This window comes from Pseudomonas sp. DVZ6, from assembly GCF_024259445.1.
GTDB lineage: Bacteria > Pseudomonadota > Gammaproteobacteria > Pseudomonadales > Pseudomonadaceae > Aquipseudomonas > Aquipseudomonas peradeniyensis.
Window position 1 is genome coordinate 1 of the sequence record NZ_JANCLM010000038.1, and the last position, 56,112, is coordinate 56,112.

Consider the following 56,112-nt stretch of genomic DNA (forward strand, 5'->3'; position numbering starts at 1 on the left):
TGTATGGCACCGGCTTTGCCGGTGATCGCGGGGCAAGCCCGCTCCCACGCTGGTGATGCTTACAACTTTGTTCCCGCTGCGACAGGTGATCTGGGAAACGCGCAACCTAGCGACTGCAGATCAGCCCGACCTGCAGGCTGTTCTGCTCGAACAGGTCCCAATACCCAGGCGGATGCGCTTTCTTGCGGATCCCGCTGATCAGTGGGGCAATCCAGCGCACGTTGCGCAGGCCGACATCGTGGGCGGCCTGTTCGTAGACCGACTTTTGCCAGCGGTAATAGGTGAAGTCCGCAGGCGGTGTACTCATGAACTGGCCCCGGCAGCGCAGGCCGCCTTCCACCGGCTGTTCGTCCAGCACACGAATGCCGTACTCGGTGAAATTGCCCCGGGCCAGGTCGAAGGCGGGGTTCGCCGTGTAGGCGATCAGCTGTCCGTTCAGCTTGAGGTTAAGGGCGACACTCTCGAACATGCGCCGCAATTCCTCGACGCTGCCGGCGTAGTTGAACAGCCAGGCGGCGGTGACCTTGTCGAACTGGCCAATGCGGCCCATCTGCGCCACGTCGCGCACTTCGTAGGCGATGCCGTCGTTGGCCTGGCGCGCCTGGTAGATCATGCTCGGCGAGATGTCCACGCCGTGTACCCGCGCCGCGCCCCAGTCCTTCAGGCGGCGGCTGAAGAAGCCATGGCCGCAGGCCAGGTCGAGAACTTCCTCGCCGGTCACTTCGCCGGCCATGTAGCGAAACGTGTCGACCTCGACCCCGCGCTGGCTGGCGTGGCTGGTGAAGTCTTCGAACTGCTCGCTGATCCGCTCGTAGACTTCCTTGGATTCCTTCATGGGCGCTCCTTGTTTTCAGAGGTGAGTCGCAGCGCCAACGGCAGCGCCAGCAGCGGCGCGCAGGCGAACACGGCGAACAGCCATAGCGCCGCCTGGCGCGCGCCTTGCTCGCCGCCGGGCTCGACCAGCCCGGCGCCGTTGGCGACCAGGCCGGCCAGGGCCGCGGCCAGGGCGGTGGCGTAGAGTTGCACGGTGGTGATCGAGGCCGAGGCGAGGTTTTCCTCGCCGGGGCGCGCTGCCTGCAGCACCCGGGTGAGCAGGTGCGGCCAGCCCAGGCCGATGCCCAGGCCGACGCCGGCCAGGGCCAGGGCGAACAGGGCCAGGCCCGGCGCGCTGGCGATCCAGGTCGGGGCGGGGGTCAGCACGGCCAGGGCCAGCAGCGCCACGGCCACCACCAGCGGCCCGCTGCGGATCTGCCAGGCGCCGCCATCGCGGTCGCGTCCGGCGCTGGCCAGGGCGCCAACCGTCCAGCCAGCGGCCATCACGGCGGTCAGGTAGCCGGCGGCCAGAGGGCCGAAGCCATGGATGCGCTGCAGGAAGTAAGGTACATAGATTTCGGTGGTGATGGCCGCCACCAGCAGGCACATCATGGCGAACAGCGCGCCCATCGGTTGCCTGAGGCTGTAGGCCCCGGTGGGCAACAGGTGATGGCGCGCCCGCGGATCGCGGCGGGCGATCAGCGCGGCGAGGGCCAGGCCCACGACGATGCCGGCCAGGTTGATCCACAAGGTATCGGCCAGGCTGGCTGCACAGATCGCCAGCACCGAGGCCACCAGGCAGGCGATCAGCCCGTAGGCCGGGCGCGCGCCATTGTCGTCCACGGCCTGGCGCGCCGGCAGGCGCAGGCAGACGATCAGCGCCAGGGCGCCAGCCACCGGCAGCAGCGACCAGAACGCCCAGCGCCAGTGTCCACCTTCGGCGAACACCCCGCCCACGGCCGGGCCGCACAGCGTGGCCACGCCCCACATCGCCGAGACCAGGGCCATGGCGCGGGGCCACAGGCGGCTGTCGAACACCAGGTGGATCAGCGCATAGCTCAGGGCGAACAGGATGCCGCCACCCAGGCCCTGCACGCTGCGTCCAAGCAGCAGCATCGGCATGCTCGCGGCCTGGGCGCAGAGCAGCGAGCCGATGGTGAACACCAGCAGCGCCAGCAGGTAGGCGACTCGCGGCCCACTGCGGGCCAGCAGGCGGGTGGAGAGGGTGGAACCGATGATCGAGGCGACCACGAACAAGGTGGTGTTCCAGGCATAGAAGGCCAACCCGCCGATCTCTTCGATCACGGTCGGCAGCAGGGTGGTGACGATGTAGACATTGATGGCATGCAGGGCGACGCCGCCGGCCAGGGCGATCGAGCGCAGCGCGTTGCCGCCGCTGAGCAGTTCGCTCCAGCGCGCCGGGGGCTGTTCGGGGATTGCGGTCATGTACGCTCCTTGCGTGGTCCTGCGCTGGGAGTCTAGGAGTCGGAAAATCATTATTCAAGGTTTTGCTTGTGTAATTTGGCGGTGATGTTTTTGCTAGGATCGTGCTCTTTTGTCTTGTTCCAGGAGCGTCACCCATGATCATCAGCACCACCAGCCAGCTCGACGGCCGTCCGATTGCCGAGTACCTCGGCGTGGTCAGCGCCGAATCGGTGCAGGGGATCAACTTCGTGCGCGATTTCTTCGCACGCTTTCGCGACTTCTTCGGCGGCCGCTCACAAACCCTGGAGGGCGCGCTGAAGCTGGCCCGCGAGCAGGCCACCGAGGAACTCATGGCGCGGGCACGGCAGTTGCAAGCCGATGCGCTGGTGGGCGTGGACTTCGAGATCAGCATGCCGTCGGTACAGGGCGGCATGGTCGTGGTGTTCGCCACCGGCACGGCGGTACGTCTGAAGTAAGGCCAGTTGCCACTGGTCGGACCAGGAAATTTTGGTCCGACTGGTCTGCAAATGACCGGCTAGTCTCACTTCAACGGACCGCCGCTTCACTAGGCAGGCGTATTGCCTGCCGGCACGGTCGCCATTGGAGGGAGACAGGGCATGAGCGAATCCTATTTCGAAGACCTGAACGATGCGTTTCCGATCAACAGCCAGGTGCGCTGTGGCCAGGCAGCCGTGCGCCTGGGCTTTGCCAACATGACCCTGGACGAGTCGGAACAACTGCAACCGGCGCACCTGCAGCGGGCCAAGAAGGGGCGTTTCACGCCGCGTGTCCCGTCGAAGAAGTAAATCCGCGCTGAATCCCCATCGCGGCGCCCACAGGTCCTGTGGGCGCCGTCGCGTTCAATGGGCCCCGGCGCCCTTGCTCAGGTCGCTCTTCGTGGTTGGCCAGGATCACCCCCCCCCGGCGACCTTCTGCAGTGCCGCGGGGCCCGCTACCGGTCGGACCTGTACCAGGATGCCTGCCGCCATTGCCAGGGCGTGGCGCTGGCGCAGGTGATCATCGTCGAGGGGCTCGCCCCCTGATCAGACCCGCAGGTGCGGGTCTTTCTTTTCCGGGTTTTCGCCGGCAGGGCGTGGAGTCGCCGGCTTGTCCGTGGTGGGCAGCGGCGTGTCCTGCACGGCGTCGGTATCGGCGGGTGGCGACTGGTCACGGGTGCGCAGCAGTGACAACAGCACTCCGCCCAGCAGCAATCCGAACGTCACCCCCAGCGATATCCCGGCCGGCACCTTGCCCACCAGCCCGTGCCAGAAGATCTTGCAGCCGATGAAGATCAGCACCAGCGCCAGCGCGTACTTGAGGTAGACGAAGCGGTGCATCAGCGCCGCCAGGGCGAAGTACAGCGAACGCAGGCCAAGGATGGCGAAGATGTTCGAGGTGTAGACGATGAACGGGTCCTGGGTGATGGCGAAGATCGCCGGCACGCTGTCGACGGCGAACACCAGGTCGGCCAGCTCGATCAAGACCAGGGCGAGGAACAGCGGCGTGGCATAGCGGGTCGCCCGCGTCGCCCCGGGCGGCGTGAGCTGGACGAAGAAGTGCCGGCCATGCAGCTGGTCGGTGACGCGCATGTGCCGGCGCACGAAGCGCAGCACCGGGTTGTTGGCCAGGTCCGGGTGGGCGTCGTCCTTTGACAGGGCCATCTTCACCCCGGTGAACAGCAGGAAGGCGCCGAACAGGTACAGCACCCAGGCGAAGTGCTGCACCAGCGCGGCGCCCACGCCGATCATGATCGCCCGCAGCACCACCACCCCGAGGATGCCCCAGAACAGCACCCGATGCTGGTAGCGGCGGGGGATGGCGAAGAAACTGAAGATCATCGCCATGACGAACACGTTGTCCATCGACAGCGACTGCTCGACCAGGAAACCGGTGTAGAACTCCAGCGCCGGCTGCGCGCCCAGCTCATGCCAGACCCACAGGCCGAACAGCACGCCGACGCTGAAGTAGCCCGAGTACAGCAACAGGCTTTCGCGCATCTCGATCTCGCGGTCCTGGCGGTGCAGCACACCCAGGTCGAGAACCAGCAAGGCGATGACGATGGTGATGAAGACCAGCCACAACCAGGCGCTGGTGCCGAGAAAAGGCGTGAAGAGGAAATGCTGCAGAGCCGTCATGAGCCCCTCCTTGATTGTCGACGTTGCAAGGCAACAGTGATTCCGACATGGCGGTGCAAACCGTCAGAGGGGCCCGGCATCACATGCTTCTGAGCCTAGTCGCGATCGCCGGGCTTGCGAATGGCAGGCTGTTACATTTCTTTGCCTGAATCCAATGGTTGCGAAGTATCCGCCGGCTGGGGCGCCAACATCGAGGCGTGGTGAGTATCCCGAGTCCGACCCGAAACGGGGCTCGGAATGCTCATGTACGCCAGTGCATTGCGCTTGCTTCCCCTTTTCGCCTAGTTTGGCCTCGCGCAGACACATTTCGTACTTAGGCGCAGCCCTTTCAAGGTGTTCGCCGTAACTCTTACAGCGCCTATAAGAGTTACGGCGAACACTTGGTAGCCCTGATGCGGTCAATAGCCCTCGAGCTCAAACACCTTGAAAGACCTGGTACTCAGGCGCAATCGCTGACGGTGTCGGCGGCCTTGTGCCCCCGGCTCACCCACCAGCCAAACCCCGCCGCCGTGAAGAACATGATCAGGCTGTAGATCGCCGCCGGCACCGCCATGGTCGCGTTGTTGAGCAGCGTCGGGCTCAGGGCCAGGGCGATGGCCAGGGTGCCGTTGTGGATGCCGATCTCCATGCCGATGGCGATCGCCTGGCGCTTCGGAATGCTCAGCAGGCGCGGCACCCAGTAGCCCACCGCGAGGCTGAGCAGGTTGAACAGCAGCGCGGCGCCCCCGACGATCGGCGCGTACTCGACCACGGTCTGCCAGTCCTTGGCCAGGGCCAGGACGATGGTGAAGGCCAGGAACAGCGCCGCGACGATCTTCATTGGTTTTTCCATGCGCGCGGCGAAGCGCGGCGTCCAGTGGCGAATCAGCATGCCCAGCGCCACCGGCAGCAGGACGATGGCGAACACCTGCATGACCTTGGCGAACTGCAGCGGGATGGCCTGGTCCGATTCCATGAACCAGACCAGCGACAGGTTCACCAGCAGCGGCATGGTGAGGATGGCGATCAGCGAGTTGACCGCGGTCAGGGTGATGTTCAGCGCCACGTCGCCATGGGCCAGGTGGCTGAACAGGTTGGCGGTGGTGCCGCCCGGAGAGGCGGCCAGCAGCATCAGGCCCACCGCCAGTGCCGATTCGAGGCCGAAACCGTTGGCGATCAGGAAGCACACCAGCGGCAGCAGCAGGATCTGGCAGATCAGGCCGATCACCACCGGCTTGGGGTACTTCACCACCCGGGCGAAGTCGGCCAGGGTCAGCGACAGGCCCAGGCCGAGCATGATGATACCCAGGGCCAGCGGCAGAAGGGCGGTGAGCAGCGGGGAGGCGGTCATGGGCGGTCTCTCGGGCGAAGGATTCCGAGGAGTGTAGGTGGTGGCGCAACGATAGCTAATCGCAACTGGCCTGCCTTGGTAACCGATTGTTACTGGGGCGAGCGGCCTTGTGCCGCGTTGCGATGCGCCGCCTGGCGCAGTAGCATTCGACCTTTTGCCGAGGATTCGCCTGTCATGCCGTTCCAGCCAGGTCTGCTTGCCACTCCGGTGCCGGCCCATGCCCGCCACCTGTTCTTCGCCCTCGATTCGCTCGAGGCCTTGCCCGCCGTCCTCGACCAGCTGTTGCCGCAGGTCGATGGACAGAGCCTGATCCTGGGCGTCGGCGCGCCGCTGGCCAAGGCCCTGGGCCGCGAAGTGCCGGGCCTGCGCAGCTTCCCGCAACTGGACGCGGTGGTGGAGAACCCGGCGACCCAGCACGCCCTGTGGCTGTGGCTGCGCGGCGCCGAACGCGGCGAGCTGTTCCTGCGCGCCCAGGCCCTGCAGCAGGCGCTGGCGCCGGCCCTGCGCCTGGTCGACAGCGTCGACGGTTTCCTGCACCGCGGCGGCCACGACCTGACCGGCTACGAAGACGGCACCGAGAACCCGGTGGACGAAGACGCCGTCGCCGCGGCCATCGTGCCGGGCGAGGCGCCTGGCCTGGCGGGCTCCAGCTTTGCCGCGTTCCAGCTGTGGAAGCACGACCTGGAGTACTTCAAGTCGCTGCCCCAGGCTGAACAGGACAACATCATTGGCCGCCGCCTGAGCGACAACGAAGAGCTCGACGATGCACCCGAATCGGCCCACGTCAAGCGTACCGCCCAGGAAAGCTTCGCGCCGGAGGCGTTCGTGGTGCGTCGTTCGGTGGCCTGGACCGATGAACGTGGCGCCGGCCTGGCGTTCGTCGCCTTGGGCTTTTCGCTGGATGCCTTCGAGGTGCAGCTGCGGCGCATGAGCGGGCTCGAGGATGGCGTGATCGATGGCCTGTACCGCTTCAGCCGGCCGTTGACGGGGGGGTACTACTGGTGCCCGCCGTTGGCTGAAGTCGGTGCCGACCTGCGCTTGCTGCTGGGCTGATGGATCCAGGGGCTGCTGCGCAGCCCTTTCGCGGCGCAAGGCCGCTCCTACAGCAGAATGCGCGTCCCTGTAGGAGCGGCCTTGTGCCGCGAAAGGGGTGCAGGGCGCCCCCGGTACCCCTTCAGAACGGCACAGCCACCGTCAACTGACTATAAATATTGGTTCCGCTCCCCACCTGGTTGCCGCCATTGCTTTGATCCTTGCGCGGCTTGAACAGCCCCAGCAGCGGGGTGACGATCAGGTGCTCGTTGACTGCCCACTCCACATACAGGTCCAACTCCTGGGCATCCAGGTTCAGGGTGTCGCGGGTGCGCACGGTGTCGAAGTCGAAGAACAGCGCGCCGAGGGTGAGATCGTCCCGTGGCGTGGCCTTCAGGCCCACATGGTGGATGCCGCTGTTGGTGTTGAACGGCCCGGCATAGTTGCCGGCGACCTCGCCCTGGATCCAGGTGCCGTAGCCGCTGGACAGGCCGGTGAACAGCAGGTCCCAGCCCGCCGAATAGCGGGTGTAGCGGTAGGTCAGCTGCGGCGCCCAGGGGGCTTCGGCGAAGGTGTAGGCGGCCTCGGTGTACCAGGCGGTCTCGCGGCCACCGCGCTTGTCCTGCCAGGCGTACTCGAAAGCGAAGCGGGTGTTTTCCAGCCCGACGCCACCTTCGCCGCGCAGGCTGTACACATCCATGCCCTCACGGGCCTTCTGGAACTCGCTGGCCCACTGGTCGGTCACGTCGATGCCGTGGATATAGGTCAGGCCCAGGGTGCCCAGTTCATGGGTGTAGTCCAGGGTGCCGGCCGCCAGCTCGGTTTCGGCCTGGGCACGGTTGTCGGACTTGAGCCACAGCACGCTGCCATGCAGCCCCTGCTTGCCGCCCAGGCGCAGCACCGCGGTGCGGTCGAAGGCGTGGCGCGCGCCCAGGTAGAAGCCGCCGCCGCGATTGAGCTGGCCGTCGGCCGGGCCCTTGCCCAGGTTGGGGCCGTCGTCGTTGATCAGGAAGCCGCTGCCCAGGCGGATCACCTGGCGCCCGCCGGACAGGTCAACGCCATCCTTGCCCAGCAACGGGAACAGATCACCCGAGCGCCAGCCCAGGTAGGCGTCCTCGATCTTGGTGGTGCGTTCGGAGCCGTCCTGGTTGCCGCCGGCGTCGCCGTCGCCCCAGGCGCCGGAGCTGACCCAGTTGAGGGCGCCGTACAGGCTGCCGTTGCCGACCAGGCCCTGGTCGCCGCTGAGGCCGTACTTGATGAAACCCTCGCGCCAGGTCGAGCCGCCGGGAGTGCCGTCATAGTTGTGGCGGCTGTTGAACATGCCCCAGACCGCGAGCAGGTCGGCATTCAGGTGGCTGTCGTCGTCGGCGTACAGCTCGTAGGCCGGGCTGGCCGGGCCATGGACCAGCAGGGCCAGGGCCGCGGCCATTGCGGTGCGACGTGGGGTGAGACGCATGGATCGATCCTCGTTTGTTGTGTGCGGTCTTGGGTGCCGCGTTGTTGTGGAGGCAGTGTCGAAAGGCGACGGGCTATTAGCGCGTGGAACGCTGGCGGCGGTCTTGCCCGTGGCTGCCAGCGGTCTTGCATATCACCGCCATCACAGGCTCGCGGCGCTCTCCGGCAAGGTCGCGCCGCCGTCGACCACCAGGGTCTGGCCGGTGATGTAGCAGGCGGCGTCAGAGGCGAGGAACAGCATCGCCGCGGCGATATCGGCCGGCTCGCCCAGTCGCCCCAGGGGCACGCCGGCGGCGATCCGGGCGTTCAGGGTGGTATCGCCGAGGTTGTCCATGGCCGGCGTGCGCACCATCCCCGGCTCCACGCCGTTGACCCGCACGTTGAATGGCGCCAGTTCCAGCGCGGCATTGCGAATGAAGCCATTGACCCCGGCCTTGGACGCCGCGTAATGGCTCAGGCCCGGGTAGGCCACCCGGGGCCCGGTCACCGACGAGGTGGCCAGCACGCATCCGCCACCCTGGCGGCGGAACAGGGGCAGGGCGCCCTGGACAAGCCAGAACAATGCGCCCAGGTTCACCGCCAGGGTGCGCTGCAACAGGGCCGGGTCGATCTCGGTGAGTGGGGTGAGTGGAAAGTAGGCGGCGTTGTGCACCAGTACGTCCAGGCGTTGCAGTCCGGCCAGCGAGGCGCGGATCGCGCCGGGGTCGGCCAGGTCGAGGACCTCCCCACGAACCTCGTGCCCCAACGCCACCTGGTCCTCGACCAGGCGCTGCAACGCCTGCGGGTCGAGGTCCAGCGCCAGCACCCGGGCGCCGCCACGGGCGAAACCCTCGACGATGGCCTGGCCGATGCCGCCCGCCGCGCCGGTGACCAGCACCGTGCGGCCTTTGAAGTCGTAGCGCGCGTTCATGCCGATGGCTCCAGGCGGGTGTAGGCCAGGGTCGGCACGTCGACCACGGTCGAACCGCCATCGGCGGTGATCACCGCGCCGGTGACGATGCTGGCCTCGGCGCCGACCAGGAACTGGCACACGGCGGCAATCTCGTCGCTGCTGGCCGGGCGGCGCAGCGGCACGTCGGCGGTGACCCGCCGGTAGGCGGCGTCGAGGTCTTCCTGGTAGTGATCCATCAATGGCTGCATCTCCTGATCCGCCATGGGCGTGCGCACCCAGCCTGGGCAGACGCAGTTGACCCGCACGCCGAATGGCCCGTAGTCACGGGCCAGCGAGCGGGTCAGGCCGACCAGGGCATGCTTGGCGGTGGTGTAGCCGCAGACCTCGGGGCCGGCCGCCAGCGAGGCGATGGAGCCCAGCAGCACCAGGCTGCCGCGCCGCTCGCGCAGCAACGGCAGGCAGGCCCGGGCGGTGTGGAAGGCGCTGTCGAGGTTGCCGCGCAGGGCCTCGCGCCAGGCGGCGTCGCTGGTCTGCTCGGCCGGTCCCAGGCCATGGCCGCCGGCGCAGGCGATCACCGCGTCGAGGCCGCCGAAGCGGGTGCGCACCTGCTCGATGAAACCCGCCCAGGAGGCGCTGTCAGCGGCGTCGCCGGCCAGCACCAGGCCATCGCACAGCTGCGCGACGCGCTGCAGCGCTTCGCGGCGGCGGCCCACCAGCGCTACCTGCCAGCCCTGGCCGGCCAGGCGCAGGGCGCAGGCTTCACCGATGCCGCTGCCGGCCCCGGTGATCAGCACGCTGCGGCTCACTGCGCATACTCCGTGCGGTTGAGCACCCGACAGTGGGACGACACCGGGAAATTGGCCAGCGCATCGAAGCCGCCGCCCTGATAGCCGAAGATCTTGCCGTCGCTGCGGTGGTGCGCCAGGTCGATCATCACCAGGCCCAGGGTGGGTACGATCTTCTCGCACCAGACGAACAGGTACAGCTGCTCGGCGATCTTGTAGTAGTACGCCCGGTCGGTGTCGCACAGGCCCTGTTCGACGCCCTTGAGGCACTGCCAGCTGTAGTAGTTGGCGTTGAGGTAGATGTGCTCGTACTCCTCGGTGGGGCTGTAGCGGTAGTGGTTGCGCAGGCCGACCAGCTCGGTGGTCGGCGCGTGGGGGCAGGCGCCGGCCTGCCAGGGGCGGTCGAGGCTGCCGTGCAGGAAGCTGGTCTCGATGCCGGTCAGCGCTTCGCCGGCCAGGGCCAGGGCGTACAGGCCGCGCTGGGTGCGGGCCTGGTCGGGCAAGCGGCCGAGCACGGCGGTGAAGGCGTGCTCGAGGGTGTCGAGCACCAGCGACACCGACCAGGCCTGGCCGGCCTCGTGCTTGATGAAGTCGACCAGGTAGATGCCGGGGCGCACCGAGGTGGCCCGGTAGCCGGCGCTGCCGCTGCTGTGGCCGTCCGCGGCGCGCCAGTGCAGGCGTTCGCTGTCGAAGCGGTGTTCGATGACCCAGCCATTGGCGAAGTGCAGGGTGAGCGTGCGCCCGGACAGGTCGGCCAGTTGCGGCAGGATGAAGGCCTCGGGCGCGAAGCCGTCGGCGAGGGCGCCCACGGTGATCCAGTCGGCGGTGTTGGGCATGGCGGTGACTCCTGTGGTTGGGGTGGCCACAGGGTGCAACGGTGTGACGGGCGGCGGTATCAACCGGAAGGTTGAGTCACAGGTAGAGGCTGGTCACCAGCTCGGTGCGGTTGCGCACGCCGAGCTTGCGGAACAGGTTGATCAGGTGGGTCTTCACCGTCGGCAGGCCGACGCCCAGGGCGCGGGCGATCAGTTTGTTGCTGCTGCCCTGGCGCAGCAGCTCGGCGATCTGCCGTTCCCGTGGGGTCAGTTCGACGGGCGCGGGCGCGCTCGCCAGCGGCTGGCTGGCCACGGCGAGTTGCATCAGCCCGTGCAGGGGCAGCAGGCGTTCGAGTTCGTCGCTGCGGAACTCACCGAGGCTGGCACAGCGCAACAGCGAGACGCCGGCCACGGGACGGCCATCGGCCTGGGCGATGATCTCCACCACGTCCAGCACCTGATGCTGCGCGAGGAAACGCCGGTAGGTCTGGCCCTGGGCTTCGGGCAGGCAGGCCAGGCCCTGGCGCAGCGACACCACCGGTTGGCCGATGGCCAGGCAGCGCTCGGGCTGCAGCGGGTCGAAGGCCCGGTAGTGCTCGAGGTAGCGGGCATGCATCGGTGCCTGCAGGTCCTGCAACAGGAAGTCGCAGGCCTGCTGCCCGGCATCGATGCGGTAGAACGCCGCCAGCGAGGCCGGCACCTGCTGGCTGAAGGCCTGCAGGCAGTAGCGGCCCAGGTCGTGGTTGGCGTGGGTCATGGTCAGTAGCGGATCATCACCGACTTCAGCTCGGTGAAGTCGTCGATGAAGGCCGAGCCGAACTCGCGGCCAATACCTGAGGCCTTGATGCCGCCGAACGGCACCGCCGGGTCGAGCAGGGTGTGCATGTTGACCCACAGGGTCCCGGCCTGGATCTCCGGGATCAGGCGCATGGCCTTGCCCAGGTCGTTGGTCCACAGGCTCGCGCTCAGACCGTAGGGCGAGGCGTTCATCAGGTGGATCAGTTCGTCCTCATGGTCGTAGGGCAGGAAGGTCGCCACCGGGCCGAAGGTTTCCTGGTTGAGCAGGGTGTCGCCCGCGTTGTTGGCGAGGATGACCGTGGGCTCGACGAAGCAGCCTGGGCCGTCGCCGAGGCGTCCGCCATGGACGATGCGGTTGCCCTCGGCACGGGCGGTGGCGAACAGCTCGCCGAGCTTCTGCTGGTGCGGCTTGTTGGCCACCGGGCCGAACTGGGTGGTTTCGTCCAGGGGGGAGCCGATCTTCAGCTGGCCCAGGCGCTGGGACAGGGCCTCGAGCAGCGGGTCGAGGCGCGAGCGATGGACGTAGAAGCGCTCGCCGGCGGCGCAGATCTGCCCGGAGTGCAGGAAGCCGGCCTCGATGATGCCGTCCACCGCCTTGTCGACGGCGACATCGGGCAGGAACGCCACCGCGTTCTTGCCGCCCAGCTCCAGGGTCGCCCGGGTCAGCTTGGCGCCCATGGCCGCCTGGCCGACGGCGATGCCGGTGGGCACGGAGCCGGTGAACGACACCTTGTCGGTGCCGGGGTGCTCGACCAGCGCCTTGCCCACCAGGCCGCCGCCGGTCAGCACATTGAGCGCCCCCGGCGGCAGGCCGGCCTCGCTGGCCAGCTCGGCGATGCGCAGCAGGGTCAGCGGGGTGAACTCGCTGGGCTTGAGCACGATGCTGCAGCCGGTGGTCAGGGCCGAGGCCAGTTTCCACAGAGCAATCATGGTGGCGAAGTTCCACGGCACGATGCCCACCACCACGCCCACCGGCTCGCGCAGGGTGAAGGCGCTGTAGCGCTCGCCGGCGAAGGAGGGCAGGGACGGGGTGATGGTCTGGCCGGTGATCTTGGTGGCCCAGCCGGCGTAATAGCGCAGGAAGTGCGCGGCCTGCTCCACCTCGAAGGCGCGGGCGATGCCGATCAGCTTGCCCGACTGCAGGGTTTCCAGCTGGGCCAGTTCCTCGCGGTTGGCCTCCAGCAGGTCGGCCAGGCGGAACAACACCGCGGCGCGGGCGGCGGGGCTGGTGCACGACCAGCTGGCAAAGCCCTGGCGTGACGATTCGACGGCGCGCTCGACGTCGGCCAGGTTGGCATCGGCGACCTGGGCGATGGCTTCGCCGTTGGCCGGGTTGTGCACGGTGATGCGGGCGCTGGATTGGCTGGCGACCGCTGCGCCATGGATGTACAGACCGTGGTCGCGGGCCAGGAAGGCGCTGACGCTGGGGAGGAGGGCGATGTCGCTCATGGCAGGGCTCCGGGTGGGTTGCCGAGGGCTTCGTGGGAGCGGGCTTGCCCCGCGATGGGCCGCGTCGCGGCCCGATTTCCCCCAGATTAAAGCGCGGCAAGCTGGCGATCTTGTCTGCCCATGCCGCCCCCATGACCCTGCCTGCCAGGCGCCACGAAAAGTGCAATCCGAGGTGCGGAAGTTGCATTTTCCACCTCGCCCACGGCTCCCATACTGACCCGGCATTCATCAGCGAGCGGCCCCTTCCAGGCAGCGTTCGCCAGGGTCCAATAACAATGAGCCAGACCATGAAAAAGCCAAACTCCCTGCTCGAAGACCTCAAGCCCCTGTTGCCGGCCATCGCCGCCCGCGCCGACCAGGCCGAGCGCGAGCGCAGCGTGCCCGCCGAGAACATCGCCGCGCTCAAGGCCATCGGCCTGCACAAGGCCTTCCTGCCCAGGCATTACGGCGGCCTGGAAATCAGCCTGCCGCAGTTCGCCGAGTGCATCGCCGCATTGGCCGGCGCCTGCGCCAGCACCGCCTGGGCGATGAGCCTGCTGTGCACCCACAGCCATCAGCTGGCGATGTTCCCGGCACGCTTGCAGGACGAGATCTGGGGCCGCGACCCGGACGCCACCGCCAGCAGCAGCATCGCGCCGTTCGGCCGCACCGAGGAGGTCGAGGGCGGTGTGCTGTTCAGCGGCGAGATGGGCTGGAGCAGCGGCTGTGACCACGCCGAGTGGGCGATCATGGGCTTTCGCCGGGCCAACCCCGAGGGCGGCCAGGACTACTGCTTCGCCGTGCTGCCGCGCAGCGACTACCAGATCCGCGACGACTGGTTCGCCACCGGCATGCGCGCCAGTGGCAGCCGCACGCTGATCGTCGAGCGTGCCTTCGTGCCCGAACACCGTATCCAGAAGGCCAGGGACATGATGGAGGGCCAGTCGGCGGGCTTCGGGCTGTACCCGGACAGTGCGATCTACTTCAACCCGTACCGGCCGTACTTCGCCAGCGGATTCTCCACGGTCAGCCTGGGCATCGCCGAGCGCATGCTCGAGGTCTTCAGGGACAAGACCCGCAACCGCGTGCGCGCCTACACCGGCGCCGCCGTCGGCGCGGCCACCCCGGCGCTGATGCGCCTGGCCGAGTCCACCCACCAGGTCGCCGCGGCGCGTGCGCTGCTGGAAAAGAGCTGGGAGCAGATCGCCGAGTACAGTGCCCGGCACCAATACCCGACCCGCACCGAGCTTACCTACTGGCGCACCAACCAGGGCTACGCGGTCAAGCTGTGCATCCAGGCCGTGGATCGGCTGATGGAGGCGGCCGGCGGCGGCGCCTGGTTCGACGGCAACGAGCTGCAGCGGCTGTTCCGCGATGCGCACATGACCGGCGCGCATGCCTACACCGACTACGACGTCTGCGCGCAGATCCTCGGGCGCGAGCTGATGGGGCTGGAGCCGGACCCGGCGATGACCTGATCTGCAACCGATAAACATGGACGGAACAACGTGGGAGCGGGCTTGCCCCGCGATAGCGCTCGACCAGACAAGCCCGCGCCCGCAAACCGACCCAGCCCGATAACAATGACGGAGCCTTGCATGTCCACTTCCTTCGATAGCCGCGCCTTCCGCCGCGCCCTGGGCAACTTCGCCACCGGCGTCACCGTGATCACCGCCGCCGACGCCTCGGGGCGCAAGGTCGGCGTCACCGCCAACAGCTTCAACTCGGTATCCCTCGATCCACCGCTGGTGCTCTGGAGCATCGACAAACGCTCCGGCAGCCATGCGGTGTTCGAGGCCGCCGGGCACTTCGCCGTGAACGTGCTGGCCGCCGACCAGATCGACCTGTCCAACACCTTTGCCCGCCCCAGCGAAGACCGCTTCGCCGGAATCGAACACGAGACCGGAGAGGGTGGGGCGCCCTTGCTGCCAGGCTGCGCGGCGCGTTTTCGCTGCGAGAAGTTCCAGCAGATCGATGGCGGCGATCACTGGATCCTCCTCGGCCGGGTGCTGGCCTTCGACGACCTGGGCGGCTCGCCGCTGCTCTATCACCAGGGTGCGTACTCCAGGGTCCTGCCGCACACGCTGATGGAACGTCGTACCGAGAGGTAGCGTATTCAAGGCGTTCGCTGCACGCCTTGTAACGCCGGCCAGATCGAGCACCACGCGCACAGCGCTCGATCTGACCGGCGCACAATCCCTTGCGGTGAATACCACGCCACCCTGGCCCCATTCCCCAATGCTGGGTCCACCCGCCCATCTGCAACACTTCGCCGGATACCGGTCAGGCACGCTGGAACCCTTGATCCAGAGCCATTTCTCAAGGCCATGGGAAACCTGGCACAACAGTTGCCGATGCCTCTGCAGACGCCCCAACCCATGGGCCCGTTTGCAGGAGGAAGCAACTCATGCACCGACCGACTCCCCACCCGCTGGCCGTGGCGATCTTCGCCGGCCTGCTCCAGCTACCGGCCCAGGCTGCGCTGTATGCGGTCGACAGCGGCCCGTATACCCTGCCCACCGGCAAGTTCCCCGCCTGGTACCAGGACAGCCATGGCCGAGTGCTCGACCTGTGCCTGTCCAAGGCGGTGAGCTCACGGGTCGCCGGTGCCCCCGGCGCGCCGTCTTACATGTGCACGCTGCTGCCCACCCCCGGCGTGTTCGACGATACCCAACCGATCGTCTTCCCCAGCAACTTCCCCGACGAGGCCTTCTGGTTTACCGCCGACGCCGCCATCGTCGATGCCGCCCGCGGCATCGACCTGAGCTTCGGCTCGGCCATCGAGGCCGCCTTCAGCGCCGAGGAGCCGGTGGATGGCGACCAGGTCAGCTTCGCTCGGGTGCGCATCCGCGTCGATGTGCCGGTGGCCGGCACCTACACCATCACCCATCCCTACGGCGTCGACGTGTTCGACGTGCCGGCGGGCGGGCGCCGGGCGATCAACATGACCCGCGACATCGGCATCGGCTCTCCCGGCGACTACAGCGGCGCGCTCAAAGGCGACGTCGGGCCGTTCCTGCGCAGTGTCAACGGCCCCTATACCGAAACCAACCCCGGCACCGGCGCCAGCGAAAGCTACATTGGTGACCCGAACCTGGAAGAGCCGGTCACCGGCAGCCCGTTCAACACCAACTTCGTGCGCATCGAGGGCCCCAACGGCATCGACCTGCGCACCGAGCTGTTCGCCATCTCCGGCAAGCTGTCCACGGTCAACCGGCCGACGCCGCTGATCCCCCAGCGCAGCACCTACTCGCGGCATACCGTCAACGGTGACCTGCGGGCCCAGCAGGATGTGTTCGTCATGGCGCCGCCGGCGCCGGCCACGGTCACCCTGACCAGCCAGACACCGACCCTCTCCCTGGGCGAGGCCAACGGCACTGGCGCCTGGTACGGCCAGTCGGCGCTCAACCCGACCCTGCCGCTGACCCTGCAGGTAACCGCCGACAACAGCCTGGCCATCACCACCAGCACGCCGACCAGCGCCGCCATGCCGCTGACCGACCTGGTGACCATCAGCCGCGCCGAATACAGCCTGGCCAGCGGCCAGCTGACCCTGGTCGCCAGCAGCAGCGACGAGACCAGTCCGCCCGCACTCACCGCCCGCACCGGCAACGGTGCGCTGATCGGCAACCTGAGCGGCAACGGCGCGGTCAAGTCCCTGACCACCGGGCTGTCACCCATCCCGCCAGCGCAGGTGCAAGTCACCAGCAGCCACGGCGGCAGCGACAACGAAGACGTGGTGCTGGTGCCATGAACAGACACCGCCTTCAAGGAGGCCGCATGAATACTTGGTCGCGTCGGGCGCTGTGCGCCGCCGGTTTCACCCTTACCGTCAGCAGCGCGGCCTGGGCCGCGCTGAGCGAGGTCGATCCCGGCCCCTACACCTTCGCCACCGGGGGCTACCCGATGTGGTACAAGGACGCCAACAACCTTGCCCTGGAGCTGTGCCAGTCACGCGCCACCAGCTCGCGGGCACCGGGTGCGCCGGGCGCCCCGGCCTACATGTGCACGCTGCTGCCCGAGCCCGGGGTCTACGACGACGCCCTGCCGCTGGTGTTCCCGGACAACTGGCCGCCGGAGATGTTCTGGTTCCTGGCCGAGACCGAGATCCCGCAGGTGGGCAACAGCGGCTACGAGCTGGAAGTCTATGTCGCCGGCCTCGAGGCGGCCTTCGCCGCCGAGAACCCGGTCAACGGCGACCAGCAGAGCTTTGCCCGCATCCGCATCCGCGCCTCGGTGCCGCGCACCGGTACCTACACCATCACCCACCCGTTCGGGGTCGAGACGGTCAACGTGACCACCGCCGGCCGACGAGCGATCAACATCACCCGCGACATCGGCATCGGCGCGCCGGGCAACTTCAGCGGCGCCCTGAACGGTAACCTCGGCCCGTTCCTGCGCGGCGTCGGCGGCCCGTACACCGAGGTCAACCCGGACACCGGTGCCACCGAGACTTTCGTCGGCGACCCGAACATCACCGAGGCGGTGACCGGCAGCCCGAACAACACCAACTTCGTGCGCATCCAGGGTCCGGCGGGCACCATCCAGACCAACGTCTTCACCGTCTCCGGCAAGGTCCTCGACCAGCGCCAGCAGACCCCGGTGACGCTGCAGCGCGCCACCTACCAGCGCAACGCCGCCGGCACCCGCGTCGAGGTCTTCGCCAAGGCGCCGAACAGCGCCAGTCTGTGCCTGCGCAACGGCCTGGCGCTGATCGGCTCGCCGCCGTCGCCATGCCAGTTCAGCATGCTCGCCGACAACAACGGGCTGTTCTTCAGCCAGCAACTGAGCCAGGCCGTGCCACCGTCGGTGGTGGTGGTCACCGCCAGCAGCCCGGCCGGCACCACGCGGCCGACGGCGCTGTCGAGCAAGCTCAGCGATGTGGTCAAGGTCGCCACCGCACGCTACGACTGGAGCGCCAAGCGCCTGCTGGTCGAGGCTCGCTCCAGCGATGAAGTGGTGGTGCCCGACCTGCTGGTTCAGGGCTTCGGGCGCATGTCCAAGTCCGGCGTGCAGCAGAGCCTGACGGTCAACGACCTGGCCCAGCCGCCCGCCAGCATCACCGTCAAGTCTGCCCACGGCGGTATCGACGTGGAGCCGGTGGTGGTGGTCGGCAATGCCCCGGTGCCCACCGAGAACCAGGCCCCCGCGGCCCAGGCCGACAGCGCCAGCACCAGTGTCGGGGTGCCGATCACCCTCAACCTGCTGGCCAACGACAGCGACCCGGACGGCAACGTGCCACTGAGCATCACCGACCTCACCCAGCCGGGTACCGGCCTGGGTGGCGTGGTACTCAACGGCACCACCGCGGTGACCTACACCCCGCCGGCCGGCGCCACCGCGCCAGTGGTGGCGACCTTCAGCTACCGCGCCCAGGACGCCAAGGGCCTGAAGTCGACCCCGGCCACGGTGACCGTCAACGTCGCGCCGAACCGTCCACCGAGCGCGGTGGCCGACAGCGTCGCCACCCTCGGCGTGCCGCTGACCATCAACGCCCTGGCCAACGACACCGACCCGGAAGGCAACCTGCCTCTGACCATCGCCAGCGTCACCCAGCCGACCCCGGCCGGACGCGGCACGGTCAGCACCGACGGCAACGTGATCACCTACACGCCACCGGCCACGGTGAGCGCGGCGTTCACCACCAGCTTCAGCTACGTCGCCCGTGACTCGATCGGCGCCACCTCGACGCCCGGCACGGTCACCGTGCAGGTGTCGCCACGGCCGGCCCAGGAAACCTTCGCGGTCACCGCGGCGACGGTCACGGCGCGCTCGAACAACCGCTTCAACTGGGATATCAGCGGCACATCCTCGGTGACCACCGGCAACACCATCACCGTGCGCGTGACCACCACCACCGGCGTGCAGACCCTCGGTACCACCACCGTGCCGGTCACCGGCCGCTGGCGCCTGACGGTGAGCAACAGCACGACCTTGGTGCCCACCGCCGCGCCGACCGCCACGGTGACCAGCAGCCAGGGCACCACGCGCACGGTCAACGTGGTGGTGCAGTAAACGGAGGGATGCCATGAACGCCCTGTACCCACTGCTGCTGAGCCTGGCCCTGACCGGCCAGGCCCTGGCCGACGACCTGATGGACAACGCCGACCTCGCCGTCGGCAGCGACCTCGGCGAGCCGCTGGTGCTGCGCCTGCTGCCGACCGCTGCCGGCCAGGTTGCGGTGATCGAGCAGCTGGGCACGGGCAACCGCGCCGCCCTCGACCAGAACGGCCAGGCCCTGCTGGGCCGGATCGTCCAGGCCGGGAGCGCGCAGGAGGCGTACATCCTGCAGGAAGGCAGCGACCTGACGGCCGCGATCAGCCAGCAGGGCCAGGGCAACAACGCCACGATCCGCCAGAACGGCAGCGACAACAGCGCCGCCATCGAGCAGATCGGCAACCACAACAGCGCCACCATCGACCAGCGCGGCACGGGGCTGAACAGCACCGTGACCCAGGCCGGCAACGGCCAGCAGGTCCATGTCAGCCAATACCGCTAGGCCCAACACGACAGATCTGGAGGCAACACCATGCACAAGCTCGCCCCCCTGAGCGCTGCCATCGTCCTGGCCCTTGCCGGCCAGGCCATGGCCGACGACAGCATCTCGACCCAGTCCCAGCAGGGCAACCAGAACATCGCCGAGGTCAAGCAGAGCCAGGCGCCGTTCGCCTCGGCCACGCAGAACCAGACCGGCCACGACCATAACCACATGGCGCTGCAGGACAACAGCACCAGCCATATCCAGCAGAGCGCCACCGGCTCGTTCAACGCCGGTTACGCCGAGCAGTTGTACGAGAACGGCAGCCAGATCACCCAGCAGTCCGGCGGCGGCCTCAACGACGCCTTCGCCAGCCAGTCGGTGGGCGAGAACAACGAGTCCCTGCAGATCCAGCTGGGCAGCGGCAACCGCTCGGTCATCTGGCAGGACACCCAACTGGGCAGCCAGGCCACCACCTTGCAGTCAGGCCATGGCAACGACGCCACGGTCGAGCAGCTGTTCGGCGGCAGCAACAACAAGAGCGTGATCATGCAGGGCGGCACCGGCAACCAGGCGGCCGCCGAGCACATGACTCACCAGGACGGCGATATCGCGATCTACCAGGAGGGCAGGCAGAACTGGGCCTATGGCGACCAGCGCGACGGCCTGGGCGGCACCATCGGCATCGACCAGTACGGCACCGGCAACTCGGTGGAGGTGTGGCAGGACAACCAGGCCGCCAGCCAGGCCAGCGTGTACCAGAATGGTCAGGCCAACGAAGGCTACATCGACCAGAGCTTCGGCCAGGGCAACAGCGCAGGCCTCAGCCAGACCGGTCGCGGCAATGCCAGCTGGTCGGACCAGTACGAGACCAGCCAGGCGGTGACCAGTATTTCCCAAGTAGGCAACAACAACCTGCATTTCACCTACCAGACCGGCGACAACCACAGCCTGACCATCAGCACGGCGGGCAATGCCAACAAGATCATGGCCAGCAACTGGAAGGGCGAAAAATCCGGTGGGCAGTTCGGCGTCGGCCAACAGGCGCAGATCAACCAGACCGGGAATGGCAACGGCGTCAACATCACCCAGGAAGGCAACGCCCAGGTCGCGCGGCTGGACCAGAACGGCAACCGCAACCAGATGGAAACCCGCCAGGCCGACAGCAACAATGAGCTGTACTTCGAGCAGAACGGCAGCGACAACCTGCTCATCGCCGACCAGCGCGGCACCGCCAACTACGCCGAAGGCCTGGCCGCCGGCAATGGCGGCAGCATCACCCTCGACCAGTCGGGCAGTGGCAACCAGAGCTACACCTACCAGCTGTACGGCAATGGCAACGAGGCCACCATCAAGCAGACCGACGTGGCCAACCTTGCCTACGTGACCCAGGGTGGCAACGGCAACCAGGCGTTCGTCGACCAGAGTGGCGCAAGCCAGACCGCCACCATTACCCAGTATGGCAATGCCAACTCGGCGACTGTGACCCAGCAGTGACGGGCTCCCCCCTTGGACCGCGGTGTTTGCTCTCCCTGGCGCCGCGGTTCCTTTTTCCCCGCTTTGCGTGACCATCCGTCGGTAACGGCACAAGGCCTGTCGAAACATTCGCTACCTGTTCGACCACCTGGTGAACCCCCAGCGTGGAGTCACACCCATGAGCCATCCCATCCCCAAGCATGCCGTGGTCACGCGCAGCCAGTGGCTTGCCGCCCGCCAGCAGCTCTGGCTGCACGAGAAAGCCTTCACCCATCAACGCGATGAACTCGCCGCCGCCCGCCGCGCCCTGCCCTGGGTGCGGGTGGAACAGGACTATCGATTCCACGGCCCGCACGGCGAGCTGGGCCTGACCGAGCTGTTCGCCGGACGCAGCCAGTTGCTGGTCTATCACTTCATGTTCGCCGAAGGCTGGAACGAAGGCTGTCCGGGCTGTTCGTTCCTCGCCGACCACTTCGACGGCGCCAACCTGCACCTGGCCCACCATGACGTGTCCCTGGTGGCGGTGTCGCGGGCACCCTATGCCGAGTTCCAGGCGTTCCGCCAGCGCATGGGCTGGCGCTTCCCGTGGTACTCCTCGCATGGCAGCCCCTTCAACCAGGACTTCGGGGTCAGTGTCGCCACCGACGGCAGCGCCCAGTACAACTACGAACCCTATACCGGCAACGAGGCGGAGCTGCCCGGGCTGAGCGCGTTCTACCGGGAGGCCGACGGCAACCTGTACCACACCTATTCCACCTATGCCCGGGGGCTGGACATCCTGGTCAACGCCTACAACTTCCTCGACCTGGCGCCCCTGGGGCGCAACGAGGAAGGGACGATGGACTGGGTGCGGCATCATGATCGCTATGAGGACGCGCAGGACAAACCCCACTGTTGTGGGGACTGAGAGAGTGCCATCGCGGGGCAAGTCGCGATGGCCGTATCAGATCGCCCGCAGCGCCAGCAACTCCGTCAGCACCTCGGCCAGCGCCTTGACCATCACGTCCGCCGTCGGCCGATGCACGATCACGATCTCGTAGCTGTCCACTTCAGGCAGCCCTTGCTCGGCACCCAATACCCGGTGCTCGGCCAGCGCCGCGCGTGGAGGAAGCAGGCTGATGCCCATGCCGTCGGCCACCGCCGCCTGGATCCCGCTGAGGCTGGAGCTGGTGAAGCTGATGCGCCAGCGCCGGCCCATGCCTTCGATCGCATTGATCATGTCGTCGCGGTACAGCCCGCGTGGCGGGAAGGTCACCAGCGGAATCGGATCGAGTTCGAAGGACGGTGTGCGTACGCTGTCGATCCACTGCAACCGCTCCGGCCAGCAGGCCACGCCCTCGCGACTGTTGCGCCGCTGCTTGAGCAGCACCAGGTCGAGCTCGCCGTTGTCGTAGGCCTGGCTGAGGTCGCGGCACAGGCCGCTGGTAACCTCCAGCTTGACCTGCGGATGGCGCCGGCTGAACGCGGACAGCGCGTTGGTGGTGCGTCCGCCGACGAAATCCTCCGGCACCCCCAGGCGCACGGTGACGCCGACCATGGCCCCGGCCAGGGCTTCGAGCATCTGGTCGTTCAAGGCCAGCATGTGCCGGGCATAGCCGAGCAAGGTCTGCCCGGCATCGGTGGGCAGCACGTCGCGGTTGCCGCGCACCAGCAGGCGATGACCGACCATGTCTTCGAGGCGGCGAACCTTCTGGCTGATGGTCGACTGGGTGGAGTGCAGCCGTGCGGCGGCGGTGGTGAAACTGCCGCAGTCGGCCACCACGACGATGGCGCGCAGCAGGTCGAGGTCGAACAGGGCCCTATTCGGCTTTACGCTGGAAGACATCTTGGTATTCAGCTTCTGAATGACAAGCCTGACTTCTACCATGGGAACCGCTACCCGGCAACATGCGCAAATACACTGGGTTGCATCCAGATAATTCACTTCTGCTACAACGATCAGGGCCCTACATTGGAGCTTCGTCGCACAAGGAACCGATGCCCATGCGCCTGCCGTTCGCCGCCTTGCTGTTGAGCCTGAGCCTTGCCACCCATGCCGAGACCACGACCATGAACACCGCCTTGCTCGATGCCGCCCAACGGGGTGATGCGCCAGTCGTGCGCCAGTTGCTGGAGCAGGGCGCACCGCCGGACACCCGCGACGAGCAGGGCCAGACCGCGCTCTTGGTGGCGACCCACGCCAACCAGGTGGATGTGGCCAAGGTGCTGATCGAGGCCGGGGCCGACGTCAACGCCAAGGACAATATCAACGACAGCCCCTACCTGTATGCCGGCGCCCGCGGGCTGAACGACATCCTGCGCCTGACCCTGGCCCATGGCGCCGACCTGAGGAGTACCAACCGCTACGGCGGCACCGCGCTGATCCCGGCGGCCGAGCGCGGCCATGTCGAGACCGTGCAGCTGCTGATCGATGCCGGCGTCGACGTGAACCATCTCAACCGCCTGCACTGGACCGCGCTGCTCGAGGCGGTGATCCTCGGCGATGGCGGCCCGCGGCATGTGGAGATCGTGCGCCGGCTGCTGGCGGCCGGGGCGGATCCACGGATCGCCGACAAGGATGGCGTGACCGCGCTGGAGCATGCCCGCCAGCGCGGATACCAGGAGATGGTGGCCCTGCTGCAAAGGTAGGGTCCGTTCAGGCAAGCGACCTGTTTGCGGGTTGCTGATGACCCGCAATCAACTGATGAAAATGATCTTCGACACCAACTCCGCGCTGTTCTTCGCCTGCAATTTTTTCATCAGCCGTGCCCGATGCACTTCCACTGTCCGATGCGAGATCCCCAACCGCCGCGCCACCTCCTTGCAGGTCAGCCCATTGACGATATGCAACGAAATCTCCCGCTCGCGTGGCGTCAGTTGCACCGTCGGCGCCGGCTGCCGGTCGAGCCGTTCGAAATGCCAGATCATCAGCTTGAACGGATCCTCCACCGTCAGCGTGAAGCCCTGGGCCCGGGCCCAGAACACCTCGCCATTGCGGTGCTGCATGAAGCGTTCGTCGGAGTAGAAGGCGCCCAGCCCGTTGCGCAGCCAGTGCTCGCTGCGCTCGCCGATGCTCTGGTAATCAGCGTGGGAAGGGTAGAGCAGCAAGGTCAGATGCCCGCGCAGTTCTTCACGGGTATAGCCGAACAGCCGGGAGAAGGCCTCGTTGCAGTCAAGCATGCGCCGGTGGCCGGTGATCAGTTGCGGCGCCGGTGAAACCTGGAACGCCAGGCGTTCGAGGTCCGGGGAGGCGTGGGTGGGTACGGTCATCAGGCTTCCTGCCTTGGTGCTTGTGGTGGTGTCCCGTACGGCTCACTACTTACTCGCGTACGTAGTTGCCCCAACTAGCGTGGGATTCGGGTACTGCCACATTGTATGCAATACCCGCTTCAAGGACAGAAGAAAACCACCATGCTCCACGATTCCATCTCCATCGTCGCCGCCGCGCACAGTCCCTTCGGCCGCCTGGATGGCCTGAACCTCGAGGACCTGATCGTCCAGGTCACCCGCGATGCCCTGCAGGACGCGGCCATCGACGCCGCCGAGATCGACGCGCTGTTCCTCGGCCACTTCAACTCGGGCCTGGTGGCCGACGGCTTCCCGGCCTCGCTGATGCTGCAGGCCGACCCGCAACTGCGCTTCAAGCCCGCCACCCGCTGCGAAAACGCCTGCGCCTCGGGCTCGGCGGCGATCCAGGCCGGGATCAACGCGATCCGCAGCGGCGCCGCCGAGCTGGTGCTGGTGGTCGGCGCGGAGAAAATGACCGGCAACAGCACGGTCGAGGTCACCCGGGCGCTGGCCGGCGCTGGCTACCAGAACGACCTGGCGGAAGCCGGGCTTAGCTTCGCCCAGCTGTTCGGCCAGGTAGCGCAGCAGTACACCGAGCGCTACCACAGCCCGTTGGCGTCGATGGCGGCCATCGCCGTGAAGAACCACGCCAACGCCATGGCCAACCCGCTGGCGCAGATGCACCGGGTGATGGACTTCGAGCACTGCAACCAGGTGTCGCCAAGCAACCCGCTGATCGCCGCGCCCCTGCGCCTGACCGACTGCTCGCTGATCAGCGACGGCGCGGCGGCGATCGTCCTGGCCTCGCCCGAGCGCGCCCGCTCGATGCGCCGCCAGGTGGCGATCCGCTCGATGGTCCAGGTCAACGACTTCCTGCCGCTGTCGCGTCGCGACATGCTGGCCTTCGAGGGGCCGCAACGGGCGATCCACGGGGCGTTGCGCGAGGCGGGGGTGACCCTGAACGACCTGAGCTTCGCCGAGGTGCACGACTGCTTTACCATCGCCGAACTGCTGATCTACGAGGCCATGGGCCTGGCGCCAAGGGGCGAGGGGCACCGGGCGCTGGACGATGGCATCGTGCGCCAGGGCGGACGGCTGCCGGTGAACCTGTCCGGCGGGCTCAAGGCCAAGGGCCATCCGGTGGGCGCCACCGGGGTGTCGATGCATGCCCTGGGCTTCGCCCAGTTGACCGGCAAGCCCATCGGCCTGGGCGTGCCCAACGCCGAGTTCGGCCTGCTGTTCAACATGGGCGGCATGGCGGTGGCCAACTATGCCAGCGTGTTGCAAGCGGTCAGGGTCTGAGGATGAACATCGCCCATTGGCTGCAGGATGCAGCCCAGCGCTGGCCCGAGCGTCCGGCGCTGTTCGACGGGGAGCGTCAGGTGGCCGATTACCGGATGTTCGCCGCCCAGGTGCGGGCACGGGCACTGGAACTGCGTGACGTGCATGGCATCGAACCGGGCGACCGGGTGGCGCTGCTGATGAAGAACAGCTGCGTCTACCTGGAACTGCTCTACGCCATCTGGTGGAGCGGGGCGGTGGCGGTGCCGATCAACAGCAAGCTGCACGCCCTGGAAGCGGCCTGGATTGCCGGCAATGCCGGGGCGCGCCTGATCTATACCGACGAGGGCGAGCTCTTCGACAGCGCGACCCTGCCAGTCGGCTGCCGTGAGCTGGCTGCGCCTGTCCTGGCCGCGCCCGGCGCGCTCGACAGCGATCAACTGGCGCAGCCGCACCCGCGTCAGGACAGCGACCTGGCCTGGCTGTTCTACACCTCCGGCACCACGGGGCGTTCCAAGGGCGTGATGCTGTCCCATGGCAACCTGGTCGCCATGTCGCTGTGCTACCCGCTGGACGTCGACCCGGTAACCGCCGTCGATGCCGTGGTCTACGCCGCGCCGATGTCCCATGGCGCCGGGCTGTACAACTTCGTCCACGTGCGCTGCGGCGCCCGGCACGTGGTGCCGCTGTCCCGGGGCTTCCAGGCCGTCGAGCTGTTCGGCCTGGCGCAGACCCTGGGACAGGTCAGCCTGTTCGCCGCGCCGACCATGGTCAAGCGCATGGTCGAGCAGGCCCGCCAACAGGGTTATGACGGCGCGGGCATCAAGACCATCGTCTACGGCGGTGGCCCGATGTACCTGGCGGACCTCAGCGAGGCCCTGGACACCTTCGGCCCGCGCCTGGTGCAGATCTACGGCCAGGGCGAATGCCCGATGACCATCAGCGCGCTGTCGCGTGAGGTCATCGCCGACCGTGAGCACCCCGACTGGCCCGCCATCGCCGCCTCGGTGGGGCGGGCCCAGGCCTGTGTCGAGGTGCGTGTGGTGGACGGCGCGGGCCAGCCGCTGGCGGCCGGCGAACCCGGCGAGATCAGCGTGCGCGGGCCGGTGGTGATGCAGGGTTACTGGAATGATCCGCAGGCCACCCGGGAGGCCCTGGTGGACGGCTGGCTGCGCACCGGCGACATCGGTTTTCTCGACGAGCGCGGTTACCTGAGCCTGACCGACCGCAGCAAGGATGTAATCATCTCCGGCGGCAGCAACATCTACCCGCGCGAAGTCGAGGAGGTGCTGATCCAGCATCCCGAGGTGTTCGAGGCCTGCGTGGTGGGGGAGGCCGACGCCGAGTGGGGCGAGTCGGTGGTGGCCTTCGTCGTGCCGCGCACACCGGGCAGCCTCGATGCCCAGGTGCTCAACCAATGGTTCCTGGCGCGCATGGCCTCGTTCAAGAAACCGAAGAAGTACCTGTTCTGCGCCGAGCTGCCGAAGAACAGCTACGGCAAGATTCTCAAGACCCAGCTGCGCCAGTGGCTGCAGAACCCCGACGGGGCGTTCGCCAGCCACTGACCCGCATCTTTCATGGAAAGCACCACGACAGGAGTTCCCGACATGGGCATGTCACCCGGCAACACCCAGCGCCAGCGGCGCCGGGCCTTTATCGGCGCCACCACCGGCCACTTGATCGAGTGGTACGACTACGGCGTCTACGGCTTCCTGGCCTTGTACATCGGCAAGGCCTTCTTCGTTTCCGACGACCCCACCAGCAGCCTGCTGGCGAGCTTCGCGGCCTTTGCCCTGAGCTTCTTCATCCGCCCGCTGGGCGGCTTGTTCTTCGGCCCGCTGGCGGACAAGATCGGCCGTCGCCGCACGCTGATCACGGTGCTGGTGATGATGGCCGGCTCCACCTTCCTGCTCGGTCTGCTGCCGACCTACGCCAGCATCGGCATCGCCGCGCCGGTGATCCTGGTACTGATCCGCTGCGTGCAGGGCTTCTCTGCCGGCGGTGAGATCGGCACCATCACCAGCTTCATTTCCGAATACGCCGGCCCCGGTCGACGCGGCTTCGCCACCTGCTGGCTGATGGTCACCGCAGTGCTCGGCCTGCTGCTGGGCGGCGCCGTGGCCAATGGCATGACCTGGGCGCTGGGCGCCGAACTGATGCAGGACTGGGGCTGGCGCATCCCGTTCCTGATCGCAGGTCCCCTGGGCTTCATCTCACTGTACATTCGCCTCAAGCTCGAGGACAGTCCCGAGTTCCTCGCCCTGGTGGAAGCCGGGCAGACCTCCAAGGCGCCGCTGCGCGAGGTATGGCAGTGGAAGCGCTCGATCGCCCTGGTGTTCTTCATCATCACCCTGCACAGCTCGATCTTCTACCTGGTGCTGACTTTCGCCTCGACCTACATGTCCAACACGCTGAAGTTCGACAGCGGCACCACCTTGCTCTACGTGTTCGTCGCCAGCCTGTCGGCGGCGCTGGTGATGCCATTGGGCGGCGCCTTCACCGACCGCTATGGGCGCAAGCCGTTCCTGATGGTGATCGGCACCCTGGCGACCCTGGCCATGTACTGGTTCTTCAAGACCGCGCCCGGCGCCACCCCGGCCACCCTGTTCTGGCCGCTGATGGCGGTGGCGATCCTGTTCGGGCTGTACGCTTCGTCGACCTACGCGTTGATGAGCGAACTGCTGCCGACGCGGATCCGCTCCACCGGCATCGCCATGGCCTACAACATCCCGGTGGCGGTGTTCGGCGGCAGCGCGCCGCTGATTTCCACCTGGCTGATCAAGGTGACCGGGGATATCACCGCGCCGTGGTACTTCTACGTGGGCACCGGTGTGGCGTCGCTGGTGGCGCTGGTGGTGCTGCGCAAGGAGGATTTCGTCGCCTGTGGCCACGATGCGCGGCAGTCTGTTGATCCGAGCCCTTTGAACCTGCGCTCGGTTTAAGGCGAAGGGACCTCTGTGGGAGCGGGTTCACCCGCGAAGCAGGCGGCGCGGTGGATGGCACCGGCTCTGCCGGTGTTCGCGGCGGTGCGGCGGTCCGATAAACCCGCTCCCACAGGCAGGGATTTCGAGCCTTGTATCCGGGGCAGGACAGCATTCTGTTACAGTCGCCGCCTCAATCTATCGGTCTGGGGATGCAGGCCGCACCCAACTGTGCGCGCCTGATGAGCCGGCTGTTCACTGTTCAGGCCAAGACGGCCTGAGACAAACATCTCCAATAGGTATACCGCCATGGCACAAGCCACCGACCAGGCCTTCTACGACCGCGCTGATGCGCATATCGAGCTGGCCAACCAGCAGATCGAGAAGCTCGAAGACCTCGGCAAGGTCAGTGCTTCGATGACCTTCGCCGCCAGTCGCTTCAATGCCTGGATGACGGCGCGCAGCTTCAAGTCAGCGCAGGAGATGGCCGCGGCGCGGGAGGAGTTGTTGAAGTACTTCTGCGAGCAGTACCGGATGATGCTCGAGGACAACCTCGACGAGCATATCCAGCACTTCGACCGCTATGTGCTGGGCCAGGACAGCTGAGGCCTACCCGGAAAATTCAGCCATCTTCACACGACCTTGACAATCGCTGGAAGGAACATTGACAGACCCTCGCTAGAGTGCGCGCCAGTTGAAATGCGCCGGGCAATCCCGGTGCGTTTCCCGCAGCGTCGAAAACTTTATCCAGCGAGTCATGATCATGTTCGAATCAACGTCCATCAGGAAGATACTGGGCACTTCGCTTGCCCTCAACGCGGCACTTGCCTGCAGCCAGGCCAGTGCCCAGGAAAAGACTGCGCCGGACATCATCTGGGGCGACGAGACCCAGGTCACCGCAGGCTTCGCCCTGCATGCCGCGCCGCGCTACATGGGCGCGAAGGGCAGCCAGGGCCACCTGTTGCCATCGGTGACCCTCCAGCGCGGCATCTTCTTCGCCGACAGCCTCAAGGGCGTGGGCGTCCAGCATCAGTTCGACAGCGGCTTCAGCGCCAGTCTCTCGCTCGGCTACGACTTCGGCCGTGCCGACGGTGACAGCAAGTACCGCGCTGGCTCGGACGATTTGAAAGGCATGGGGGCGGTAGGGGGAGCGACGGTGGTCAACATCGACCTGGCCCAGCAGGTCCTGCCCTGGCTGGCGGTCACCGCCGGCGCCGAGTTGCGCACCGGTGGCTACAAGCGCGGCAACAGCTACCAGTTCGGCCTGCTGAACACGCTGCACCAGAGCGACGCCGACATGGTCACCCTGGGCCTCAATGCGCATGCGGGGCAGGCCAAGTACAACCAGACCTACTTCGGCGTCACTGCCCAGCAAAGCGACAACACCGATTTCGATCGATTCAAGGCGGACAAGGGCATCCATGCCTACTCGGGCGAGCTGTCGTGGATGCACCGGTTCGACCCGCACTGGTCGACCATCGCCAGCGTGAACGTGATGCACTACACCGACCAGGTCCGCCACAGCCCGATCATTCGCCAGGACACGCCGGTCACCTCGACCGTCGGGGTGCAGTACGCATTCTGATTCAGGCTTGCGGGAGGAAGGCATCCTCGATGAAGGTTTCGAGCGCCTGTGCCTCGATGATCTCGATCGAGAAATGCCCGAAACGCTTCGGCAGCCAGATGATGCGGGCACCGGCAGGCGACTGCAGGTGCTCGCGCGCCAGCGGCTTGCCGTTCTCGTCCTCGGGCTGGATGCCGTTGGCCGTCAATTGGTCATAGGCCTGTTCGATGTCCGGCGTGGAGTAGCAATGGCGGTAGATCATCCCTTCGCCATGGCTGTCGAGCAGGTCCTTGAGGTTGCCCGCCAGCGGCTGCACCAGCATGAAACGCTCCTGGCCGATCCGGGCGATGGCGTAGTGCACATGCAGGCCGCCGCGCTCCCAGACGAGCGTGCGCGAGATCTCGGCGCCCAGCACCTGGGCGTAGTAGGTACAAGCGGCCTGCAGATCGGCGACCAGCACATCCACGTGGCTGAATTTCAGGTCCATCGCATCGCTCGCTATGTCGGCAGGTGTTGTCATTATCAGGCTCAGGGCTGTGCGGGGGAGGTGCTGTCTGCCGTGGCCTGCTCGGCGCCCAGGCTGGCTTCGGCCGCCAGTTTCAGCCGGTCGGCCTTGGAGATGTAGGTGTTGCGGTTTTTCGGCGCCAGTTTGGCGCTGGCCTTCTTGGCGTGGGCTTTCAACAGCTGGTTGATCTTTTTACGACGGTTCATGTTTTTTCGCTTCATTGGCGCCTGGTGGTACGGCAGGGACGAACGATACAACAAAGCGCCACTGACGAATCGTCATATTCGCGCTACACCATCTCCTGACGGGGTTGTACGAGCGACAGGCACGGAGCCTGTCGAACCCGACAAGGAGGTCATCATGCAAGGATCACCACGGCATTGCGCCTGGGTCAGAACGCTGCTCTGGGGCTGGCTGGCCGCCGCCTCACCGATCTTCGCCGAGGAAATCTGCGCGTTGCCCGACGCCGTCGAGCCCGCGCCGGTGCGCCCGGTGGACTACGTCAACAAGGACTTGCCCACCGACTACCTGGCGCTGGTGCTGTCCTGGTCGCCGGAGCACTGCGAGAGCCAGCGCAACAAGCCCAAGGCGCAACGGGACAAGCATGCCTTCCAGTGCTTCTCGGGCAATCGTTTCGAATGGGTGGTGCATGGCCTGTGGCCGCAGAACCGTTATGCCAAGTCCAACCAGGACCATCCTCGCAACTGCCAGAGCGTCGGCTCGCTGCCGGCGCCACTGGTCAGGCAGCACCTGTGCATGATGCCGGGGCCGGACCTGATGCAGAACGAATGGCAGGCCCACGGCACCTGTGGCTGGTCGTCCGCCAACCGCTACTTCGCCGATATCCAGCGGGTGTACGACACGCTGCGCCGTCCCGACACGCAAGCCATGCTCGGCAGCAACCCTGGCCCCAATCAACTGGTTAACGCCAAGGTCAGCGACATCAAGCAGGCCTTCCTGGCCCGCAACCCTGCATTGCCGGCACAGAGCCTGCGGGTCTCGGTGGGTTCGGGCAACCGTCTGAAGGAGCTTTGGGTGTGCCTGGACAAGCAGCTCGCTGCGATCCCGTGCCCGAGCGGCGGGACCCCCGACAATCAGCAGATCAAGGTCAGGACGCCGTTCCAGTAACCGGCCTGCAAGGAGTGCACCCATGCGAGCATCCGCTAATGGCGACTATCTGCGGGTACGGGCCATCGCCGGCACCCATGTCGTGTTCCTGGCCTGGGACTTCGTCACGCCGCCGAGCCTCGAGACCCTGGTCGGCGAGCAGAACCTGCTGGGCTTTGCCGTACACCGTCGGTACTTCGACGCGGCCGGCAAGCTGCGGACCCAATACTATCTGCGCGGCCTCAAGCGCTTCGCCGACAAGGACAAGGGGCTGCCACCAGGCACGCTGGTGCCGACCAGCGAGCATCCGATCCAGAGTTTCCTGTGGGCCGACTACACCGTCGCGCCCGAAGGGGAGTACGCCTACACGGTGCAGCCGGTGTTCGGCGAGCCCAGGAACCTGCGCATCGACGACGCCCGGGGCGTCGCGGTGCGCGTGCGCTGTGAGCCCACGCTTGCGCCGGGCGGCGAGGGCCTGAGGCACGATATCCATTTCAACCGCGGCGTGATCGGCTCCCAGGCTTATGCCAGGGAATTCGATAACGTCGCTCCCGATCCCGATGCGCCGGCCTCCAAACCGATGAAATGGCTTTCGCGGGGCCTTTACGAGGGCCTGCTCGACTTCATCGGGCGCGGCGGCGCGAAAGGCATGGGCCTGCGCGCGGCATTCTACGAGTTCCAGTACCTGCCGGTCGCCCAGGCCCTGCGCGAGGCCGCCCGTGAAGGCGACGTGCAGGTCGTCTTCGATGCCCAGAGCAAGTACAAGGCGAACAACCTGGCCACCATCGAGCAGGCCGGCCTGCAGGCCTGGGTGCATCCGCGCACGGTCAGCGAAGGCATCCGCCACAACAAGTTCATCGTGCTGCTCAAGGATGGCCAGCCGGTCAGCGTCTGGACCGGCTCGACCAATATCTCGGCTGGCGGGATCTTCGGCCACTCCAATGTCGGCCATGTTGTCCACGCCCCCATCATCGCCCGGCAATACCTGGACTACTGGACGCGGCTGCAACAGAACATGACCCCAGCCAGGCTGCGTGCGCCCAATACCCAGGCTACCCCGCTGCCCGCCTTGCCGTTGCAGCCGGGCACCTACCCGCTGTTCAGTCCCCGCGAGCGCAAGGAAACGCCCCAGGCGCAGAAGACCTTGCAGTGGTACGCGGACCTGGCCGGCGCAGCCCGTCAGCTGGTGTGTTTTACCGCCGCGTTCGAGATCGCTCGGGAGTTCCAGGAGGTGCTCCAGGCGCAGAACGACGTGCTGCGCTACGTGATCAAGGACGACCCGCTCAGGAAGACCGAGAACATCGGCACCGACGGTGACGTGATCTTTGCCGCCGGCAGCTTCCTGGGGGAGGACAACCCGCTGACCAACGCGCTCAAGGAGCGTGACAACCCGCTGAACAGCAACGACTACGTGCATACCAAGTACCTGCTGGTCGACCCCCTGGGCGAGCAGCCCACGGTGGTGACCGGGTCGGCGAACTTCAGCGCCGCCTCCCAGGAGAAGAACGACGAGAACATGCTGGTGATCCACGGCGATACCCGGGTGGCGGACATCTACTTCGGCGAGTTCATGCGCCTGTTCGATCACCACTATGCGCGCTACCTGGCGGCGAAGTACCAGGCCCGGCCCGGGAGCACCGGCAACTACCTCAAGCCGCAGGCCGGGCAATGGCTGCCCGCGCACCTGGATCCGGCGAACTACCGGTCGAAGCGGCGGCGCTATCTGGTCGGCTGACAGTCCCACAGGCCATGCGCAATCCCTTGTAGGAGCGGCCTTGTGCCGCGAAAGGGCTGCGAAGCAGCCCCAGGATCTCAGTGTTGATGCAAAGATCGCTGGGGCCGCTGCGCGCCCCTTTCGCGGCACAAGGCCGCTCCTACAGGGCCATGTGCCGCTTGGGTACGTAGGTGATTTACTCCAGGGAAGGTAGGATAACTATAGTGGTACTGTATGAGTATCCAGTATTCATTGGGGTTTCTTCCAGCGCCCGGCTTCGGTGCGCAAAATCGCCCCGTGGACATTAAATCCAGCTCCGTTAGTTTGAAGGCCTCTCCTTCGGAAAGGGAGAGTTCTCAAATCAAATGGAGCTATGAACATGAACCAACCACAAAACCAGAACCCACTTCGCCATGGCCGCGTCACTTCCCCGGCCTCCCGCGGCGCCGTCGCCATCGACCTGGGCGTGCTCAGCGGCTGGCAGGTCGACGAAATGGAAGGCGGCAAGAACTTCCCGGCCCTGGCGGCCGGCCCGTTCCCCGCACCGTTCCAGTCGGACAACCCAAGCGTCGCCCCGCCCGCCGACGGCTACATCCTCAGCGGTGGCAAGACCGACGCCCGCGACTGCGTCAACTTCACCGACGAGGAGATGAGCAAGAAGCTCAACCGCGCCTTCACCTGGCCGCTGGTCAACGTCGACCCCGGGCAGCTGTTCAAGGTGACCTGGCGCTACACCGCGCCGCACACCACCCGCGGCTACCGCTGGCTGATCACCAAGGACGGCTGGGATCCGAAACAGCGCATCAGCCGTGCGCAGCTGGAGGACAAGCCGTTCGCCGAGGACTTCTACCCACAGGTGCCGTACTACAGCCATGCCGGCGAGTTGAAGGCCAAGGTCGACCACGAAGTGAAGCTGCCGGCCAACAAGAAGGGCCGTCATGTGATCGTCCTGATGTGGATCGTCGCCAACACCGGCAACGCCTTCTACCAGGCCTTCGACGTCGACTTCAAGTAAGTCCGCGGATCTTCCACACGTTCTAAAGGATTGGAACATGTCAAAGATTGACTTTACCCAACTGAAGGCCGCGCGCGACGACGCCGCCTCGCGCATGCCCAGCCTCGAGGGCAAGAAGATCCTCATGGGCTACTGGCACAACTGGCCGGCGGGCCCTGCGGACGGCTACCAGCGCGGGCAGTTCGCCAACATGAGCCTGGAGGAGGTGCCGCGCGACTACAACGTGGTGGCCGTGGCGTTCATGAAGGGCAGCGGCATCCCGACCTTCAAGCCGTACAACCTGTCCGATGCCGAGTTCCGCCGCCAGGTCGGCGTGCTCAACAGCCAGGGCAGGGCGGTGCTGATGTCGCTGGGCGGTGCCGATGCGCATATCGCGCTGAACCCGGGCCACGAACAGCCGCTGGCCAATGAAATCATCCGCCTGGTGGAAACCTACGGTTTCGACGGGCTGGACATCGATCTTGAACAGAGCGCGATCGACTTCGCCGCCAACAAGACCGTCCTGCCCGCCGCGCTGAAGCTGGTGAAGGATCACTATGCCGCCGAGGGCAAGCATTTCATCATCAGCATGGCACCGGAGTTCCCCTACCTGACCAGCGCCGGGCGCTACGTCGACTACCTCAAGGCACTGGAGGGCTACTACGACTTCATCGCCCCGCAGTTCTACAACCAGGGTGGCGACGGGCTGTGGGTGCAGGAGGCCAACAACGGCAGGGGCGCCTGGATTGCCCAGAACAACGATGCGCTCAAAGAGGACTTCCTCTTCTACCTGACCGAAAGCCTGGTCAGCGGCACCCGCGGCTTCACCCGGATCCCGGCCGACAAGTTCGTCATCGGCCTGCCGGCCAACGTCGATGCCGCCGCCACCGGCTACGTGGTCAACCCGACGGCGGTGACCAACGCGTTCAAGCGCCTGTACGCCAAGGGCGTGTCGATCAAGGGCCTGATGACCTGGTCGGTCAACTGGGACAACGGGGTCAACAAGGACCACGTACCCTACAACCAGGAGTTCAGCCGACGCTACGGGCCGCTGATCAACGGCACCAAGGCGCCCGCACGCACCCGCAAGGCGCCGACCGCCTGATCGAACCTGCATCGGGCAGACGTGCCTGATGCCCGGCAGTCGAGGCCTGCCGACGTGATCGATCGATGAGAATCCGATGCCGCAAGGCATCGGATTTTTTGTTGTCTGCAGGACAGGGGAAACCCTGCAAGCCATATGTCCGAAAATGGCGAGCCTCAAGCGAATCCAGGGCATAGGATGTCGCTCATGACCAACCTAATCGATTCTCCCGAAAGCGATGCCTGCTACCTGGCCTTGAAGGCGCACGATGCGCGCTTCGATGGCGCCTTCTTCGCCGCGGTCACCAGCACCGGCATCTATTGCCGGCCGGTGTGCCGGGTCAAGACGCCACGGCGTGACAACCTGCGGTTCTACCGGCATGCCGCCCAGGCCGAGGCGGCGGGTTTCAGGCCGTGCCTGCGCTGCCGCCCTGAGCTGGCGCCGCGTGCGGTGGCGTGGAGCACCGAGGATGCCTCGCGCATCCTGGCCGTGCAGGCGGCGCGCATGCTGGACGAGCCGCAGAACGTACGTACGATGGTCGATATCGCCCGGCACCTGGGGGTGAGCGACCGCCATCTGCGACGCATCTTCGAGGCGCATTTCGGGGTTTCGCCGCTGCAGTACCTGCAGACACGTCGGCTGCTGGCGGCCAAGCAACTGATCGCCGACACGCAACTGCCGATGACCCAGGTGGCGTTGGCCAGTGGCTTTGGCAGTGTGCGGCGCTTCAACGATGCGTTCTCCCAGCACTATGGCCTGAATCCCAGTACGTTGCGTCGCGCCCGCTCGACCGCGAATGGGCAAGGGGTGAGCGTTCGCCTGGGCTGGCGCCCGCCCTATGACGTGGAGTCGATACTGGGCTTCCTGCGCCTGCGCGCCATCCCGGGCCTGGAATGGGTGGAGGGCCGGCAGTACATGCGCACCCTGCGCCTTGTGCAGGGCCAGCAGGCGTGCAGCGGCTGGCTGAGTGTGAGCCTTGACGACCAGCGTGCCCAGGCGCAGGTGACCATCAGTGACAGCCTGGCAGGCGTTTTGCCCACGCTGATCAACCGTGTGCGGGCCGCGTTCGACCTGGATGCCGACCCGGTGGCGATCCACAGTGTGTTGCAGGCGACGTTCCCGGCGAGCGAAGGCATGCGTGTGCCCGGTACGCTGGACGGTTTCGAGCTGGCGGTGCGTGCCGTGCTTGGCCAACAGATCACCGTGGCCGCCGCGCGCACGCTGGGCGCGCGCCTGGTCGGCGCCTTTGGTGAGTCTATCCAGACGCCCGTTGCAGCGCTGGACCGTCTGTTTCCCACACCGACCAGCCTGGCGGCGGCCAGTGGTGACGCCCTTGGCCGACTGGGCATCACGCGCCAGCGCCAGGCCGCCCTCAAGGGCTTGGCCGAGGCCGTGGGGGAGGGGCGCCTGCTGCTGAGCCCCGGTGTCGATGTCGCGGCCACTTGCGCCCAGTTGCGGGACTTGCCCGGCATCGGCGACTGGACGGCCCAGTACATCGCCTTGCGCGCGTTGCGCTGGCCCGATGCGTTTCCGGCGGGTGACGTGGCACTGCAGAAGGCGCTGGGGGTGAACAGCGCCAAGGCCGCGACACAGGCTGCGCAGGGTTGGCGGCCCTGGCGTGGCTATGCCGTGCTGCGTGCCTGGCAGGGGCTGGCAGATCCGGCGCGTCCGTGAGCGTCTTGGCAAACGCTGTGCGGCGGGCTCAGGGATCCTGCGGATCATGCCCCAGCGATTGCAGGAACAACGAGAACAACTCCGGTTGCGACGAGATATCCAGCTTGGCATAGAGATGCCGACGATGGACCTTGATGGTTTCCGGGGAAATGGCCAGGCGCTCGGCCATGGCCTTGGATGAATAGCCACGCAGGATCAGCCGGGCGATCTCCAGCTCGCGCTCGGACAACACCTTGGCGCCGAACAGGCTCATGGCGTCGCGCACCTGATGGGCCATGCCTGCCACGGGCGCCGGGCGCAGGCTCTGCTGCAGCCAGTGCTGGGCCATCAGCGCAACCACCCACGGGCAGACCACCGCCAGCAATCCATGGCTGGCGCTGTCGAACCGCTCGCGGCGTCCCAGCGACAGCGACAGGGCGCCACTGTCCCCCAACTGCACGATGAACTGCACCTCGTCTTCCAGCACATGGTCGTGGAAGTACTTGAGGTAGTACTCGCTCTGGCGGAACTGGTCCGGTGCCACTTCCTCGAGCCTGTGCAGACCGTCGCCGATGCGCTCCTGGCAGGCCTGGTAGAACGGGTCGAGCTGGTACAGGCCGCTCAGGTACAGGGCCATGGCCTCGGGGTTGCCTTCACCCCGGGCATCGAAGATCTCCAGCGCCCGGGGCAGGCCGGCGCGGGGGTAGAACATCGCCAGGGCGTTGTCGAACACCAGCCACTGCTGCAACAGCAGGATCAACTGGCGCCAGAAACGCGGCTGGCCGATCTGCTCGACGGTGCGGGCCAGGCCTGCGTGAGTGCTGGCTTCGGTGAACAGGTTGTGCATGAGACCCCATTGCTGGCGACTGTTACTAGTCAGTTGGCTGGAATGAGGGGGGCGTGGGAGCGGGCTTGCCCCGCGATATTGCAGGGTTGCCTGACGCTACGCCATCGCGGGACCAGCCCGCTCCCACAAAATTCGACCTGCGATTGCGCAGTCTTGTGAGGTTTCCCGCTCCCCGTCAAGAGGCGTACCCCCTTTAGGTAATTGGCCCGGTCGCTGCGCCAGCCTACAGTCCAGCCCAGGTCCAGCGGCCGCGTGACCGGTTTTCCCCTCACAACCAATAACAACCAGAGGAAAAACGCCATGAGCTCCAGCGCAGCGCCCACGGGCGCACTCCAGCAACGGCTGGGGGTGTTCGACGTGGTCGCCATCACCGTGTCGGCGGTGACCCCGGCCAGTTCCGTGTTCGTCATCGCCCCCTTCGCCATCCAGCAGGCCGGCAGCGGCGCCTTTCTCTCGTTCATCATGGCCGCGGCCCTGGCGCTGATGTTCGCCTGGTGCTACGCCGAGCTGGGGCGTGCCCACAGCTCCGCCGGTGGTGAATACGTGTACGCCAAGCGGGTGTTCGGCGGGCTGGCCGGCTACGCCACCTTCCTCACCGTGCTGGCCTCGATGCTGTTCATCCCGCCGGTACTCGCCGCCGGTGCCGCCACCTACCTGAACAACGCCCTGGGTACCACGTTCGACACCCAGGCGGTGGCCCTGGTGATCGTGGTGTCGAGCTATGCGCTGGGCATCCTCAATATTCGCCTGAACGCCTGGATCACCGGGTTGTTCCTGTTCTGCGAAGTCGCCGCGCTGCTGGTGATCGTGACACTGGGTTTCGGCAACGCCAGCCAGCCGGTGGCAAGCCTGCTGCAACCGCAGATGCTCGAGCAGGGCAGCCTGGTCGTCGCGCCCTGGGCGCTGGTGCTGGGGGCGGTGGGCATGGCCCTGTTCGCCTTCAACGGCTACGGTGGCGCGGTGCTGCTGGCCGAGGACATGAAGGACCGTGGCCGTACCGTGCACCGGGCGGTGCTGTGGTCGCTGGCGGTGGTAGTGGCGATCGAGGTGATACCACTGGCGGCGCTGCTGATCGGCGCACCGTCGTTGCAGGCGATGCTGGCCAGCGGCGACCCGATCGGCTACCTGCTCACCGCCCACGGCAACCAGACCCTGGCGCGGCTGGTCAGTGCCGGGATCTTCCTCTCGGTGTTCAACGCCATCGTCGCCATCGTCATCCAGGTCGGCCGGGTGGTGTACAGCAGCGGCCGCGATGCGATCTGGACGCCAACCCTCAACCGCGCCTTCACGCTGATCCACCCGCGCTGGGAATCGCCGTGGCTGGCGACCCTGTTCCTGGCCGTGCCGTCGGCGTTGCTGAGCCTGTCCGGCAGCCTGGAACAACTGACTTCGTTCACCGTGCTGCTGTTGTTGCTGATCTACCTGGTGGTGGCGGCCTGCGCACTGTGCAGCCGGGTGCTGCGCCGCGACCGTGAGCACCCGTACCGCATGCCGCTGTGGCCGTTGCCGGCGTTGCTGGCGGTCAGCGGCGCCGGTTGGCTGCTGGTGACCTTGCTGCGCGAGGCATCGCTGCGCGACCTGTTGATCATTCTCGGGCTGCTGGCCGTGTCGATGGTGTTGTACAGCACCCACGGCCGCCTCAGCCCGACTTTCCAGAAATTGTGAGCATCCAAGGAGTACACATGCGTGCGCGTCAACTGGGCATCACCCTCGGCCACGGCACCCCGGGCCCGTTCAATGCCATCACCGACGTTCCAGGGGTACGGGTCGGCCACAGCACCCTGATCGACGAGCAACGCCCGGCGCCGATCCGCACCGGGGTGACCCTGATCGAGCCGCGCGCGGGCGCGGCCCGTCAGCAGCCGTGCTTCGCCGGCTGCCACGTGCTCAACGGCAACGGCGACGCCACGGGGCTGGAGTGGATCCGCGAGGCCGGGCTGCTGACCACGCCGATCGCCATCACCAACACCCACAGCGTCGGCGTGGTGCGCGACGCGCTGATCGGCGCCGAGCGTGAGCGCCTGCCGGACGACGCGGTGTACTGGTGCATGCCGGTGGTGATGGAAACCTACGATGGCCTGCTCAATGACATCTGGGGCCAGCACGTGACGCCGGCGCAGGTGCGCCAGGCGCAGCAGGCCGCGGAGTCAGGCCCGGTGCAGGAAGGCCCGGTGGGCGGTGGCACGGGGATGATCTGCCACGAGTTCAAGGGCGGCATCGGCACCGCCTCGCGGCGCCTGGAGGACGGGCAGGGGGGCTGGACGGTCGGTGTCCTGGTCCAGGCCAACCATGGCCAGCGACGCGAGCTGCGGGTCGACGGCTATCCGGTGGGGCGCCAGCTGGGTCACCTGCCGTCGCCCTTCGCCGAGGCCGAGGCGGGCACGCCGGGGATGGGCTCGATCGTGGTGGTGATCGCCACCGACGCGCCGTTGCTGCCGCACCAGTGCCAGCGCCTGGCGCAGCGGGCGTCGATCGGCATCGCCCGCACCGGTGGCGGTACCGAGGACTCCAGCGGCGATATCTTCCTGGCGTTTTCCACCGGCAACCAGGGATTGCCGCCCGCTGACTACGGGCGCAAGGGGCTGGCCCAGTGCACAGGCGTGCAAATGCTCAACAACGACCATATCTCGGGGTTGTTCATGGCGGCGGCGGAGGCGGTGGAGGAGGCGATCGTCAATGCCTTGCTGGCGGGGCGGACGATGCAGGGCAAGGGTGGGCTGGTGGTGCCGGCGCTGGAGGGGGATACGCTGCTGACGGCGTTGCAAGAGGCGGGGTGGAAGCCTCGTAACTAGCAGTACCGTTTCCCCCCTGTAGGAGCGGCCTTGTGCCGCGAAAGGGCTGCGCAGCAGCCCCGGCAACTCATGCGTCGACGCTGAGATCCTGGGGCTGCTTTGCAGCCCTTTCGCGGCACAAGGCCGCTCCTACATAGGGCGTTAACGTTACGAGCGGGCACCTGCCAAGGCAGCACTACCACCCCGCGAAACCCGCAACGCCACCAGGCTGCCGACCACGATCAACCCCGCCAGCGCATACAGCGCCGCATCGGTCGACCCGGTCTGGTCCTTGATGAAGCCCACCAGGTAAGGGCTGAGGAAACCGGCCATCTGCCCCACCGAGTTGATGATCGCCAGGCCCGCCACGGCGGTGCCGGCGGTCAGCAGCGCGGTGGGCATCGGCCAGAACATCGGCAGGCCGGTCAGCGCGCCCATGGTGGCGATGGACAGGCCGAGGATGGCGATGGGCGGGTTGCCGGCGAAGTTCACCGCGATCAGCAGGCCCAGGGCGCCCATCAGCATCGGCACCACAAGGTGCCAGCGGCGCTCGTTGCGCAGGTCCGCCGAACGGCCGACCAGGATCATGAACACACCCGCCAACAGGTACGGGATGGCGCTCAGCCAGCCGATCAGCAGCGGGTTGTCGAAGCCCATGTTCTTGATGATCGACGGCAGCCAGAAGTTGATGGCGTAGACGCCGCTCTGGATGCAGAAGTAGACGAAACCGAAGGTCCAGATCAGCGGGTTGGTCAGCACCGACAGCACGCTGTCACCGCGGGTGGCCGGCTTGCTGGCTGCGTCGGCCTTGAGGTCCGCCTCGATCAGCTGGCGCTCGGCCGGGCTCAGCCACTTGGCGGTCTGGTAGCCGTCACTGAGCAGCACGATGGCCAGCGCACCGAGCACCACGGTGGGCAGCCCCTGGATCAGGAACATCCACTGCCAGCCGGCCAGGCCATGCTGGCCGGCGGCGAAGTGCTCGAGGATCCAGCCGGAGAAGGGGCCGCCGAGCAGGCCGGATACCGGGATCGCCGACATGAACAGGGCCATGATGCGGCCGCGGCGGTCCGCCGGGAACCAGCGCGAGAGGTACAGCACCACGCCTGGGAAGAAGCCCGCCTCGGCGGCGCCGGTGAGCAGGCGCAGGGCATAGAACTCGGTGGGGGTGGTGACGAAAAGCAGGCAGGTGGACAGGCTGCCCCAGGCGATCATCATCAGCGCGATCCAGCGCCGCGGGCCGAAGCGGTTGAGTGCCAGGTTGCTGGGCAGGCCGCAGAGCACGTAGCCGATGAAGAAGATGCCGGCGCCGAGGCCGTACACGGTTTCGCTGAATTTCAGCGCGTCGAGCATCTGCAGCTTGGCGAAGCCGACGTTGACGCGGTCCAGGTAGTTGAACAGGTAGCAGATGAAAATGAACGGGATCAGCCGCAGGGTAATGCGCCGGTACAGCGCGTTGCGGGTGATCTCGATGCCTTGGTCAGGGGCGGGGCTGTGTGCCATGATCGGGTTCTCTGTTGTTATGGTTGTCACCGCGTCGCCTGTGCCGGCGCTCGCCTTGAGCAGTCTCGGGGAGTGTAGCGCGGCTGTCTTTGTGCTTTTGCACAGTGTCAGGTGCAGGCTGCTGTGCCGCCGACCAAAGTCGAAGGACCCTTGCAATGTTCGAGCTGGACCACGACCTGGCCCAGGACATCGTCAACCGGGCGATGGCCATCCTGCCGTGCAACGTCAATGTGATGGACAGCCAGGGCCTGATCCTCGGCAGTGGCGAGCCCGAGCGCATCAATACCCGCCACGAAGGCGCGCAACTGGTGCTGGCCAACGGCCGCATCGTCGAGCTGGATACGGAAGCGGCCAAGTGCCTCAAGGGCGTGCAGCCCGGCGTCAACCTGCCGCTGATGCTCGATGGCCGGCTGATCGGCGTGCTGGGGCTGACCGGTGATCCGCAGCAACTGCGCACCTACGGGGAACTGGTGCGCATGACCGCCGAGATGCTGCTGGCCCAGCGTCACCTGCAGGTGGAGCAGCAATGGCGCCGCCAGCGCTGCGACGACCTGCTGGCGCTGCTGCTGGGCGGCAGCGGTGAGTCACCGCGCCTGGTCGACGAGGCCCAGCAACTGGGGCTCAAGCCCAACCTGCCACGGATTCCCTGCCTGTTCGAGCTGCGCGCCGGGCCGCCTGCCGAAGCCCTGTCGGCCTGGCTGATGAGCCGTTACCCGGACAGCTGGTGCGTCAGCCCCGCGCGCCAGTCGCTGTTGTGGTGCCGCCCGGCGGGCGTGGCGCTGGACGAACCACGCCTGTTCGAACGCCTGCTGCGCCATGGTTGGGACGTCGAACGCCTGGCCCTGGGCAGCCCGGCGCAGAGCCTGGAGCAGTTGCGCCGTGGTTATCGGCGGGTTCGCGATCTGCTGGCCTATGGCCGGGAAGTGCTGCCCGACGAGCGTCTGCTGAGCCTGGCGCGCTACCGCCTGCCGGCGCTGCTCTGGCGGCATCGCAACGACGATGCGCTGGACGAACTGCTCGAGCCGTTGCAACGCATCCGCGCCAGGGATGCCAGCGGTCAGCTGCTGCTCACCCTGCGCGCCTGGTGCGCCCATGACGGGCAGAGCCAGGCCTGCGCCGAGGCCCTGGGAATCCATCGCAACAGCCTGCGCTATCGGCTGGAGCGGATCGCCGAGCTGGGGGAGGTGGATCCGTTGCGGATGGAGGGGATGTTGAGCCTGTATCTGGGACTGCAGTTGATACCGGCGGAGTGATCGGCGGTTACGCGCCTGGTATTTCTGCCAGCTGCGACGTTGATGAATCTGAAGGATAGTGTGCCGGACCATCAGGTTTCGGAGCTTCGCGCCATGAGGTCAGTATCCGGTCAAAGCCTTCGCTCGACGGGCTGCGCTTTGTTGATGAGCGACGCACATCAGTCCGTGTTGCATATTCCCACGCTTGGTAGTGGCCGCGCCTATTGCGTCTATGGCTTCCATTTGCCCTCCGGGCAGCCTTCTGCACTGCTGGCGTTTAATGGCGAGTATGCGGAGACGCAGACAGGCGACTACCTGCTGGGGAATGGCAATCGGACCTACAATCCGGTACTGATGCGTTTTCATAGCATTGATCCCTATAGCCCGTTCGAGCAGGGAGGGCTAAATACATACGCCTATTGCCTGGGAGACCCAGTCAATAACTTCGACCCGACGGGGAACTGGCCTTGGTCCCGGAAATCCTCATCGTCTTCCAGCACAAGCAAAGCTGTTCCTTATGACGTTCTGGGAAACACGATGAAAGGCAACCTCCCCACAGAAATGGGGTGGCTAGAAGGTGCCGTCAATGCTGGATTGGCTGAAGTCAAAGAAATAAAGAATAAGCAAGACCTGGCTAGCGTTGTCAACGAAGTGCCCGAAACCCATTCAAAATGGGTACTCACTAAAAGCAACCAGTTTGTGATTGGTGCGTATCATCTTAAAGGGCCAAAGTTAACGCATGCGGCCATAGCCAACCATGCCAGCATGACGCTCTCGACAAGCCCCGACGTCGTTGCAGCAGGAGAAATCAAAATCAAGAAAAAACAGGTTTTTATCACCGATTGGAGCGGGCACTATCTGCCACCTCCAGGCACATTGAAACCAGCCAGGGAGCGTTTGGGTGCTATTGGTATAAAAGCCACTTCAATGCGTTTCGAGCAATAGAAGAGGTGTTTCAGAATTTACAGGCACCTGTGCTTTCGATCTCTGAAATCCAGTGCACCTGTCACTGAGGGCGCCAAAACAGTCATCTGCCCAAACAACCTCCTGCGAATTTTGTGCATCCGACCGAGGTCGCCGTGCGGCGTACCTGTCAGCATGCGCGACAACAGGACAGGAGAATCCCCATGAAGATCGTCATCGCCCCCGACTCGTTCAAGGACAGCCTCGATGCTGCCGGTGTCGCCCGCGCCATCGCCGCCGGCCTGGCCGAGGTGTGGCCGGCGGCCGAGTGCATCGAATGCCCGATGGCCGATGGCGGCGAAGGCACCATGGAGGCGATCGTCGCCGCCAGCCATGGCGAACTGCGTCGCCAGGTGGTACGCGGCCCGTTGGGCGAGACGGTCGAGGCGGGTTGGGGTTGGCTGGCCGAGAGCCGCACGGCGGTGATCGAGATGGCCCAGGCCAGTGGCATCCAGCTGGTGCCCAACGGCCAGCGCGACGCTTGTCGCAGCAGCACCTGGGGCACCGGCGAACTGGTGGCGGCGGCGTTGGCGGCCGGTGCCTCGCGCATCGTCCTGGCCATCGGCGGCAGTGCCACCAATGATGGCGGTAGCGGCATGTTGCGGGCGTTGGGCCTGCGCTTGCTGGATGCCCAGGGCGAACCGTTGGCCGAGGGCGGACTGGCCCTGGCGCAATTGGCGCGCATCGACGCCAGCGACCTGGACCCGCGCCTGGCGCAGGTCCAGGTGGAGGTTGCCGCCGATGTCGACAACCCGTTGTGCGGGGACAACGGTGCTTCGGCGATCTTCGGCCCGCAGAAGGGCGCCAGCCCCGAGCAGGTGCAGGCCCTGGACCAGGCCCTGGCACATTTCGCCGACCATTGCGCAGGCCTGCTGGGCACGGATGTGCGTGACCAGCCGGGCAGCGGCGCGGCCGGGGGCATGGGGTTTGCCGCCAAGGCGTTCATGGGCGCGCAGTTCCGCCCGGGCGTCGAGGTGGTCGCCGAGCTGGCCGGGCTCGATGGCCTGGTGCAGGGCGCGGACCTGGTGATCACCGGCGAAGGACGCTTCGATGCCCAGACCCTGCGCGGCAAGACGCCGCTTGGGGTGGCGCGCGTGGCCAGGCGACATGGTGTACCGGTGGTGGTTTTGGCGGGGACCCTGGGGGCCGGTTACGAGCAGTTGTACGCACACGGCATCGACGCCGCCTTTGCCTTGGCCAGCGGACCGATGACCTTGGAGCAGGCCTGTGACCAAGCCGAGACGCTGCTGAAGGCGCGGGCCGGGGATGTGGCGCGGTTGTGGCAGGTGGCGCGCCAGCGCTGATCAGAACACCGTCCGGGTCGGGGCGGTGTTCTCAAGTGTGTAGATGACCTGTGGGAGTGGCCCCCCACAGGCACGTTGACGATGTCAGCCCTGATACAAGGCGTCGAGCAGCGCCTTCAGCTGGTCGCGGCCCTGGGCATCCAGCCCGAACACCGGCCGGCGCGGCTCGCCCACCGGCAACCCGGTCATCTCCAGGCCAGCCTTGATGGTCGCCGGCAAACCTCCCTTGAGAATGAAGTCGAGCAACGGCAGTTGGCGGTAGAACAGCGCCTTGGCCTGTTCCAGCTCACCGTTCTGCACCGCCTGGTACAGCCGCAGGTTCAGTTCGGGAATCAGGTTGGCCGCCGCCGTGCACCAGCCCGTGGCGCCCGCCACGAAGGCTTCCAGCGCCAGCGGGTTGCAACCGTTGTAGAACGGTACCTGGCCTTCACCGAGCAGTTGCAGCTTGTGCATGCGCTGGATGTCGCCGGTGCTCTCCTTGACCATGGTCACGTTGTCCACCTCGCGGACGATGCGCAGGATCAGCTCCACCGGCATGTCGGTGCCGCTGGTGGCCGGGTTGTTGTAGAGCATGATCGGCAGGTCGATGGCCGCGCCGATGGCGCGGTAGTGCTGGACGATCTCGGCTTCGCTGAGTTTCCAGTAGGCCGCCGGCAGCACCATTACCGCGTCGGCGCCGTGCTGCTGGGCGAAGCGGGCGCGGCGCACGGCGCCGGCGGTGGTCAGGTCGGAGACGCTGACGATGCTCGGCACGCGCTTGCCGATGCGCTCCAGGCTGTACTGGGCGACCTGCTGCCATTCGCCGTCGCTCAGGTAGGCGCCTTCGCCGGTGCTGCCCAGCGGCGCGATGGCGTGGACGTCGCCGTCGATCAGGCGGTCGATGGAGCGGCCCAGGGCCGGCAGGTCAAGATGTTCACCGTCCTGGGTGAACGGAGTGATGGTGTAGCCGATGATGCCGTGGAATCGAGTGGTCATGGTGTGTGGCTCCGCAAGCAAGGCAAGATGGGGTCAGGCGAGGCAATCGGCGTGCTGGCGCAGGGCCTGCCGGGCGTAATAGTTGAAGGCGGCGCCGTGGCGCTTGGGCCGGTCGATCCAGTCGTGGGCGTCGCGGCCGAGTTCCGGGGTGATCGGCTTGATGGTGCCGGCGGCCATCGCCAGCAGTTGCAGGCGCGCGGCGCGCTCGATCAGTTGGGCGTAGACGCAGGCCTGCTCGATGCTGGTGCCGGTGGACAGCTGGCCGTGGTGCGAGAGCAGGATGGCGCGCTTGTCGCCCAGGGCGGCGCTGATGATCTCGCCTTCCTCATTGCCCACCGGCACGCCCGGCCAGGCCTCGAGGAACGCGCAGTCCTCGTACAGCGGGCACAGGTCCATGTGCGAGACCTGCAGCGGCACTTCGAGCATGGAAAGCGCGGCGACGTGGGTGGGGTGGGTGTGGATGATGCAGTTGACGTCGGGGCGGGCGCGGTACACCCAGCTGTGGAAGCGGTTGGCCGGGTTGGGCATGCCCTGGCCTTCGAGCACTTCGAGGTCTTCGTTGACCAGCAGCAGGTTGCCGGCGGTGATTTCGTCGAAGCCCAGGCCCAGTTGCTGGGTGTAGAAGGTGCCCGGCTGCGGGCCGCGGGCGCTGATCTGCCCGGCCAGGCCCGAGTCGTGGCCGTTATCGAAGAGAATTCGGCAGGTCAGGGCCAGCTTTTCGCGCACAGTCCACGTATTATCGGCAAGCGAGCCTTGCATCTGTGTCAGTGCCTTTTGCACCAGCTGGTCTTTGCTGAGGGTAAGGGTATTGGCCATGGGGAGCTTTCCTCTGTGGCGTGATGACGGATGTCAGGGCTGGCTCGCCCCCGAGCTTTGGACGGTGAGGGGGCGAGCCATCAGATGACACAAATAATCCTATATGACACAAAGTGTCATAAGCAAGTGCGTTTGTTCGGGAAACCCGCGTCACATGTCTATCCGACTGAAACTGCTGAGAAAGAAACTGGGCATCACCCTTGAGCAACTGGCCGACAAGTCCGGTATGACCAAGAGCTACCTGTCCAAGGTCGAGCGCGGCCTCAACACGCCGTCGATCGCCGCCGCGCTGAAGCTGGCGCGGGCGCTGAACGTCAATGTCGAGGAGCTGTTCGACGGCGAGCACGACGGCCAGGCGCGCTACAGCCTGGTGCGCCGTGGCGAGCGCCAGGCGCTGGTGGGCGGCGGCGACGGACCGGGGTATGCGGTGCTGACCTCCCAGGTTGGCCAGCGCAGCCTGCTGCCGTTCCTGATCCAGCCGCCGACCGCATTCAGCGACCCGACCTTCAAGGAACACGAAGGCGAGGAGTTTTTGTTCGTCCACGAGGGGCAGGTGGAGGTGGACTTCATGAGCGAGCGGGTGCTGCTGGAGGCGGGCGACGCCCTGCATTTCAATGCCCAGACTCCGCACCGCCTGCGTTCGGTCGGCGAGCGCCAGGCACAGTTGCTGGTGGTGGTGCAGGGCGGCGAGGGGTGAGGGCGGGGCGATGATCGAGGTCTCGCGGTTCTGGCGTGATCCGGCATTGCCCTTCGTCGAGGCCCGGCGCGTGGGAGATGGCCGCCAGGTGTGCTACGCCGCCCATTCCCACGAGAGTTTCTCCATCGGCGTGATTACCGGTGGGCGCAGCACCTACCTGACCGGCAACGCCCGGCATGAGGTGGCGGCGGGGAGCACGGTGCTGATGAACCCGGGCGTGGTGCACACCTGCAACCCGATCCAGGGCGAGCCCTGGTCGTACCTGATGCTGTTCGTCGACATGCCCTGGCTGCTGGCGCGTGGCTTCGCGCTGCCCTCGGCGACCTTGAGCACATCGGCGGTGCTGTACGGGCAGTTGCTGGCGCTGTTCGCCGGGTTGTTCGAGCCCGGCAACGAGGGTCGGGAGGCGCAGCTGGAGGCGTTCTTCAGGGGCTTGGCGCAGGTGCTGGAGGCGGACGCGAGCGGCCAGCCACCACGCCATCCACGTCTTGAGCTGGCCGCCGCGTTCATCCGTGCCCATCGCCTCGACCCGCTGACGCTGGAGGACATCTGCGCTGCGGCGGGGCTGTCACGGGCCTACCTGATCCGCGCGTTCGGCAAGCGCTTCGGCCTGACGCCCCATGGCTACCTGCTCGACCAGCGGGTGCAGCACGCCCGGGCGCAACTGCGGGCCGGCAGGCCGATTGCCGAGGTTGCGCTGGAGGCGGGGTTCGCCGACCAGGCGCACCTGCAGCGGGCCTTCAAGCGCCACCTGGCGACCACGCCTGGGCATTATCGCAATGGCTGAATACCAGGCATGTCCCACCTGCGCGGGAGATCGCCCAACCCTTTGGGCTACGCTGTAGCGCAGAGAACAGAGTTGCAAGCATCACCAGCGTGGGAGCGGGCTTGCCCCGCGATGCGATGTATGGCACCGGCTTTGCCGGTGATCGCGGGGCAAGCCCGCTCCCACGCTATCTTTGTTGAACCCAAGTGTTGCGTTCATGTTCCATGTGAGCGGGCGGTCCAATAGCCTCACACCATCAGGTAAACCGCGCTCGCCACCAGCAACCCTGCCAGCACCCGATTGAGCAGGCGCATCCGCCACGGCTCGGCCAGGTACTGGCGGATCACGCTGCCGGCCCAGGCCCAGCTGGCCACGCAGACGAAGCAGATCGGCCCGTAGATCCAGGTGAATAGCCACAGCAACTGCTGCTCGCCGCCGGTAAAGGCGCCGATCCCGGCCACCGCCGCCAGCCAGGCCTTGGGGCTCAGCCACTGCATGGCCGCGCCGTGCCAGGCGCTGGGCGCTCGCCGGTTGTCGTCGGCACCCAGTCCGCCATCGTCACTGGCCAGTTTCCAGGCCATGTACAGCAGAAACAGCACGCCACCCCAGTGCAGCAACCGCCCCAGCAACGGCCAGCGCAGCAACAGCTCATGCACGCCCAGCCCCACCAGCACCAGCAGCAGGCAGAAACCCAGGGTGGCGCCGGCGGCATGCCCGATGCTGGCCCGCAAGCCATGGCGTGCGCCGCTGCCGAGGGCAACGATGTTGACCGGGCCGGGGGAGATGGAGGCAGCCAGGGCAAAGGCTGCCATGGACAATGTCAGGCTCATTGGAGGTTTCCATGCAGGAGGAGGGTGTGGCTATCCTGGCTAAGACCGTGACGGGCGTATTGAACAAAAATGCCCTGCCGCACCTGTTACAGCTTTTGTAATAGTTTTGCGCTATCAGAGAAATCTGCTTCGATTGTAGGATCGACATCCCTATTTTCTATCAAGGTCTATATGAGCACCTTCGCGGAGCCCCCCAGTCCCTGGCCGTCCCGGCCTTCCTTCCCCCGTCCTCGTGACGCCGCCCCTGTGAGTACCCGCTAATGGAATGGCTAGCCGACCCCACGGCCTGGCTGGGCCTGTTGACGCTTATCGTCCTCGAGCTGGTGCTGGGTATCGACAACCTGGTGTTCATCGCCATTCTTGCCGACAAACTGCCGCCGCACCAGCGCGACCGCGCCCGGGTGATCGGCCTGTCGTTGGCGCTGATCATGCGCCTGGGCCTTTTGGCCAGCATCTCGTGGATGGTGACCCTCACCGCGCCGCTGATCGAGGTGTTCGGCAAGACCTTCTCCGGCCGTGACCTGATCATGCTGTTCGGTGGCGTGTTCCTGCTGTTCAAGGCCACCATGGAACTGCACGAACGCCTCGAGGGTCATGTCGCCCAGAGCGGCGGCGTGACCCGTCACGCGGCGTTCTGGCCGATCGTCGCGCAGATCGTGGTGCTCGACGCGGTGTTCTCGCTGGACGCGGTGATCACCGCCGTGGGCATGGTCGAACAGCTGTCGGTGATGATGATCGCGGTGATCTTCTCCATCGGTATCATGATTGTCGCCAGCAAGCCGCTGACCCGCTTCGTCAACGAACACGCGACAGTGATCATGCTGTGCCTGGGCTTCCTGATGATGATCGGCTTCAGCCTCACCGCCGAAGGCCTGGGCTTCCATATTCCCAAGGGCTACCTGTACGCGGCCATCGGCTTCTCGCTGTTGATCGAGCTGTTCAACCAGCTGGCCCGCGCCCGTCGCAAGCGCAGCCTGCATCAGCACCGGCCATTGCGTGAGCGCACGGCCCACGCGGTGCTGCGCCTGATGGGTGGGCGCCGGGTCGAGGCCGACGAGGTGGGCGAGGAGATCGCCGACCTGGTGGCCGGTGGTGACGAGCAGGTGGTCTTCGACCGCCGTGAGCGGGTGATGATCAGTGGCGTGCTCAACTTGGCCGAGCGGCCGATCCGCACGGTGATGACGGTGCGGGCCAAGGTCGATGCCATCGACCTGTCGCAGCCGGCCGAGGCGATCACCCAGATGCTGGTCAACTCGTCGTACTCGCGCCTGCCGCTGATCCGCGACGGGCGTATCGAGGAACCGCTGGGCTACGTGCACAAGAAGGAGCTGCTCAAGGAACTGCTGGGCGGTAACCAGCCGGCGCTGGAACATCTGGCCCGGGCGCCGTTGAACCTGCTGGAGAGCTTCAGCATCCTCAACGCCCTGGAGCAGATGCGCGCCCAGTCCACCCACATCGCCTTCGTGGTCAACGAATTCGGTGACTTCACCGGGGTGCTGACCATGACCGACATCCTCGAGTCGATTGCCGGCGAGCTGCCGGATGCGAGCGAGGTGGAGGGGCCGGGCGTGGTCGAGGAGGCGGGCGGTTTCGTGGTCAGTGGCGCCCTGAACCTGGCTCAGGTCCAGGCGCGCACAGGCTTCGCCGCCCGTGCCACCGAGGACTACCAGACCCTGGCGGGCCTGGTGATGAGCCTGCTGGACCGCCTGCCGGTGGTGGGTGATCACCTGGCCTGGAACGGCTGGACCATGACCGTGGTGGCGGTGGAGGAGCGTCGGGTGCGCCAGGTGCGCCTTACACCGAACGCCGACGCTGACGCAGCAGGTGCTTGATGCCTTCGAGCACCAGCACCAGCACGGCGGCCCAGATCGGCAGGTAGGTCAGCCACTGGTCGGGGCCGATGGTCTCGCCCAGCAGCAGGGCCACGCCCACCAGCAGCACCGGCTCGACGTAGCTGAGCAGGCCGAACAGGCTGAACGGCAACAGACGGCTGGCCAGCACGTAGGCGATCAGGGCACAGGCGCTGATCGCCCCGAGCAGCGGGATCAGCCCGTACAGGCCCGGGTGCTCGGCCAGGTCCGCCGCCGACAGCGGGCCCTGGATCACGAAGTACAGGGCCCACGGCAGCAGCAGGCACATGTCGCACCACAGGCCGCCCAGGTGGTCGGTGCGGCAGCGCCGTCTGAGGACGAAGTAGATCGGGTAGCCGATCATCACCAGCAGGGTTTCCCAGGCGAAGCTGCCGTGCTGGTACAGCTCGTGGCCAACCCCGAGCACGGCGAAGCTCACCGCGACCTTCTGCAGGCGAGACAGGCGTTCGCCGTACACCAGCCGCCCGGTCAGCACCATGGCCAGTGGCAGCAGGAAGTAGCCCATCGACACTTCCAGGCTGCGCCCGTGCAGAGGCGCCCAGAGGAACAGCCACAACTGCACGCCCATCAGCCACGAAGTGCCGACCATGCCGAGCAGCAGCAGCGGTGCGCGGCGCACCCGCCCGAGCAGCTCGCCGACCCGTTTCCAGTCTTTCGAGACCAGCATGAACAGCGTCAGGCAGGGCAGGGTCAGCAGGGTGCGCCAGCCGAAGATCTCCTCGCCGTCCAGGGGCTTGAGGAAGGAGGTATAGAAGTACATCACGGCGAACAGACAGGACGCCATGACCGACGAAAGAATGCCTTTTGACACGAATGCCTCGGAAAACGGGAAGTGAGCGGGCGGATCAGCCGCGCATGATCTCAGGGCCATTGCCCGGCGGCAACTGCGGGCTACCTGGCTGGGCGGCCAGGGCCAGCAGCAGTTCGTCGGCGGGCATCGGCCGGGCGAACAGGTAGCCCTGCTGGAAATCCACTTCGTGGCGTGCCAGGTAGTCGCGCTGTACCTCGGTCTCCACGCCTTCGGCGACGATGCCCAGGCCCAGCTTGGCCGAGAGTTCGATGATGGTGTCGAGGATATGCTGGGACAGGGCGTCGCCGCCGATCATGGCGACGAAGCTCTGGTCGATCTTCAGGTAGTCGACCTGGAATTGGCGCAGGTAGTTGAGGCTGGACTGGCCGGTGCCGAAGTCGTCCAGGGCGATCATCACGCCCATGTCGTGCAGCTTCTCGAACAGTTCCAACGTCACCGGAGTCGGCTCGATCAGCTTGCGTTCGGTCAGCTCCAGGGTCAGTACCACGCGCTTGGGCGGGAAGTGCTGGAGGAAGGTCTGGCAGTCGTCGAGCAGGCCCAGGTCGCGGCAATGGTCGGCGGTGATGTTGATGCCGACATGGAAACCGTCCTCCAGCAGCGCCGCATGCGGGGCCAGGGCTTGGGCGGTGTGCAGCATCAGGGCCCGGGTCATGGCGACGATCTGGCCGCTGTGCTCGGCGTAGGGAATGAACAGGTCGGGGCGCACCAGCCCTTCGCGAGGGTGCTGCCAGCGCATCAGCACCTCGACACCGGCCCAGCGGTAATCCCCCTTGCGTACCACCGGCTGGAAGTACGGCAAGAACTCGTCGGCATCCAGGGCCCGGTCCAGCTCGCCCCGCGATGAGCTGGCGCGGCGGATCTGCCAGCGGCAGGCGGCGCCGGCCGCCACGCCCAGCATCAGCAGCAGGCTCAGCAGGGCGGGGTAGCGCGAGCGCATCAACGCGGCCTGCTTGCCTTCTTCGTAGCCAGCGTGCACATCGAACGGATAACGGGTGGAGGCATACTGCGCGGCGGCGGTGGCCGCGAGCGGCGGCTTGCCGTCGTGAACCTGGCCATCGCTGCCCATCCAGTGATGGCCGACATGCACCTTTACCAGGTTGTCGGCGCCGATCAGGTGCAGCGCGGTGAGCAGGTGGCGGCCATCCACAGTGGTGATCGCGCCACGGTCGCCACGGCCTTCCTGGCTGACCCGGTAGACCAGCAGGGCCTGTCCCGGGGTGACCGAGTTGCCATTCATCAGCCACAGTTGGCCATTGGTGTAGTCCTTGGCATCCACCGGCTCGTCGAAGTCGCCGAACAGCGAGGTGCAGTACAGCCGGTCGTGGTCGAACAGGTTGGTCGAGCGCACGAAGGCGTTGCGCGTCACCTCGATGCGCAGGGCCAACTGCACCTCGTCGCAGGGTAGTCCGGCCTTGGGCAGCAGGTGATGGGCGGCGCTGGACAGGCTGTCGAGGATTGCTTCGACATGGCCGCCCACTTCGCGGGCCGTGGCCTGGCTGCTGGCTTGCAGTTCCTGTTCGGTCTGCCAGCGCATCACCGCCAGCCCGCACAGCAGCGGCAGCACGCCGACACCCCAGGGCAGCAGGGCGCGCCAACTCCAGCGGGCGGGGCGTTTGGCGGTCAGGGGCATGTGCGGGTGGACCTTCTGCAAGGCGACGGGATGCTGCTGAGAATAGCCGTTTGTCGGAACAACCTGCGAACTAAAGCGCGACAAACAAATTTACGCACTGTAGAATCGGGTTACGAATACAACAATAAGGTTCTCCGCCTCCCGGGGAATCAAGCCCGCCGAGAATGGGTCCATATGACATACCATGGGTTCAAGCTGATCATTGGTGACTTCCTGGCCCGCAGCGTGCGCGGGATCCCCTGTTCACCACCACGCCATCTCCACATCCAAAGCCTGTAATAAACCGTTTTTCGCTTATAGATGAGGACACCCACATGGCAGATATCTTCGACAACCCGATGGGCCTGGAAGGCTTCGAATTCATCGAGCTCGCTTCGCCGACTCCTGGCGTGCTGGAGCCGGTATTCCAGATTCTCGGCTTCACCAAGGTGGCCAGCCACCGCTCCAAGGACGTGCACCTGTATCGCCAGGGCGGCATCAACCTGATCCTCAACAACGAGCCCAAGAGCATCGCCTCGTACTTCGCCGCCGAGCACGGCCCGTCGGTGTGCGGCATGGCCTTCCGGGTGCGCAACGCCCATGAAGCCTACGCCCGCGCCCTGGAGCTGGGCGCCCAGCCGGTGGAAATCGAAACCGGCCCGATGGAGCTGCGCCTGCCGGCGATCAAGGGTATCGGTGGCGCGCCGCTGTACCTGATCGACCGCTACGAGGAAGGCAGCTCGATCTACGATATCGACTTCAAGTTCATCGAAGGCGTGGATCGCAACCCGGTCGGCGCCGGCCTGAAGATCATTGACCACCTGACCCACAACGTCTATCGCGGACGCATGGCCTACTGGGCCAACTTCTATGAAAAGCTGTTCAACTTCCGCGAAATCCGCTACTTCGACATCAAGGGCGAGTACACCGGCCTGACCTCCAAGGCGATGACCGCGCCGGACGGCATGATCCGCATTCCGCTCAACGAGGAATCGTCGAAAGGGGCGGGACAGATCGAAGAGTTCCTGATGCAGTTCAACGGCGAAGGCATCCAGCACGTGGCCTTCCTCACCGACGACCTGCTCAAGACCTGGGACGCCCTCAAGGGCCTGGGCATGCGCTTCATGACCCCGCCGCCGCAGACCTACTACGAGATGCTCGAGGAGCGCCTGCCGGGTCACGGCGAGCCGGTCGACCAGCTGCAGGCCCGCGGCATCCTGCTCGATGGCGCCTCCGCGCCGGGCGACAAGCGCCTGCTGCTGCAGATCTTCTCGGAAACCCTGCTGGGCCCGGTGTTCTTCGAGTTCATCCAGCGCAAGGGTGACGACGGCTTCGGCGAAGGCAACTTCAAGGCGCTGTTCGAGTCGATCGAGCGTGACCAGGTGCGTCGCGGTGTGCTGAGCGTCGAATAACGCGCTTTGCCTGCAAGATCCATCGCGGGGCCAGCCCGCTCCCACGCCATGACGGTGTGGGAGCGGGCTGGCCCCGCGATGTTTTTGTGGCGGCTACCGGTTGCGCAAGTAGTGAATGACCGCGTCGGCCACCCCGGCGGTGGATGCTGGATTCTGCCCGGTGATCAGGCTGTCGTCCGCGACTACGAAGGACGCCCATGCATCGTCCGTACAGCTGTACTCGCCACCGCGGGCGACAAGTTCGTTTTCGGTCAGGAACGGTACCACCTTGTCCAGCTCGGCCAACTTCTCTTCGGTATTGGAGAAGCCGGTCACCCTACGTCCCTTGAGCAGTAGGCTGTTGTCGCTGAGCTTGATATTGAGCAGGCCCACCACGCCATGGCAGACCGCAGCGACCGCACCACCGCTTTCGTAGATGCGCCGTGCCAGCTCTTGCAGCGGTTGGTTGTCGGGGAAATCCCACATCACACCATGCCCGCCGGTGTAGTAGATCCCGCTGTACTGCTCTGCCTTGACCTGGCCAGGGCTAAGCGTGGCGCCCAGGCGATTCATGAAGGTCTTGTCGTTGTACCACTGCCAGTCCAGCTCCGGCGCCACGCGCAGGCTGTGCGGATCGATCGGCACATAGCCGCCCGCCGGGCTGACATAGTCGACGGAAAAACCCGCCTGCTGCACTTTGTCGATGAAGTGCACGGCCTCGCCCAGCCACAGTCCTGTGGCGCGCGGGATGGTGGGGTATTTGGCGGTATTGGTCAG

At 66.4% G+C, this 56,112-nt stretch carries 51 protein-coding genes and 2 pseudogenes (1 of these 53 only partly in view); 31 read left to right on the forward strand and 22 right to left on the reverse strand.

Features of this window, described 5'->3' with window-relative positions; all coding sequences use genetic code 11:
* Positions 1-106: 106 nt before the first annotated feature.
* Complete coding sequence (locus NMG10_RS20370) at positions 107-835, reverse strand: class I SAM-dependent methyltransferase (RefSeq protein WP_254465014.1); 729 nt, start codon at positions 833-835, stop codon at positions 107-109.
* A complete protein-coding gene (locus NMG10_RS20375; protein ID WP_254465015.1) occupies positions 832-2,259 on the reverse strand; it encodes an MFS transporter in 1,428 nt (475 codons plus the stop codon). Before NMG10_RS20375 ends, NMG10_RS20370 begins: the two co-directional genes overlap by 4 nt.
* 134 nt (positions 2,260-2,393) lie before the next feature.
* Between NMG10_RS20375 and NMG10_RS20380 the strand changes: the two genes are divergently transcribed.
* From NMG10_RS20380 to NMG10_RS20390, 3 genes and pseudogenes are all read left to right on the forward strand, one after another.
* Complete coding sequence (locus NMG10_RS20380) at positions 2,394-2,714, forward strand: heavy metal-binding domain-containing protein (RefSeq protein WP_050705861.1); 321 nt, start codon at positions 2,394-2,396, stop codon at positions 2,712-2,714.
* A gap of 141 nt (positions 2,715-2,855) precedes the next feature.
* Entirely contained in the window at positions 2,856-3,044 is a 189-nt protein-coding gene (locus NMG10_RS20385) for a hypothetical protein (protein WP_028691681.1), read from the forward strand.
* A 141-nt stretch (positions 3,045-3,185) separates the two neighbouring features.
* A pseudogene (locus NMG10_RS20390) lies at positions 3,186-3,281 on the forward strand (DUF1330 domain-containing protein); the annotation flags it as partial.
* Here NMG10_RS20390 and NMG10_RS20395 read toward each other — a convergent pair.
* On the reverse strand, positions 3,282-4,373 hold the full coding sequence (locus tag NMG10_RS20395) for a TerC family protein (protein ID WP_232856479.1): 1,092 nt from the start codon (positions 4,371-4,373) through the stop codon (positions 3,282-3,284).
* 439 nt (positions 4,374-4,812) lie between these two features.
* Positions 4,813-5,703, reverse strand: coding sequence for a bile acid:sodium symporter family protein (locus tag NMG10_RS20400; protein ID WP_234561452.1), 891 nt, complete (start codon positions 5,701-5,703; stop codon positions 4,813-4,815).
* A gap of 174 nt (positions 5,704-5,877) precedes the next feature.
* Here NMG10_RS20400 and NMG10_RS20405 point away from each other — a divergent pair, with 174 nt between their 5' ends.
* Positions 5,878-6,756 (forward strand): Dyp-type peroxidase, encoded by an 879-nt coding sequence (locus tag NMG10_RS20405; RefSeq protein WP_254465016.1) that lies wholly within the window; start codon positions 5,878-5,880, stop codon positions 6,754-6,756.
* A 121-nt stretch (positions 6,757-6,877) separates the two neighbouring features.
* On the opposite strand, the gene NMG10_RS20410 is transcribed toward NMG10_RS20405, so the two are convergent.
* The 6 genes from NMG10_RS20410 to NMG10_RS20435 form a co-directional block, all read right to left on the reverse strand.
* Positions 6,878-8,164: an alginate export family protein gene (locus tag NMG10_RS20410; RefSeq protein WP_254465044.1), complete on the reverse strand. Its 1,287-nt coding sequence runs from the start codon at positions 8,162-8,164 to the stop codon at positions 6,878-6,880.
* A 168-nt stretch (positions 8,165-8,332) separates the two neighbouring features.
* Positions 8,333-9,100, reverse strand: a complete 768-nt coding sequence (locus NMG10_RS20415; RefSeq protein ID WP_254465017.1) for an SDR family oxidoreductase — start codon at positions 9,098-9,100, stop codon at positions 8,333-8,335.
* A complete protein-coding gene (locus tag NMG10_RS20420; protein ID WP_254465018.1) occupies positions 9,097-9,888 on the reverse strand; it encodes an SDR family NAD(P)-dependent oxidoreductase in 792 nt (263 codons plus the stop codon). Before NMG10_RS20420 ends, NMG10_RS20415 begins: the two co-directional genes overlap by 4 nt.
* Entirely contained in the window at positions 9,885-10,703 is an 819-nt protein-coding gene (locus tag NMG10_RS20425) for a molybdenum cofactor biosynthesis F family protein (protein WP_254465019.1), read from the reverse strand. The genes NMG10_RS20420 and NMG10_RS20425 overlap by 4 nt, the downstream gene beginning before the upstream one ends.
* A 76-nt stretch (positions 10,704-10,779) precedes the next feature.
* Positions 10,780-11,439, reverse strand: coding sequence for a helix-turn-helix transcriptional regulator (locus tag NMG10_RS20430; RefSeq protein WP_203647071.1), 660 nt, complete (start codon positions 11,437-11,439; stop codon positions 10,780-10,782).
* Positions 11,440-11,441: 2 nt separating this feature from the next.
* Positions 11,442-12,929, reverse strand: a complete 1,488-nt coding sequence (locus tag NMG10_RS20435) for an aldehyde dehydrogenase family protein (protein ID WP_254465020.1) — start codon at positions 12,927-12,929, stop codon at positions 11,442-11,444.
* Between the two features lie 287 nt (positions 12,930-13,216).
* On the opposite strand from NMG10_RS20435, the gene NMG10_RS20440 reads away from it, so the two are divergent.
* The 7 genes and pseudogenes from NMG10_RS20440 to NMG10_RS20470 all read left to right on the forward strand — a co-directional run bounded on the left by NMG10_RS20440 (position 13,217) and on the right by NMG10_RS20470 (position 21,769).
* On the forward strand, positions 13,217-14,386 hold the full coding sequence (locus NMG10_RS20440; RefSeq protein ID WP_254465021.1) for a p-hydroxyphenylacetate 3-hydroxylase oxygenase component: 1,170 nt from the start codon (positions 13,217-13,219) through the stop codon (positions 14,384-14,386).
* 120 nt (positions 14,387-14,506) lie between these two features.
* Positions 14,507-15,013 (forward strand): annotated as a pseudogene (locus NMG10_RS20445) (flavin reductase family protein); the annotation flags it as partial.
* A 302-nt stretch (positions 15,014-15,315) separates the two neighbouring features.
* Positions 15,316-16,662: a hypothetical protein gene (locus NMG10_RS20450; RefSeq protein WP_254465022.1), complete on the forward strand. Its 1,347-nt coding sequence runs from the start codon at positions 15,316-15,318 to the stop codon at positions 16,660-16,662.
* A 26-nt stretch (positions 16,663-16,688) separates the two neighbouring features.
* The gene (locus NMG10_RS20455; protein WP_254465023.1) at positions 16,689-18,923 is read left to right on the forward strand and encodes an Ig-like domain-containing protein; all 2,235 of its coding nucleotides are present in this window, start codon (positions 16,689-16,691) and stop codon (positions 18,921-18,923) included.
* A 13-nt stretch (positions 18,924-18,936) separates the two neighbouring features.
* Positions 18,937-19,407 carry a curlin gene (locus NMG10_RS20460; protein WP_203647065.1) on the forward strand — a complete coding sequence of 157 codons (471 nt, stop codon included), beginning with the start codon at positions 18,937-18,939 and terminating at the stop codon, positions 19,405-19,407.
* Between the two features lie 30 nt (positions 19,408-19,437).
* Complete coding sequence (locus tag NMG10_RS20465) at positions 19,438-20,883, forward strand: curlin (RefSeq protein WP_254465024.1); 1,446 nt, start codon at positions 19,438-19,440, stop codon at positions 20,881-20,883.
* A gap of 157 nt (positions 20,884-21,040) precedes the next feature.
* Entirely contained in the window at positions 21,041-21,769 is a 729-nt protein-coding gene (locus NMG10_RS20470; protein WP_203647061.1) for a thioredoxin family protein, read from the forward strand.
* Between the two features lie 36 nt (positions 21,770-21,805).
* Here the strand turns inward: NMG10_RS20470 and NMG10_RS20475 are convergent, their stop codons facing one another.
* Positions 21,806-22,687 (reverse strand): LysR substrate-binding domain-containing protein, encoded by an 882-nt coding sequence (locus tag NMG10_RS20475; protein WP_203647059.1) that lies wholly within the window; start codon positions 22,685-22,687, stop codon positions 21,806-21,808.
* A gap of 158 nt (positions 22,688-22,845) precedes the next feature.
* Between NMG10_RS20475 and NMG10_RS20480 the strand changes: the two genes are divergently transcribed.
* Complete coding sequence (locus NMG10_RS20480) at positions 22,846-23,490, forward strand: ankyrin repeat domain-containing protein (RefSeq protein ID WP_203647056.1); 645 nt, start codon at positions 22,846-22,848, stop codon at positions 23,488-23,490.
* 48 nt (positions 23,491-23,538) lie between these two features.
* Here NMG10_RS20480 and NMG10_RS20485 read toward each other — a convergent pair whose 3' ends face one another.
* Positions 23,539-24,111, reverse strand: coding sequence for a LuxR C-terminal-related transcriptional regulator (locus NMG10_RS20485; RefSeq protein WP_203647054.1), 573 nt, complete (start codon positions 24,109-24,111; stop codon positions 23,539-23,541).
* 141 nt (positions 24,112-24,252) lie between these two features.
* On the opposite strand from NMG10_RS20485, the gene NMG10_RS20490 reads away from it, so the two are divergent.
* The 5 genes from NMG10_RS20490 (at position 24,253) to NMG10_RS20510 (ending at position 29,916) form a co-directional block, all read left to right on the forward strand.
* Positions 24,253-25,431: an acetyl-CoA acetyltransferase gene (locus NMG10_RS20490; protein WP_203647052.1), complete on the forward strand. Its 1,179-nt coding sequence runs from the start codon at positions 24,253-24,255 to the stop codon at positions 25,429-25,431.
* A gap of 2 nt (positions 25,432-25,433) precedes the next feature.
* Entirely contained in the window at positions 25,434-26,975 is a 1,542-nt protein-coding gene (locus NMG10_RS20495; RefSeq protein ID WP_254465025.1) for a class I adenylate-forming enzyme family protein, read from the forward strand.
* A gap of 42 nt (positions 26,976-27,017) precedes the next feature.
* Entirely contained in the window at positions 27,018-28,352 is a 1,335-nt protein-coding gene (locus NMG10_RS20500) for an MFS transporter (protein WP_203647050.1), read from the forward strand.
* 288 nt (positions 28,353-28,640) lie between these two features.
* The gene (locus NMG10_RS20505) at positions 28,641-28,937 is read left to right on the forward strand and encodes a DUF3144 domain-containing protein (RefSeq protein WP_110737748.1); all 297 of its coding nucleotides are present in this window, start codon (positions 28,641-28,643) and stop codon (positions 28,935-28,937) included.
* 157 nt (positions 28,938-29,094) lie between these two features.
* Positions 29,095-29,916, forward strand: a complete 822-nt coding sequence (locus NMG10_RS20510) for a MipA/OmpV family protein (RefSeq protein WP_254465026.1) — start codon at positions 29,095-29,097, stop codon at positions 29,914-29,916.
* Position 29,917: 1 nt separating this feature from the next.
* Here NMG10_RS20510 and NMG10_RS20515 read toward each other — a convergent pair whose 3' ends face one another.
* The gene (locus tag NMG10_RS20515; RefSeq protein ID WP_232856493.1) at positions 29,918-30,382 is read right to left on the reverse strand and encodes a VOC family protein; all 465 of its coding nucleotides are present in this window, start codon (positions 30,380-30,382) and stop codon (positions 29,918-29,920) included.
* Positions 30,383-30,423: 41 nt separating this feature from the next.
* On the reverse strand, positions 30,424-30,606 hold the full coding sequence (locus NMG10_RS20520; RefSeq protein ID WP_203647040.1) for a DUF2986 domain-containing protein: 183 nt from the start codon (positions 30,604-30,606) through the stop codon (positions 30,424-30,426).
* A gap of 154 nt (positions 30,607-30,760) precedes the next feature.
* On the opposite strand from NMG10_RS20520, the gene NMG10_RS20525 reads away from it, so the two are divergent.
* The 5 genes from NMG10_RS20525 to NMG10_RS20545 all read left to right on the forward strand — a co-directional run bounded on the left by NMG10_RS20525 (position 30,761) and on the right by NMG10_RS20545 (position 36,973).
* Complete coding sequence (locus NMG10_RS20525; RefSeq protein ID WP_203647039.1) at positions 30,761-31,528, forward strand: ribonuclease; 768 nt, start codon at positions 30,761-30,763, stop codon at positions 31,526-31,528.
* 22 nt (positions 31,529-31,550) lie between these two features.
* A complete protein-coding gene (locus NMG10_RS20530; RefSeq protein ID WP_254465027.1) occupies positions 31,551-33,242 on the forward strand; it encodes a phospholipase D-like domain-containing protein in 1,692 nt (563 codons plus the stop codon).
* 358 nt (positions 33,243-33,600) lie between these two features.
* Positions 33,601-34,236 (forward strand): lytic polysaccharide monooxygenase auxiliary activity family 9 protein, encoded by a 636-nt coding sequence (locus tag NMG10_RS20535; RefSeq protein WP_203647037.1) that lies wholly within the window; start codon positions 33,601-33,603, stop codon positions 34,234-34,236.
* Between the two features lie 37 nt (positions 34,237-34,273).
* Positions 34,274-35,320, forward strand: a complete 1,047-nt coding sequence (locus NMG10_RS20540) for a chitinase (protein WP_203647036.1) — start codon at positions 34,274-34,276, stop codon at positions 35,318-35,320.
* Positions 35,321-35,506: 186 nt separating this feature from the next.
* On the forward strand, positions 35,507-36,973 hold the full coding sequence (locus tag NMG10_RS20545; protein WP_254465028.1) for a DNA-3-methyladenine glycosylase 2 family protein: 1,467 nt from the start codon (positions 35,507-35,509) through the stop codon (positions 36,971-36,973).
* Positions 36,974-37,001: 28 nt separating this feature from the next.
* On the opposite strand, the gene NMG10_RS20550 is transcribed toward NMG10_RS20545, so the two are convergent.
* Positions 37,002-37,799: a helix-turn-helix transcriptional regulator gene (locus NMG10_RS20550; protein WP_254465029.1), complete on the reverse strand. Its 798-nt coding sequence runs from the start codon at positions 37,797-37,799 to the stop codon at positions 37,002-37,004.
* Between the two features lie 300 nt (positions 37,800-38,099).
* Between NMG10_RS20550 and NMG10_RS20555 the strand changes: the two genes are divergently transcribed.
* A complete protein-coding gene (locus NMG10_RS20555) occupies positions 38,100-39,464 on the forward strand; it encodes an APC family permease (RefSeq protein ID WP_232856499.1) in 1,365 nt (454 codons plus the stop codon).
* Positions 39,465-39,481: 17 nt separating this feature from the next.
* The gene (locus NMG10_RS20560; RefSeq protein WP_254465030.1) at positions 39,482-40,591 is read left to right on the forward strand and encodes a P1 family peptidase; all 1,110 of its coding nucleotides are present in this window, start codon (positions 39,482-39,484) and stop codon (positions 40,589-40,591) included.
* A gap of 147 nt (positions 40,592-40,738) precedes the next feature.
* Here NMG10_RS20560 and NMG10_RS20565 read toward each other — a convergent pair whose 3' ends face one another.
* On the reverse strand, positions 40,739-42,070 hold the full coding sequence (locus NMG10_RS20565) for an MFS transporter (RefSeq protein WP_254465031.1): 1,332 nt from the start codon (positions 42,068-42,070) through the stop codon (positions 40,739-40,741).
* Between the two features lie 155 nt (positions 42,071-42,225).
* Between NMG10_RS20565 and NMG10_RS20570 the strand changes: the two genes are divergently transcribed.
* The 3 genes from NMG10_RS20570 (at position 42,226) to NMG10_RS20580 (ending at position 45,569) form a co-directional block, all read left to right on the forward strand.
* Entirely contained in the window at positions 42,226-43,323 is a 1,098-nt protein-coding gene (locus tag NMG10_RS20570; protein WP_254465032.1) for a sugar diacid recognition domain-containing protein, read from the forward strand.
* 42 nt (positions 43,324-43,365) lie between these two features.
* Positions 43,366-44,247, forward strand: coding sequence for an RHS repeat-associated core domain-containing protein (locus NMG10_RS20575; RefSeq protein WP_254465033.1), 882 nt, complete (start codon positions 43,366-43,368; stop codon positions 44,245-44,247).
* 182 nt (positions 44,248-44,429) lie between these two features.
* Positions 44,430-45,569: a glycerate kinase gene (locus tag NMG10_RS20580; protein WP_254465034.1), complete on the forward strand. Its 1,140-nt coding sequence runs from the start codon at positions 44,430-44,432 to the stop codon at positions 45,567-45,569.
* A gap of 84 nt (positions 45,570-45,653) precedes the next feature.
* Here NMG10_RS20580 and NMG10_RS20585 read toward each other — a convergent pair whose 3' ends face one another.
* Both NMG10_RS20585 and NMG10_RS20590 read right to left on the reverse strand, forming a co-directional pair.
* On the reverse strand, positions 45,654-46,544 hold the full coding sequence (locus NMG10_RS20585; protein ID WP_254465035.1) for a dihydrodipicolinate synthase family protein: 891 nt from the start codon (positions 46,542-46,544) through the stop codon (positions 45,654-45,656).
* Between the two features lie 33 nt (positions 46,545-46,577).
* A complete protein-coding gene (locus tag NMG10_RS20590) occupies positions 46,578-47,360 on the reverse strand; it encodes an aldolase (protein ID WP_254465036.1) in 783 nt (260 codons plus the stop codon).
* Between the two features lie 154 nt (positions 47,361-47,514).
* Here NMG10_RS20590 and NMG10_RS20595 point away from each other — a divergent pair, with 154 nt between their 5' ends.
* Positions 47,515-48,057 carry a helix-turn-helix domain-containing protein gene (locus NMG10_RS20595; RefSeq protein WP_254465037.1) on the forward strand — a complete coding sequence of 181 codons (543 nt, stop codon included), beginning with the start codon at positions 47,515-47,517 and terminating at the stop codon, positions 48,055-48,057.
* Between the two features lie 10 nt (positions 48,058-48,067).
* Positions 48,068-48,844 (forward strand): AraC family transcriptional regulator, encoded by a 777-nt coding sequence (locus NMG10_RS20600; RefSeq protein WP_203647016.1) that lies wholly within the window; start codon positions 48,068-48,070, stop codon positions 48,842-48,844.
* A 227-nt stretch (positions 48,845-49,071) separates the two neighbouring features.
* On the opposite strand, the gene NMG10_RS20605 is transcribed toward NMG10_RS20600, so the two are convergent.
* On the reverse strand, positions 49,072-49,653 hold the full coding sequence (locus tag NMG10_RS20605; protein WP_232856505.1) for a LysE family translocator: 582 nt from the start codon (positions 49,651-49,653) through the stop codon (positions 49,072-49,074).
* Positions 49,654-49,913: 260 nt separating this feature from the next.
* On the opposite strand from NMG10_RS20605, the gene NMG10_RS20610 reads away from it, so the two are divergent.
* Positions 49,914-51,485, forward strand: coding sequence for a TerC family protein (locus tag NMG10_RS20610; RefSeq protein WP_254465038.1), 1,572 nt, complete (start codon positions 49,914-49,916; stop codon positions 51,483-51,485).
* Here the strand turns inward: NMG10_RS20610 and rarD are convergent.
* Positions 51,448-52,335, reverse strand: coding sequence for an EamA family transporter RarD (rarD, locus tag NMG10_RS20615; protein ID WP_254465039.1), 888 nt, complete (start codon positions 52,333-52,335; stop codon positions 51,448-51,450). The two genes, NMG10_RS20610 and rarD, sit on opposite strands and share 38 nt — an antisense overlap.
* Before the next feature lie 34 nt (positions 52,336-52,369).
* Complete coding sequence (locus tag NMG10_RS20620) at positions 52,370-53,965, reverse strand: EAL domain-containing protein (protein WP_234561424.1); 1,596 nt, start codon at positions 53,963-53,965, stop codon at positions 52,370-52,372.
* 314 nt (positions 53,966-54,279) lie between these two features.
* Here NMG10_RS20620 and hppD point away from each other — a divergent pair, with 314 nt between their 5' ends.
* Complete coding sequence (gene hppD, locus NMG10_RS20625) at positions 54,280-55,356, forward strand: 4-hydroxyphenylpyruvate dioxygenase (RefSeq protein ID WP_186734067.1); 1,077 nt, start codon at positions 54,280-54,282, stop codon at positions 55,354-55,356.
* A gap of 93 nt (positions 55,357-55,449) precedes the next feature.
* Here the strand turns inward: hppD and NMG10_RS20630 are convergent, their stop codons facing one another.
* Positions 55,450-56,112 carry the 3' portion of a type 1 glutamine amidotransferase domain-containing protein gene (locus tag NMG10_RS20630; protein ID WP_203647007.1) on the reverse strand. It continues 24 nt past the right edge of the window, so the window shows 663 of its 687 coding nt (coding positions 25-687); the start codon falls outside the window, past its right edge; it ends in the stop codon at positions 55,450-55,452.

Coding starts and splice junctions, on each gene's coding strand:
- NMG10_RS20370 (WP_254465014.1), bottom strand. CDS start 835: ATGAAGGAATCCAAGGAAGTCTACGAGCGGATCAGCGAGCAGTTCGAA.
- NMG10_RS20375 (WP_254465015.1), bottom strand. CDS start 2,259: ATGACCGCAATCCCCGAACAGCCCCCGGCGCGCTGGAGCGAACTGCTC.
- NMG10_RS20380 (WP_050705861.1), top strand. CDS start 2,394: ATGATCATCAGCACCACCAGCCAGCTCGACGGCCGTCCGATTGCCGAG.
- NMG10_RS20385 (WP_028691681.1), top strand. CDS start 2,856: ATGAGCGAATCCTATTTCGAAGACCTGAACGATGCGTTTCCGATCAAC.
- NMG10_RS20395 (WP_232856479.1), bottom strand. CDS start 4,373: ATGACGGCTCTGCAGCATTTCCTCTTCACGCCTTTTCTCGGCACCAGC.
- NMG10_RS20400 (WP_234561452.1), bottom strand. CDS start 5,703: ATGACCGCCTCCCCGCTGCTCACCGCCCTTCTGCCGCTGGCCCTGGGT.
- NMG10_RS20405 (WP_254465016.1), top strand. CDS start 5,878: ATGCCGTTCCAGCCAGGTCTGCTTGCCACTCCGGTGCCGGCCCATGCC.
- NMG10_RS20410 (WP_254465044.1), bottom strand. CDS start 8,164: ATGGCCGCGGCCCTGGCCCTGCTGGTCCATGGCCCGGCCAGCCCGGCC.
- NMG10_RS20415 (WP_254465017.1), bottom strand. CDS start 9,100: ATGAACGCGCGCTACGACTTCAAAGGCCGCACGGTGCTGGTCACCGGC.
- NMG10_RS20425 (WP_254465019.1), bottom strand. CDS start 10,703: ATGCCCAACACCGCCGACTGGATCACCGTGGGCGCCCTCGCCGACGGC.
- NMG10_RS20430 (WP_203647071.1), bottom strand. CDS start 11,439: ATGACCCACGCCAACCACGACCTGGGCCGCTACTGCCTGCAGGCCTTC.
- NMG10_RS20435 (WP_254465020.1), bottom strand. CDS start 12,929: ATGAGCGACATCGCCCTCCTCCCCAGCGTCAGCGCCTTCCTGGCCCGC.
- NMG10_RS20440 (WP_254465021.1), top strand. CDS start 13,217: ATGAAAAAGCCAAACTCCCTGCTCGAAGACCTCAAGCCCCTGTTGCCG.
- NMG10_RS20450 (WP_254465022.1), top strand. CDS start 15,316: ATGCACCGACCGACTCCCCACCCGCTGGCCGTGGCGATCTTCGCCGGC.
- NMG10_RS20455 (WP_254465023.1), top strand. CDS start 16,689: ATGAATACTTGGTCGCGTCGGGCGCTGTGCGCCGCCGGTTTCACCCTT.
- NMG10_RS20460 (WP_203647065.1), top strand. CDS start 18,937: ATGAACGCCCTGTACCCACTGCTGCTGAGCCTGGCCCTGACCGGCCAG.
- NMG10_RS20465 (WP_254465024.1), top strand. CDS start 19,438: ATGCACAAGCTCGCCCCCCTGAGCGCTGCCATCGTCCTGGCCCTTGCC.
- NMG10_RS20470 (WP_203647061.1), top strand. CDS start 21,041: ATGAGCCATCCCATCCCCAAGCATGCCGTGGTCACGCGCAGCCAGTGG.
- NMG10_RS20475 (WP_203647059.1), bottom strand. CDS start 22,687: ATGTCTTCCAGCGTAAAGCCGAATAGGGCCCTGTTCGACCTCGACCTG.
- NMG10_RS20480 (WP_203647056.1), top strand. CDS start 22,846: ATGCGCCTGCCGTTCGCCGCCTTGCTGTTGAGCCTGAGCCTTGCCACC.
- NMG10_RS20485 (WP_203647054.1), bottom strand. CDS start 24,111: ATGACCGTACCCACCCACGCCTCCCCGGACCTCGAACGCCTGGCGTTC.
- NMG10_RS20490 (WP_203647052.1), top strand. CDS start 24,253: ATGCTCCACGATTCCATCTCCATCGTCGCCGCCGCGCACAGTCCCTTC.
- NMG10_RS20495 (WP_254465025.1), top strand. CDS start 25,434: ATGAACATCGCCCATTGGCTGCAGGATGCAGCCCAGCGCTGGCCCGAG.
- NMG10_RS20500 (WP_203647050.1), top strand. CDS start 27,018: ATGGGCATGTCACCCGGCAACACCCAGCGCCAGCGGCGCCGGGCCTTT.
- NMG10_RS20505 (WP_110737748.1), top strand. CDS start 28,641: ATGGCACAAGCCACCGACCAGGCCTTCTACGACCGCGCTGATGCGCAT.
- NMG10_RS20510 (WP_254465026.1), top strand. CDS start 29,095: ATGTTCGAATCAACGTCCATCAGGAAGATACTGGGCACTTCGCTTGCC.
- NMG10_RS20515 (WP_232856493.1), bottom strand. CDS start 30,382: ATGGACCTGAAATTCAGCCACGTGGATGTGCTGGTCGCCGATCTGCAG.
- NMG10_RS20520 (WP_203647040.1), bottom strand. CDS start 30,606: ATGAACCGTCGTAAAAAGATCAACCAGCTGTTGAAAGCCCACGCCAAG.
- NMG10_RS20525 (WP_203647039.1), top strand. CDS start 30,761: ATGCAAGGATCACCACGGCATTGCGCCTGGGTCAGAACGCTGCTCTGG.
- NMG10_RS20530 (WP_254465027.1), top strand. CDS start 31,551: ATGCGAGCATCCGCTAATGGCGACTATCTGCGGGTACGGGCCATCGCC.
- NMG10_RS20535 (WP_203647037.1), top strand. CDS start 33,601: ATGAACCAACCACAAAACCAGAACCCACTTCGCCATGGCCGCGTCACT.
- NMG10_RS20540 (WP_203647036.1), top strand. CDS start 34,274: ATGTCAAAGATTGACTTTACCCAACTGAAGGCCGCGCGCGACGACGCC.
- NMG10_RS20545 (WP_254465028.1), top strand. CDS start 35,507: ATGACCAACCTAATCGATTCTCCCGAAAGCGATGCCTGCTACCTGGCC.
- NMG10_RS20550 (WP_254465029.1), bottom strand. CDS start 37,799: ATGCACAACCTGTTCACCGAAGCCAGCACTCACGCAGGCCTGGCCCGC.
- NMG10_RS20555 (WP_232856499.1), top strand. CDS start 38,100: ATGAGCTCCAGCGCAGCGCCCACGGGCGCACTCCAGCAACGGCTGGGG.
- NMG10_RS20560 (WP_254465030.1), top strand. CDS start 39,482: ATGCGTGCGCGTCAACTGGGCATCACCCTCGGCCACGGCACCCCGGGC.
- NMG10_RS20565 (WP_254465031.1), bottom strand. CDS start 42,070: ATGGCACACAGCCCCGCCCCTGACCAAGGCATCGAGATCACCCGCAAC.
- NMG10_RS20570 (WP_254465032.1), top strand. CDS start 42,226: ATGTTCGAGCTGGACCACGACCTGGCCCAGGACATCGTCAACCGGGCG.
- NMG10_RS20575 (WP_254465033.1), top strand. CDS start 43,366: ATGAATCTGAAGGATAGTGTGCCGGACCATCAGGTTTCGGAGCTTCGC.
- NMG10_RS20580 (WP_254465034.1), top strand. CDS start 44,430: ATGAAGATCGTCATCGCCCCCGACTCGTTCAAGGACAGCCTCGATGCT.
- NMG10_RS20585 (WP_254465035.1), bottom strand. CDS start 46,544: ATGACCACTCGATTCCACGGCATCATCGGCTACACCATCACTCCGTTC.
- NMG10_RS20590 (WP_254465036.1), bottom strand. CDS start 47,360: ATGGCCAATACCCTTACCCTCAGCAAAGACCAGCTGGTGCAAAAGGCA.
- NMG10_RS20595 (WP_254465037.1), top strand. CDS start 47,515: ATGTCTATCCGACTGAAACTGCTGAGAAAGAAACTGGGCATCACCCTT.
- NMG10_RS20600 (WP_203647016.1), top strand. CDS start 48,068: ATGATCGAGGTCTCGCGGTTCTGGCGTGATCCGGCATTGCCCTTCGTC.
- NMG10_RS20605 (WP_232856505.1), bottom strand. CDS start 49,653: ATGAGCCTGACATTGTCCATGGCAGCCTTTGCCCTGGCTGCCTCCATC.
- NMG10_RS20610 (WP_254465038.1), top strand. CDS start 49,914: ATGGAATGGCTAGCCGACCCCACGGCCTGGCTGGGCCTGTTGACGCTT.
- NMG10_RS20620 (WP_234561424.1), bottom strand. CDS start 53,965: ATGCCCCTGACCGCCAAACGCCCCGCCCGCTGGAGTTGGCGCGCCCTG.
- hppD (WP_186734067.1), top strand. CDS start 54,280: ATGGCAGATATCTTCGACAACCCGATGGGCCTGGAAGGCTTCGAATTC.